56 protein-coding genes (1 of these 56 cut by a window edge) are annotated in these 54,883 nt (G+C 65.8%); 24 read left to right on the top strand and 32 right to left on the bottom strand.

Annotated features, from left to right (window positions below; genetic code table 11):
* The 7 genes from AC1RQC_RS29765 to AC1RQC_RS29795 form a co-directional block, all read right to left on the bottom strand.
* The coding region (locus tag AC1RQC_RS29765; RefSeq protein ID WP_492376717.1) for an ATP-binding cassette domain-containing protein at positions 1-147 on the bottom strand (147 nt) is incomplete at its 3' end.
* 76 nt (positions 148-223) lie between these two features.
* Entirely contained in the window at positions 224-907 is a 684-nt protein-coding gene (locus tag AC1RQC_RS29770) for a DUF2848 domain-containing protein (RefSeq protein ID WP_416048341.1), read from the bottom strand.
* Between the two features lie 26 nt (positions 908-933).
* Positions 934-2,118: an ABC transporter substrate-binding protein gene (locus AC1RQC_RS29775; protein ID WP_492376716.1), complete on the bottom strand. Its 1,185-nt coding sequence runs from the start codon at positions 2,116-2,118 to the stop codon at positions 934-936.
* 129 nt (positions 2,119-2,247) lie between these two features.
* Entirely contained in the window at positions 2,248-3,594 is a 1,347-nt protein-coding gene (locus AC1RQC_RS29780) for an amidase (protein WP_492885490.1), read from the bottom strand.
* A gap of 2 nt (positions 3,595-3,596) precedes the next feature.
* Positions 3,597-3,977 (bottom strand): cupin domain-containing protein, encoded by a 381-nt coding sequence (locus AC1RQC_RS29785; RefSeq protein ID WP_416048339.1) that lies wholly within the window; start codon positions 3,975-3,977, stop codon positions 3,597-3,599.
* Between the two features lie 46 nt (positions 3,978-4,023).
* Positions 4,024-5,505, bottom strand: a complete 1,482-nt coding sequence (locus tag AC1RQC_RS29790; protein ID WP_492376714.1) for a 4-hydroxyphenylacetate 3-hydroxylase family protein — start codon at positions 5,503-5,505, stop codon at positions 4,024-4,026.
* Positions 5,506-5,538: 33 nt separating this feature from the next.
* Positions 5,539-6,084: a flavin reductase family protein gene (locus AC1RQC_RS29795; protein ID WP_492376713.1), complete on the bottom strand. Its 546-nt coding sequence runs from the start codon at positions 6,082-6,084 to the stop codon at positions 5,539-5,541.
* 354 nt (positions 6,085-6,438) lie between these two features.
* Here AC1RQC_RS29795 and AC1RQC_RS29800 point away from each other — a divergent pair, with 354 nt between their 5' ends.
* A complete protein-coding gene (locus tag AC1RQC_RS29800; RefSeq protein ID WP_492814951.1) occupies positions 6,439-7,662 on the top strand; it encodes an IscS subfamily cysteine desulfurase in 1,224 nt (407 codons plus the stop codon).
* Between the two features lie 34 nt (positions 7,663-7,696).
* Here the strand turns inward: AC1RQC_RS29800 and AC1RQC_RS29805 are convergent, their stop codons facing one another.
* Together AC1RQC_RS29805 and AC1RQC_RS29810 are read right to left on the bottom strand one after the other, a co-directional pair.
* The gene (locus tag AC1RQC_RS29805; RefSeq protein ID WP_174428383.1) at positions 7,697-8,239 is read right to left on the bottom strand and encodes a MarR family winged helix-turn-helix transcriptional regulator; all 543 of its coding nucleotides are present in this window, start codon (positions 8,237-8,239) and stop codon (positions 7,697-7,699) included.
* 181 nt (positions 8,240-8,420) lie between these two features.
* Positions 8,421-9,317: a LysR family transcriptional regulator gene (locus AC1RQC_RS29810; RefSeq protein ID WP_458763698.1), complete on the bottom strand. Its 897-nt coding sequence runs from the start codon at positions 9,315-9,317 to the stop codon at positions 8,421-8,423.
* A 153-nt stretch (positions 9,318-9,470) separates the two neighbouring features.
* Between AC1RQC_RS29810 and AC1RQC_RS29815 the strand changes: the two genes are divergently transcribed.
* The 6 genes from AC1RQC_RS29815 to AC1RQC_RS29840 all read left to right on the top strand — a co-directional run bounded on the left by AC1RQC_RS29815 (position 9,471) and on the right by AC1RQC_RS29840 (position 14,047).
* A complete protein-coding gene (locus AC1RQC_RS29815) occupies positions 9,471-10,301 on the top strand; it encodes a dioxygenase family protein (RefSeq protein ID WP_492814955.1) in 831 nt (276 codons plus the stop codon).
* Between the two features lie 152 nt (positions 10,302-10,453).
* A complete protein-coding gene (locus AC1RQC_RS29820; RefSeq protein WP_492885493.1) occupies positions 10,454-11,158 on the top strand; it encodes an alpha/beta hydrolase in 705 nt (234 codons plus the stop codon).
* 42 nt (positions 11,159-11,200) lie between these two features.
* Positions 11,201-11,626, top strand: a complete 426-nt coding sequence (locus AC1RQC_RS29825; RefSeq protein ID WP_492370604.1) for a rubredoxin — start codon at positions 11,201-11,203, stop codon at positions 11,624-11,626.
* An 81-nt stretch (positions 11,627-11,707) separates the two neighbouring features.
* The gene (locus AC1RQC_RS29830; RefSeq protein WP_492814959.1) at positions 11,708-13,366 is read left to right on the top strand and encodes an FAD-dependent monooxygenase; all 1,659 of its coding nucleotides are present in this window, start codon (positions 11,708-11,710) and stop codon (positions 13,364-13,366) included.
* Between the two features lie 13 nt (positions 13,367-13,379).
* Positions 13,380-13,604, top strand: a complete 225-nt coding sequence (locus tag AC1RQC_RS29835) for a hypothetical protein (protein ID WP_492814961.1) — start codon at positions 13,380-13,382, stop codon at positions 13,602-13,604.
* The gene (locus tag AC1RQC_RS29840; protein ID WP_492370607.1) at positions 13,601-14,047 is read left to right on the top strand and encodes a MarR family winged helix-turn-helix transcriptional regulator; all 447 of its coding nucleotides are present in this window, start codon (positions 13,601-13,603) and stop codon (positions 14,045-14,047) included. Before AC1RQC_RS29835 ends, AC1RQC_RS29840 begins: the two co-directional genes overlap by 4 nt.
* Before the next feature lie 44 nt (positions 14,048-14,091).
* On the opposite strand, the gene AC1RQC_RS29845 is transcribed toward AC1RQC_RS29840, so the two are convergent.
* The 9 genes from AC1RQC_RS29845 to AC1RQC_RS29885 form a co-directional block, all read right to left on the bottom strand.
* A complete protein-coding gene (locus tag AC1RQC_RS29845) occupies positions 14,092-14,919 on the bottom strand; it encodes a TetR/AcrR family transcriptional regulator (RefSeq protein WP_492885495.1) in 828 nt (275 codons plus the stop codon).
* A gap of 95 nt (positions 14,920-15,014) precedes the next feature.
* Positions 15,015-16,277 (bottom strand): MFS transporter, encoded by a 1,263-nt coding sequence (locus tag AC1RQC_RS29850; RefSeq protein WP_492885548.1) that lies wholly within the window; start codon positions 16,275-16,277, stop codon positions 15,015-15,017.
* Between the two features lie 29 nt (positions 16,278-16,306).
* On the bottom strand, positions 16,307-17,062 hold the full coding sequence (locus AC1RQC_RS29855) for a maleate cis-trans isomerase family protein (protein WP_492814965.1): 756 nt from the start codon (positions 17,060-17,062) through the stop codon (positions 16,307-16,309).
* Between the two features lie 28 nt (positions 17,063-17,090).
* Positions 17,091-17,555 (bottom strand): acyl-CoA thioesterase, encoded by a 465-nt coding sequence (locus AC1RQC_RS29860; protein WP_492370610.1) that lies wholly within the window; start codon positions 17,553-17,555, stop codon positions 17,091-17,093.
* On the bottom strand, positions 17,552-18,709 hold the full coding sequence (locus AC1RQC_RS29865; protein WP_492885550.1) for an FAD-dependent monooxygenase: 1,158 nt from the start codon (positions 18,707-18,709) through the stop codon (positions 17,552-17,554). The genes AC1RQC_RS29860 and AC1RQC_RS29865 overlap by 4 nt, the downstream gene beginning before the upstream one ends.
* A gap of 8 nt (positions 18,710-18,717) precedes the next feature.
* On the bottom strand, positions 18,718-19,590 hold the full coding sequence (locus AC1RQC_RS29870; protein WP_492370612.1) for a VOC family protein: 873 nt from the start codon (positions 19,588-19,590) through the stop codon (positions 18,718-18,720).
* Position 19,591: 1 nt separating this feature from the next.
* A complete protein-coding gene (locus AC1RQC_RS29875) occupies positions 19,592-21,292 on the bottom strand; it encodes an AMP-binding protein (RefSeq protein WP_492885497.1) in 1,701 nt (566 codons plus the stop codon).
* Between the two features lie 86 nt (positions 21,293-21,378).
* Positions 21,379-22,566, bottom strand: coding sequence for an alpha/beta fold hydrolase (locus AC1RQC_RS29880; protein ID WP_492828627.1), 1,188 nt, complete (start codon positions 22,564-22,566; stop codon positions 21,379-21,381).
* Positions 22,567-22,854: 288 nt separating this feature from the next.
* Positions 22,855-23,922 carry a porin gene (locus AC1RQC_RS29885; protein WP_492885499.1) on the bottom strand — a complete coding sequence of 356 codons (1,068 nt, stop codon included), beginning with the start codon at positions 23,920-23,922 and terminating at the stop codon, positions 22,855-22,857.
* 359 nt (positions 23,923-24,281) lie between these two features.
* On the opposite strand from AC1RQC_RS29885, the gene AC1RQC_RS29890 reads away from it, so the two are divergent.
* On the top strand, positions 24,282-24,746 hold the full coding sequence (locus AC1RQC_RS29890; RefSeq protein WP_492370615.1) for a DUF4126 domain-containing protein: 465 nt from the start codon (positions 24,282-24,284) through the stop codon (positions 24,744-24,746).
* 135 nt (positions 24,747-24,881) lie between these two features.
* Here AC1RQC_RS29890 and AC1RQC_RS29895 read toward each other — a convergent pair whose 3' ends face one another.
* Positions 24,882-25,145, bottom strand: coding sequence for a hypothetical protein (locus tag AC1RQC_RS29895; protein WP_492370616.1), 264 nt, complete (start codon positions 25,143-25,145; stop codon positions 24,882-24,884).
* Positions 25,146-25,752: 607 nt separating this feature from the next.
* On the opposite strand from AC1RQC_RS29895, the gene fliD reads away from it, so the two are divergent.
* Both fliD and AC1RQC_RS29905 read left to right on the top strand, forming a co-directional pair.
* Positions 25,753-27,189, top strand: a complete 1,437-nt coding sequence (fliD, locus tag AC1RQC_RS29900; RefSeq protein WP_492885501.1) for a flagellar filament capping protein FliD — start codon at positions 25,753-25,755, stop codon at positions 27,187-27,189.
* A 141-nt stretch (positions 27,190-27,330) separates the two neighbouring features.
* Complete coding sequence (locus AC1RQC_RS29905) at positions 27,331-29,037, top strand: MBL fold metallo-hydrolase (protein ID WP_492370618.1); 1,707 nt, start codon at positions 27,331-27,333, stop codon at positions 29,035-29,037.
* 118 nt (positions 29,038-29,155) lie between these two features.
* Here AC1RQC_RS29905 and AC1RQC_RS29910 read toward each other — a convergent pair whose 3' ends face one another.
* Positions 29,156-29,722 carry a TetR/AcrR family transcriptional regulator gene (locus AC1RQC_RS29910; protein ID WP_492370619.1) on the bottom strand — a complete coding sequence of 189 codons (567 nt, stop codon included), beginning with the start codon at positions 29,720-29,722 and terminating at the stop codon, positions 29,156-29,158.
* Positions 29,723-30,032: 310 nt separating this feature from the next.
* The gene (locus tag AC1RQC_RS29915; RefSeq protein WP_492885503.1) at positions 30,033-30,545 is read right to left on the bottom strand and encodes a copper resistance protein CopQ; all 513 of its coding nucleotides are present in this window, start codon (positions 30,543-30,545) and stop codon (positions 30,033-30,035) included.
* A gap of 670 nt (positions 30,546-31,215) precedes the next feature.
* Between AC1RQC_RS29915 and AC1RQC_RS29920 the strand changes: the two genes are divergently transcribed.
* Positions 31,216-31,539 carry a hypothetical protein gene (locus tag AC1RQC_RS29920; RefSeq protein WP_150985789.1) on the top strand — a complete coding sequence of 108 codons (324 nt, stop codon included), beginning with the start codon at positions 31,216-31,218 and terminating at the stop codon, positions 31,537-31,539.
* A 182-nt stretch (positions 31,540-31,721) separates the two neighbouring features.
* On the opposite strand, the gene AC1RQC_RS29925 is transcribed toward AC1RQC_RS29920, so the two are convergent.
* Positions 31,722-32,951, bottom strand: a complete 1,230-nt coding sequence (locus AC1RQC_RS29925) for an FAD-dependent oxidoreductase (RefSeq protein ID WP_492885552.1) — start codon at positions 32,949-32,951, stop codon at positions 31,722-31,724.
* 49 nt (positions 32,952-33,000) lie between these two features.
* Positions 33,001-33,486 (bottom strand): hypothetical protein, encoded by a 486-nt coding sequence (locus AC1RQC_RS29930; protein WP_492885505.1) that lies wholly within the window; start codon positions 33,484-33,486, stop codon positions 33,001-33,003.
* Between the two features lie 114 nt (positions 33,487-33,600).
* On the opposite strand from AC1RQC_RS29930, the gene AC1RQC_RS29935 reads away from it, so the two are divergent.
* The 5 genes from AC1RQC_RS29935 to AC1RQC_RS29955 all read left to right on the top strand — a co-directional run bounded on the left by AC1RQC_RS29935 (position 33,601) and on the right by AC1RQC_RS29955 (position 39,632).
* Entirely contained in the window at positions 33,601-34,467 is an 867-nt protein-coding gene (locus AC1RQC_RS29935; RefSeq protein ID WP_492370622.1) for an AraC family transcriptional regulator, read from the top strand.
* A 139-nt stretch (positions 34,468-34,606) separates the two neighbouring features.
* Complete coding sequence (locus AC1RQC_RS29940) at positions 34,607-35,044, top strand: MarR family winged helix-turn-helix transcriptional regulator (RefSeq protein WP_492370623.1); 438 nt, start codon at positions 34,607-34,609, stop codon at positions 35,042-35,044.
* Between the two features lie 39 nt (positions 35,045-35,083).
* Complete coding sequence (locus tag AC1RQC_RS29945; protein WP_492828591.1) at positions 35,084-36,610, top strand: efflux transporter outer membrane subunit; 1,527 nt, start codon at positions 35,084-35,086, stop codon at positions 36,608-36,610.
* A 74-nt stretch (positions 36,611-36,684) separates the two neighbouring features.
* Positions 36,685-37,956 carry an HlyD family secretion protein gene (locus tag AC1RQC_RS29950; RefSeq protein ID WP_492885507.1) on the top strand — a complete coding sequence of 424 codons (1,272 nt, stop codon included), beginning with the start codon at positions 36,685-36,687 and terminating at the stop codon, positions 37,954-37,956.
* A 110-nt stretch (positions 37,957-38,066) separates the two neighbouring features.
* The gene (locus AC1RQC_RS29955; protein WP_492370626.1) at positions 38,067-39,632 is read left to right on the top strand and encodes a DHA2 family efflux MFS transporter permease subunit; all 1,566 of its coding nucleotides are present in this window, start codon (positions 38,067-38,069) and stop codon (positions 39,630-39,632) included.
* A 47-nt stretch (positions 39,633-39,679) separates the two neighbouring features.
* Here the strand turns inward: AC1RQC_RS29955 and AC1RQC_RS29960 are convergent, their stop codons facing one another.
* Genes AC1RQC_RS29960 through AC1RQC_RS29980 form a run of 5 tightly spaced genes read right to left on the bottom strand, consistent with a single transcriptional unit; the run spans position 39,680 to position 43,787 of the window.
* On the bottom strand, positions 39,680-40,318 hold the full coding sequence (locus AC1RQC_RS29960; protein ID WP_492885509.1) for a hypothetical protein: 639 nt from the start codon (positions 40,316-40,318) through the stop codon (positions 39,680-39,682).
* Positions 40,315-40,953 (bottom strand): SCO family protein, encoded by a 639-nt coding sequence (locus AC1RQC_RS29965; protein WP_492885511.1) that lies wholly within the window; start codon positions 40,951-40,953, stop codon positions 40,315-40,317. Before AC1RQC_RS29965 ends, AC1RQC_RS29960 begins: the two co-directional genes overlap by 4 nt.
* 1 nt (position 40,954) lies before the next feature.
* A complete protein-coding gene (locus tag AC1RQC_RS29970) occupies positions 40,955-41,563 on the bottom strand; it encodes a c-type cytochrome (RefSeq protein ID WP_492885513.1) in 609 nt (202 codons plus the stop codon).
* Between the two features lie 16 nt (positions 41,564-41,579).
* Positions 41,580-42,182 (bottom strand): cbb3-type cytochrome c oxidase subunit II, encoded by a 603-nt coding sequence (locus AC1RQC_RS29975; RefSeq protein ID WP_492370630.1) that lies wholly within the window; start codon positions 42,180-42,182, stop codon positions 41,580-41,582.
* Between the two features lie 3 nt (positions 42,183-42,185).
* A complete protein-coding gene (locus AC1RQC_RS29980) occupies positions 42,186-43,787 on the bottom strand; it encodes a cbb3-type cytochrome c oxidase subunit I (RefSeq protein ID WP_492370804.1) in 1,602 nt (533 codons plus the stop codon).
* A 608-nt stretch (positions 43,788-44,395) separates the two neighbouring features.
* On the opposite strand from AC1RQC_RS29980, the gene AC1RQC_RS29985 reads away from it, so the two are divergent.
* The 3 genes from AC1RQC_RS29985 to AC1RQC_RS29995 all read left to right on the top strand — a co-directional run bounded on the left by AC1RQC_RS29985 (position 44,396) and on the right by AC1RQC_RS29995 (position 47,720).
* Positions 44,396-45,622 (top strand): NnrS family protein, encoded by a 1,227-nt coding sequence (locus AC1RQC_RS29985; protein ID WP_492885515.1) that lies wholly within the window; start codon positions 44,396-44,398, stop codon positions 45,620-45,622.
* A gap of 112 nt (positions 45,623-45,734) precedes the next feature.
* On the top strand, positions 45,735-47,186 hold the full coding sequence (gene pdxR / locus AC1RQC_RS29990; protein ID WP_492885517.1) for a MocR-like pyridoxine biosynthesis transcription factor PdxR: 1,452 nt from the start codon (positions 45,735-45,737) through the stop codon (positions 47,184-47,186).
* Positions 47,187-47,282: 96 nt separating this feature from the next.
* Complete coding sequence (locus tag AC1RQC_RS29995; RefSeq protein ID WP_492370633.1) at positions 47,283-47,720, top strand: carboxymuconolactone decarboxylase family protein; 438 nt, start codon at positions 47,283-47,285, stop codon at positions 47,718-47,720.
* Between the two features lie 61 nt (positions 47,721-47,781).
* On the opposite strand, the gene AC1RQC_RS30000 is transcribed toward AC1RQC_RS29995, so the two are convergent.
* Entirely contained in the window at positions 47,782-48,306 is a 525-nt protein-coding gene (locus AC1RQC_RS30000; protein WP_492828583.1) for an RrF2 family transcriptional regulator, read from the bottom strand.
* A 302-nt stretch (positions 48,307-48,608) separates the two neighbouring features.
* Here AC1RQC_RS30000 and AC1RQC_RS30005 point away from each other — a divergent pair, with 302 nt between their 5' ends.
* Positions 48,609-49,820: a globin domain-containing protein gene (locus AC1RQC_RS30005; RefSeq protein WP_492828581.1), complete on the top strand. Its 1,212-nt coding sequence runs from the start codon at positions 48,609-48,611 to the stop codon at positions 49,818-49,820.
* 87 nt (positions 49,821-49,907) lie between these two features.
* On the opposite strand, the gene AC1RQC_RS30010 is transcribed toward AC1RQC_RS30005, so the two are convergent.
* Positions 49,908-51,332, bottom strand: coding sequence for a heavy metal sensor histidine kinase (locus AC1RQC_RS30010; protein WP_477133685.1), 1,425 nt, complete (start codon positions 51,330-51,332; stop codon positions 49,908-49,910).
* Positions 51,329-52,000, bottom strand: a complete 672-nt coding sequence (locus AC1RQC_RS30015) for a heavy metal response regulator transcription factor (protein WP_150985778.1) — start codon at positions 51,998-52,000, stop codon at positions 51,329-51,331. The genes AC1RQC_RS30010 and AC1RQC_RS30015 overlap by 4 nt, the downstream gene beginning before the upstream one ends.
* 147 nt (positions 52,001-52,147) lie before the next feature.
* On the opposite strand from AC1RQC_RS30015, the gene AC1RQC_RS30020 reads away from it, so the two are divergent.
* The 4 genes from AC1RQC_RS30020 (at position 52,148) to AC1RQC_RS30035 (ending at position 54,826) form a co-directional block, all read left to right on the top strand.
* Positions 52,148-52,789 (top strand): hypothetical protein, encoded by a 642-nt coding sequence (locus AC1RQC_RS30020; protein ID WP_492370636.1) that lies wholly within the window; start codon positions 52,148-52,150, stop codon positions 52,787-52,789.
* A 61-nt stretch (positions 52,790-52,850) separates the two neighbouring features.
* Positions 52,851-53,498: a cytochrome b/b6 domain-containing protein gene (locus tag AC1RQC_RS30025; protein WP_492885519.1), complete on the top strand. Its 648-nt coding sequence runs from the start codon at positions 52,851-52,853 to the stop codon at positions 53,496-53,498.
* Between the two features lie 29 nt (positions 53,499-53,527).
* A complete protein-coding gene (locus tag AC1RQC_RS30030) occupies positions 53,528-54,280 on the top strand; it encodes a molybdopterin-dependent oxidoreductase (protein WP_492807851.1) in 753 nt (250 codons plus the stop codon).
* 243 nt (positions 54,281-54,523) lie between these two features.
* Positions 54,524-54,826, top strand: coding sequence for a hypothetical protein (locus AC1RQC_RS30035; RefSeq protein ID WP_492807519.1), 303 nt, complete (start codon positions 54,524-54,526; stop codon positions 54,824-54,826).
* Positions 54,827-54,837: 11 nt separating this feature from the next.
* Here AC1RQC_RS30035 and AC1RQC_RS30040 read toward each other — a convergent pair whose 3' ends face one another.
* Positions 54,838-54,883, bottom strand: the 3' portion of a protein-coding gene (locus AC1RQC_RS30040) for a type II toxin-antitoxin system RelE/ParE family toxin (protein ID WP_492828575.1). It continues 218 nt past the right edge of the window; 46 of the gene's 264 nt are visible here — the last part of the coding sequence; its start codon lies beyond the right edge, outside the window — the gene reads right to left on this strand; its stop codon occupies positions 54,838-54,840.

Below are 54,883 nucleotides of genomic sequence, written 5' to 3' on the forward strand. Positions count from 1 at the left end.
GCAGGTGGTCTTGCCGGCGCCGTTGGGGCCGATCAAGGCATGGATGGAGCCGCGCCGCACCTTGAGGTTGACGTCGCACACGGCGGTGAAGCCGCGGAACGACTTGGTCAGGCTGTGCGTTTCTAGTATGGAATCTTCGTGGTGCATCGCTTTGTCGCTTTTGGCATGCATCGGGAATACGGGTCTGGCAGGCGGATCCGGCCAGCGGATCCGGCCAGCAGCCCTAGCCGTGGACGGGCAACGTTTCGACCGCGTACGCGTGGTGCAGCGAGCGGGCGAGAACCGGATCCTCCAGTTCGATCTCGAAGCGATCCGCCATCCGGATGCCGCCAATGGCCGCCAGCGTGCCGCACAGCATGGCGGTACCGTCGTCAAAACTGCCGCCGTGCTCCGCAAACCTGTCGAGCAGGTCCTGGGGCGAACGCATTGCCGTCACCGGCCCCTGCTGATACAGCACGCGCTCGCCGTCGATGGTCGCGTAGGCGCGCAGGATAAGCTGGTCCCAGTGCTTGACGATGTCGGCCAGGCGCCATAGCACTTGCGCGCAGGGCTTGTCGCACATCTGCTTGGACACCGTGATGCCATAGGTCTCCACCTCCCGGTCGGTGTGGTCCGAGGCAATGCCAACATAGATCTCGCCCTGGTCCTTGAGCAGCAGGAACTCCACTTCGCCGCTGCTGGCATTTCCGCTGACCTGGATCGCTGGCTGCGATTGCAGCCGCTGCGCCGCAACCCGGTAGAAGACCGGGGTCGCCGCTGGCCGCTTGACGCCCAGTGCTTCGAGCTCGCGGATGTGTTTTTCCATTGCGTCGGCATCCCTACCCGTCCAGCCCGCGATGACGAGCTGCTTGACGGTCACAACGCGCTGCCACCTGCCGGTGCGTGTCTCGATATCGAATGTCAGCATGATGATGTCTCCGTGGTTGCGAATCGTTATTTCTTGAGCAAGGCGCACTTGCTGGCAGCGATGGGCCGGAACGCCTCGCTGGCTGGAATGACCTGCTTGATCTTGTAGTAGTCCCAAGGTTTCCGGGATTCCTGCGGGCTCTTGACCTCGACGAGGTACATGTCATGCACCATCAATCCGTCGGCACGGATCTTTCCATTGGTCGCAAAGAAATCGTTGATGGGACTGGCCTTCATCTTCGCCACCACCGCATCGGTCTCGTCTGTCCCCGCGGCCTGGACCGCCTTCAGGTAGTGCATCGTTGACGAGTACACGCCGGCTTGCACGAGCGTGGGCATCTTCCGGGTCTTCTCGAAGAAGCGCTGCGACCACGCGCGGGCCGCGTCATCGCGGTCCCAATAGAACGAGGTGGTGAGCATCATCCCTTGCGCCGCTTGCAGGCCGAGGCTATGGATGTCGCTGATGAACATGTGCAGGCCCGCCAGCTTCTGCTTTCCTGCGCCGCCAATGCCGAAGTCCCGGGCGGTTTTCAGCGCGTTGACGGTATCGCTGCCGGCATTGGCCAGGCCGATCACCTTGGCGCCCGACGCCTGGGCTTGCAGCAGGTAGGACGACAGGTCGGGGGAATTGATGGGATGCTTCGCCTTGCCGACGATCTTCCCGCCTACCGAGGCCAGGGCGTCCGTCGCGTCTTTCTCCAGGGATGCGCCCAGCGCGTAGTCGACCGTCAGGAAGTACCAGCTGTTGTCGCCCCCTTTTGCCAGCGCCTTTACCGTATTGGCCGCAAAGGCATAGGTGTCGTAGGAATACTGGATGGTGTAAGGCGAGCAATCCTCGTTGGTCAGCCTTGTCGTGCCGGCGCCGCTGGCAATCACCAGCTTGTGCTTGTCCCTGCCCAGGTTGGACACCGCGAGCGCTACCGAGGACGGCAAGACGTCCTGGATGACGTCGACCTTCTGGTTGTCGAACCAGTCGCGCGCGATGGTGCCGGCCACGTCGGTCTTGTTCTGGTGGTCGGTGCTAACCACCTTGATATCGGATCCCAGCACCTTCCCGCCGAAATCGTCCACCGCCATCTGCGCCGCCACCAGCGACCCTTTCCCGCCGATATCGGAAAAAATCGACGACATATCCGTCAGGACGCCGATCTTCACCACGCCGTCGCTGATCTTGCCCGGCTGTGCCGCGGCAATCGCCGAAAACCCCAACATCGTGCCAGCCAGGAACACTGGCTTGAATCGAAAGCGAAACATGTTCTCTCCTCTCCATTGCTGGACTGCTAGAAGCCGCGACAAGGTTTTGTCGGCGGATAATGCGGCTACAAGGCGGCCATAGAGCGCCTACATCTCGTGGCTGCGCAGGATTTCCTCGATGCCCATGCCGATGCCGAGCAGTTGCCGGTCCGCCATGGGCGGCCCGAACAGCATCAACCCGACCGGCGCATCGCCCGCCTCATGGCACGGCATGCTCACGGCGCACAGGTCGAGCACATTGGCGATGGCGGGGTTGCGCAGCAACAGCCGGTTGACACTGAAGAACGCAGCGTCATCGGCCAGATCGGCAATGCGTGGCGCCACGATTGGCACGGTCGGCAGCACCACGGCGTCGAACCCCTGCATTTCGCCTTGCGCCTCCCGGCACAACGCCAGCCGCCGGGCGCGCGTGCGCAGGTAGTCCGCGGCGCTCTGCTGCTCGCCCATGCGGATACGCGACAGCACACGCGGGTCATAGCGATCGCCCAGCGCGGCAACCCGTTCGGCATGCCACGCGCTTGCCTCCGCCGCCACCAGGCCACCGTTGATGCTCAGTTCCGGCAACGGGTCCCAGCTATGGAAGGCCACGTCGCGCAGCACGGCGCCCGCTGCGGCCAGCCGCCCGAGCGCACGCTCATAGGCGCTGGCCACCTCGGCGCAAAGCCCGTCGAGCACTACGTTCCTTGCCACGGCCAGCCGAAGGCCACGCACCGGACGCGCTGCCACCGGCTCATCTGGCTCGCCCGCCATGACCCGGTCGAGCGCGGCGCAGCAGGCAACCGTGCGCGCCAGGCCGCCGATCGAGTCATAGCTGGGCGACAGCGGTACCGTTCCCTGCAGCGGCACCCGGCGCGCCGTGGGCTTGAACCCCGCAATGCCGCAAAGCGCTGCGGGAATCCGGCACGAGCCGCCCGTATCCGAGCCGATCGCGGCCACGGCCATGCCGTCCGTCACTGACACCGCGGCCCCGGACGAGGAACCACCGGGAATGCGGCCAACCCCACGCTCGAACGGATTGCGAGGCGTGCCGTAGTGCGGATTGATGCCAACCCCGGAATACGCGAACTCCGTCATGTTGGTGCGCCCGACAAAGACCGCGCCAGCCGCGCGCAACCGTGCAATGGCGAGCGCATCCGCCGTGGCAACCTGTTCAGGCAACACGCACGCACCGGCCCGCGTGACGTCGCCCTGCACGTCGAACAGGTCCTTGACCGAGATCGGCAAGCCCGACAGCGGCCCGGCCACGCCCTGCCCGCGCAACATGTCGCTTGCCCTGGCCTGCTTCGACGCGGCCATGCTCACGCCGTGCGGGAAGACGCGCTCGCCCTCCCCGCCGGGATTGCAGGCGCGCTCGACACAGCCCGCCAGCAAGGACGCCGCGTCGGCGGTGCCCGCAGAGAGCTGGCGCATCACGGAATCCACGGTCGCCAGCATGATCAGGCCGGGTCGAAGTAGTGGATTTCCAGCAACATGCAACCCGCGTTCGACTTGAAGGGCCCGTGGAAGGCGCCCGGCGGACGGCATGCATAAGTGTGCGGATCGAACGCCTGCCCGCCCTCGCCCTGTTCGTCGTTGCCGACGGTCAGGTCGCCGCTGAGCAGATACACCTCCTCCCAGTAGCGATGCACGAACGGCGCGGTAGTGAATACACCGGGCTGGAAGCGCAGCAGGCGGGTGCGGCTGCCGCGGCCGCCGCTTTCATCGAGCGAGCCGGACAGGATCTTTTGCTGGATGCCCGCGGGATAGCCCGCAGGCACCTCCCAGCCGCTCGCCAGGTCGATGGTGTGGAACTCATCGTGAAGCTTGTTGATCGCCATGGTTATCTCCGTGTGTGGCAATGAATGTCAGAGCACCGCTACCCGCTCAGGCGGCGCGTGCCAACTGGCCCAGCTCCGCGCTGAGCGAATAGCTGTCCAGGATGTTGTCGACCAGGCCGGTGGCCTTCTTCCAGTCGTAGGTCCGATAGGTGTGGCCCTTGGTCACGAAGCCCGCGCCCGCATAGAACATCTCGTATTGGTTGTGGCGCGATGCAAACTCGGACCCCACTGCATCCCATGCCAGCTTGAAGAACTTGACGCGCTCCTCCGGACTGCAGGCCGAAGATTTCTGCGTCTTCTCGATGATCCTGGCCAGTTCCGGGTTCTCGAAATCGCGAAGGCTCGACGGCAGCATGATCATCCCGCCGCCCGCCAGCTCGCGCAGGGTATTGAGCACCTTGGCGTAGAGCTGCTGGGTGATCACCTGCGAGCCGTACAGGAGGTTGCGGTCCGGCATGAAGTAGCCCCGCTCCATGCGCCCCTTGGATTCCATGCCATAGACGAAGGCCTCCACCATCCCCGCCTCGGCGGCGAGCTGGCCCAGCATCTCCCTCACCTGCGGGAAGCCGTTGGTGCCGTTGATCTCGGTGATCTTCTGCGCGATGCCTACCAGGAAGCGCAGCTTCACCATCAGCCTTACCTGGCACTGGTAGTTCTGGTAGCTATGGGCCGGCGTGGCATGAAACTGCTTGGCGCACATGCCGACATCGCCCGCGATGAAGACGCGCTCCCATGGCACCTTGACGTCGTCGAAGTAGAGCACCGCATCGTTCTCGTCGTAGCGGCTCGACAGCGGGTTGTCGAACACCGAAGTCGCGTTGGCTTCGTACGACTTGCGCGACATGACTTTCAGGCCCTTGATGTTCATGGGCACCGCGAACGACAGCGCGTACATCTCGTCGCCCTCGCGCAAGGGCTGGATGCAGCTGCAGAACACCTCGTTGGCCATGATGCCGCTGGTGGCCAGCATCTTTGCGCCGCGCACCGTGATGCCTTCGGCATCCTGGTCGACGATGCCTACGGCCAGGTATTTGTCCTCCTGCTCGTGCGCCGCCTTCGACTGGTTGGCTTGCGGGTTGACGATGACGTACGTCAGGAAGAGATCGTTGTCCCGGGCGTACTTGTAGTACTCGCGCAGGGCGCCGGCCCGCGCCCGGTCATGCTGCTCGAAGACGTCGATCCCCATATACATGCCGGAGATGCAGGACGCCACGTGATCCGGCGAGCGGCCCATGAAGCCATAGTGCAGTTCGGTCCAGGCCTCAAGCGCCATCCGGCGCTGGACCAGGTCGTCATAGCTCTGCGGCAGTTGCCAGATCCGGCTCACGCGGTCGCCGGTGTCCGGCGACTCGAATGTCATCTTCTCGATGTTCTCCGGGCGTGCCTGAAAGTCGTAGAGGTTTGCGTAACTCCGGATCGAGTTCCGGAAGGCGGCGTGCGTGGTGACATCCGTCACGCGCTTGCCGTCGAGGTAGACCTCTCTGCCGTCACGCAGCATCTCGATATGCTGGCTACCAGTCTTGACCATGTCTTCTCTCCTAAATACGTAGCGGTTGTTGATTCACACGGGGGCTGCAGGCGACTTTTCGAGCGCGCGATACCTGCCTCCGAAAAAGACCAGTGGCCTGCCGTCGGGCCGGGCCTGATGGCGAATGACGCGTCCGATGAAGATGACGTGGTCGCCACCGTCATGTTGCGCATATGGCTCACACTCGAACGTGGCGAGCGCATCCGGCAGTAGCACCGGGGCTTCGCCACCCTGCGCCGCCAAGCCGATGCCATCCCATTTGCCAGAGTTCGCCTTGGCAAAACGGTTGGAAATGTCTTGCTGGCCTTCCTCGAGCACGTTGACGGCGTACCGGGAGGTGGAACAAAGATCCTCCAGGCTCAGGCAACGCCGATCCACCGAGAACAAGATCAGGGGCGGATCGAGCGAGACCGAGTTGAACGACGCCACCGTGATGCCAACCGGTACCCCTTCTTTCCGGGGCGCGGTGATCACGGCCACTCCGGTGGCGAACATGGCGAGCGTGCTTCTGAAGCGGCGCTGCTCATCGGCACCAGCCTCGGAATCCACTTCGCGCTTTGCATAGGTTTCGGCCATCATCCCTCCTGTACAGAATCCGAGCCGCGGATCATTCCAACACGACCCATCGCTCACTTGTCTTTGTTTTTTACCTTTGTAACTTAGGTAGTATTGAATGCTATTGGAGTTTGCAATTCAAGCTGGTGAAAACCCTTGGATGGTGCCTGCGGTGTTGGCGCTCTCAGTGCGCCGAAGCCTGGATGCCCTGCCGTGCCCGCACGCGGGCGCAAGCGCGCTCAACATCCATTTATCTTTGTAACTTACGTATTAATAAATGCTACTATTGAACGGTATTTGAACCAACACAAACCCTGTGACGGACCCTGCTCCCCGCAGGGAAACAGGTGCATCGACACGATTCAGGAGAACAAAGCAATGCAAGGCGAACCCACTGCGGCCCCCATCTACATGGACTACAGCGCCACCACGCCTGTCGACCCTCGCGTTGTCGACAAGATGGTGCCGTTCCTGTACCAGCACTTTGGCAATCCCGCTTCACGCAGCCATCGCTACGGATGGCATGCCGAACAGGCCGTGGAGACGGCGCGCGAGCAGGTTGCGGCACTGCTGAATGCGGATCCCCGCGAGATCGTCTGGACGTCAGGCGCGACGGAAGGGAACAACCTGGCGCTCAAGGGCGCGGCCCATTTCTACAGCGGCAAGGGGAAACACATCGTTACGGTCAAGACCGAGCACAAGGCGGTGCTCGACACTTGCCGTGAGCTGGAGCGCCAGGGCTTTGAGGTCACGTACCTCGACGTCGGGGAGGATGGCTTGCTAGGCCTTGACGCCCTGCGCGCGGCGCTGCGTCCCGACACCATCCTGGTATCCGTGATGATGGTCAACAACGAGATTGGCGTCATCCAGCCGGTTGCCGAGATTGGCGAGCTATGCCGGGCCAAGGGCATCCTCTTTCATTGCGACGCCGTGCAGGCCGCCGGCAAGATCCCCATCGATCTCGAGGCGCTCAAGATCGACCTGCTGACCGTGACCGCGCATAAGGTGTACGGGCCCAAGGGCATCGGCGCGCTCTACGTCCGGCGTAAGCCGCGCGTGCGCATCGAGGCGCAGATGCACGGCGGCGGGCATGAACGGGGCATGCGATCCGGTACGCTGGCAACGCACCAGATTGTCGGCATGGGTGAGGCTTTCCGCATCGCCAGGCTGGAACTAGCCGAGGAATCGCGCCGGGTTGCAGGCCTGCGGGACAGGCTGCTGGCCGGGCTCAGGCAACTCGACGAGGTCTATGTCAACGGCAGCATGGCCAGTCGCATTCCCCATAACCTCAATGTCAGCTTTAACTTCGTTGAGGGGGAGTCCCTGATCATGGGCATCAAGGGCGTGGCTGTTTCCTCCGGCTCGGCCTGTACATCCGCGTCGCTTGAGCCGTCTTTCGTGCTCCGCGCACTAGGGCGCAGCGACGAGCTGGCGCACAGCTCGATTCGCTTTACGCTCGGGCGGTACACGACCCTGGCGGAAGTGGAGCAAGTGATTCAGATGTTGCTGGCCACCGTCACAAAGCTGCGCCACCTCAGCCCGCTGTGGGACATGCATCGCGAAGGCATCGACATCGGCGCTATCAAGTGGGCGGCCCACTGACCAAGCTAGCCGCGGCGCGCCTTGGGGTGAACGGTCACGCTTTTTGCTGCCGCGCCAGAAGATGCGCCAGATCGAGCGCGGCGCGATCCCCGTTGACAACAAGGCGATCCACTACCGAGCACAGCACCTTGAACTCCGTGCGGGTGACGCCCTCGAAGAGGACGTCGTTGATGCGCTGCTGCACGGGAGTCAGCTCATTCAGGAGCCGGGAGCCAGCCACAGCTACCGTGAGCAGCATCTTGCGCTTGTCTTCGGGGTGGGCTTTCTTGTCGATCAGCCCGAGCTTCTTGAGCTTGCCGGTTTCGACGGTAACGAATGGCCCGCTCAAATGAAGATGCTCCGCCAATTGGTTCACCGTCACTTCGCCCTGTTGCGAGAGATGTGCAATGGACCGTATCAAGGAGTACTGGACGCCCGTCAGGCCGATCAGGCTGCCGAACCCGTCGCGCACGGAAAGCAGGCGGGCGGCAAACGGCAGCAGGCCGCTTACCAGGTGCCGGAACTCACTATCCGAGCCGTCGACCAGGCAAGCCGGATTGGTGATCGTCAGCGCCTTGCCCTTCGTGTTAGTTGCCATGCCTTATAGACTCCCTTATCCCGTTGCTCTGTCAGTTGCTCTGTCAGTTTCTTTGCTAGTTGCTCTGCTAGCCAAGGTATTAGCTAGCTAATTTAGCTTTTTGCAAAATACTACACACACATGGCATTGCGCTAGCTTTCGCGCAGCTCCCGCCTCATCCGCCCCCCCTACCCCCTACGCCCTAACCCCAAGACACATCCCGAAACGCCTCCACCAGGAAATCCACCAGCCGGCGCACCTTGAGCGGCAACTGCTTGCGCGTCGGATACACGGCGTAGACGCCGATCTCGATCGCGCGGAACTCGGGCATCAGTTCCACCAGGTCACCGCGCCGCAAGTCGTCCTGGAGCATGAAGCTCGGCTGCAGCATGATGCCGCCATGCGCCAGCGCAATCGCGCGGCACGTGTCGCCATTGTTGGAGTACACCCGGGCGCGGGTGCTCACGCTGACCTTGCCGTGCGGGCCATCGAACTGCCATTCGTCGCGCCCGGACCAGTTGGTGTAGGCCAGCACGCGGTGCTCGGCCAGTTCATGCGGATGGGTTGGCGCGCCGTGCTGCGCGAGATAGCCAGGCGACGCGCATAGCACCATGCGGGTTGCGACCAGTTTGCGGCTGATTAGTGCGGAGCTTGGCATGTCGCCAATGCGCACGGCAAGGTCGTAGCCTTCGTCGACCAGGTCCACCACGCGGTCATTGAGCGTGATATCGAGATCAACCTGCGGATACGCTGCCATGAAAGCGCTCCAGAGCGGCGCGAGGTGCAAGATGCCAAACGTGAGCGGCACGTTGATACGGATCAGCCCGCTGGGCTCCTGCGTGCGGGACGTGATCTCGGACTCGGCATCGTCCAGCGCCGCCAGCACTTCGCGTGCGCGCTGGTAGAAAATGCGCCCCTCCTCGGTCAGCGACAGCCGGCGCGTGGTGCGCTGCAGCAGACGCACGCCCAGGCGCTGTTCCAGTGCATCCACATGGCGCGAGACCGCGGCCTTGGACATGCGCAGGCCCTCGACCGCGCCGACAAAGCTGCCGGCGTCGACCACGGCGGTGAATACGGTCATTTCCAGGGCACGGTCCACGGGGTTGCCTCGGCTCCGGCTTATTGTCTCGATAATCGGGACTATATATCACACTTAAGGCAGTTTATCGCCACCACATGAATCAATAGACTAGCAAGGTTCCCTATGTCGTTGCACGCCGCGGGTTTTCCCGTGGCGACCGGAGATTCCGAGATGTCTACCGCACTTCCCGTTCTGTTTGTCTCCCATGGCGCGCCCACCTTCGCCATCGAGCCGGGCCTGGCCGGCCCGCAGCTCACCGCGCTGGGCCGCGCGCTGCCGGTGCCCAAGGCGGTGCTGGTGGTCTCGCCCCACTGGGAAACGCGCGGCGGCGTGCGCGTGACGGCAAGCGCGCAGCCCGAGACCATCCACGATTTCGGCGGCTTCCCGCGTGCCTTGTACGAGATCCGCTACCCGGCGGCCGGGCATCCGGCATTGGCCGAGCGCGCGGTGGCGCTGCTGGCGCAGGCCGGGTTCAACGCCGGGCTGGATCCGCAGCGCGGCCTGGATCACGGCGCCTGGGTGCCGATCCGCCACCTGTATCCCGATGCGCAGGTGCCGGTGTTCCAGGTGTCGCTGCCACAGCCGCTGGACCCGGCCGGCGCGCTGGCGCTGGGCCGTGCGCTGGCGCCGCTGCGCGAGCAGGGCGTGCTGATCGTCGCCTCCGGCAGCATGACGCACAACCTCCATGAATTCCGCGGCCATGGCGGCGGTGATGCCCCGTACGTGGCAGCATTCACGCAGTGGGTGCGCGAGGCGGTGCGCAGCGCCATGCGCACCGGCGACTCGCAGCCGCTGATCGATTACCGCCGGCTGGCCCCGCACGCACAGCGCGCGCACCCGACCGACGAGCACTTCCTGCCGCTGCTGGTGGCCATCGGCGCGGCCGAAGCGGGCGAGCCGCTGGCGGTGATCGACGGCGGCATCACCTACGGGATCTTGTCGATGGAATCGTATGTGCTTGGCCAGTTCCGGCCGCTAGCCGCGCAGCCCATTGCGGCCTGATCCCCTGATCCCCTGATCCCCTGATCCCTTGATCCCTTGATCCCTTGATCCCTTGATCCCTTGATCCCTTGATCCCTTGATCCCTTGATCCCTTGATCCCCTGATCCCCTGATCCCTTGTCTGATCCCTTGCTCACAGCCACGCGAGACGATATGAACACCACCCGCAATGAAATCGGCCCGTTGGCCGAAGATCCCGCGACCGGCCTGCGTTATCGCTTGCGAAGGGCGCAAGCGGATACGGCCGCAGCCCCTGCCGCGCGGCTCCTGCTGCTGCACGGCGTAGGCAGCAACGAGGCCAGCCTCGCGCCAGTGGCCACCCGTATCGACCCGCGCGTGGAAGTGGTGCTGGTGCAAGGCCCGCTCACCTTCGGGCCCGGCCAGCATGGCTTTTTCGAGGTCAGCTTCGCCGGTGGCGCGCCCGCCATCAACGCAGCCCAGGCGGAGCGCAGCCGCCAGCAGCTGATTGCCTTCGTCCGCGCCCTCCATGCGCAGGATGGCGCCCTGCCCGCGCGCACGGTGATCGCCGGCTTCAGCCAGGGCGGCATCCTCAGCGCCAGCGTTGGCCTGAGCGCGCCGGCTGACGTGGCCGGCTTTGCGGTGCTGAGCGGGCGCATCCTGCCGGAGATCGAGCCGCACCTCGCCCCGCGCGAGGCCCTTGCCGGGCTATCGGCCTTTATCGCGCATGGCGAACTCGACAACAAGCTGCCCGTCGCGTGGGCCGAGCGCGCGGACCAGTGGCTGGACGCGCTGGGCGTGCCGCATCGGTCGCGGCGCTACCCCATTGGCCATGAGCTGACCGCCGACGTGGTAGCCGATTTCCAGCAATGGCTCGCCAGCGTGCTTTTTCCTGTCTAATCCTTACCTGCACAAAAACCAAAGACCCCGCCCCCTGATCGCATGTACAAGAAAGGCACCGCAGTAGAGATCCAGTTTTCCCCGAAGCGCCTGAACGACGGCGCAGGCGATCCGTACTGGATCGACCTGACCACGGAAGAGGCGCAGGCGCTGCTTGCCCTGTTGCAGGCGCGCCTGGCGCCCAGCGGCGAAGCCACGGCGGCGCCGCTTGTCTTCAGCCTGGACGAGCCAGAACAAGAGAAGCCCGCCGCGCAGCCGGAAGCCCCCGTCGCGGCAAAGGCCGCATCCGCTGCCACCGACGCGTTCAAGCAATGGGTGTGCATCATCTGCGGCTGGGTCTATGACGAAGCCGCGGGCCTTCCAGAAGACGGCATCGCACCCGGCACCCGCTGGGAAGACATCCCCGACGACTGGCGCTGCCCGCTGTGCGACGTGGGCAAGGAAGACTTTGCGATGGTGGAATTCTGATCGGGCCCAGGTAATTTGGTTGCGTACGCAACCAAATTGGACTATCTTGAACTGGTTGCGCACACAACCAGGAGACAAGACATGTACCAGCGCGAAGCGCACGCCGCATCCCTGCCGGTGCTGCACCCCGGCGGCACGGATTCTCCGCGCCAGGTCGTCATCGCCGGCGGCGGGCCGGTCGGGCTGGCGGTGGCGCTGGCCCTGGCCCGCCACGGCATCCCCAGCGTGGTGCTGGAGGCGGACGACGGCACCTGTGAAGGCAGCCGGGCCATCTGCATCTCCCGGCGCTCGCTGGAAATCCTCGATGCGCTCGGGGTGGCCGCCCCGGTCCTGGACAAAGGCCTCGCCTGGGCGGGCGGCCGCAGCTACTACCGCAACGAGCAGGTGCTGCACTTCACCATGCCGCACGAGCCCGGGCAGGTCTTTCCGCCCATGGTCAATATCCAGCAGTACTACATCGAGCAATACCTGCTCGACGCCATCGCCCGCTACCCGGACCTGATCGAAATCCGCTGGCAGAACCGCGTTACCGCCGTCACGCAAGACAGCAAGGGCGTGACGCTGGCAGTAGCCGCGGGCGACCATGCCTACACCGTGCGCGCGGACTGGCTGGTGGCAGCCGACGGCGGCCGCAGCGCCGTGCGCGATGCGCTAGGCTTGTCGTTGCGCGGCATGCAGTACGAGGGCCGCTACGTCATCGTGGATATCGCCATCGACGCCCCGCGCGAGGTCGAGCGGCTGGCGTGGTTCGATCCGCCGTCCAACCCCGGCTCCACCATCTTGCTGCACCAGCAGCCGGACCAGGTGTGGCGCATCGACTACCAGGTCGGCGAGCACGAGGATGCGGAGCAGGCCGTCAAGCCGGAGAATGTGCTGCCGCGCGTGGCGAGCCACCTCAAGATGATGGGCGTGACCGCGCCTTGGGCGCCGCTGTGGATCTCGATCTACAACGCGAAGTGCCTCACGCTGGATAGCTACGTGCACGGCCGCGCGCTCTTTGCCGGCGACGCCGCGCACCTGGTGCCCATCTTTGGCGTGCGCGGCCTGAACAGCGGCTTCGACGATGCCTTCAACCTCGCCTGGAAGCTTGCCCTTGCCGTGCGCGGCAAGGCCTCCCCCGGCTTGCTGCCCTCCTACTCCACGGAGCGTGTGGCGGCGGCGCGCGAGAACATGCGCTTCGGCGCGAAGAGCACGGAGTTCATGGCCCCGCCCTCGCCTGCCTTTGCCTTGATGCGTGAAGCCGTGCTGGGGCTATCGGCGGCGCACGCGGAACTGCGCTCGCTGATCAACCCGCGCCAGACCAGTCCGGCGGTCTTTGCCGACTCGCCCATTGCCGCGACGGACGACCCTGCCTTCAAGGCCGGTCCGGCGCCGGGCGCCACGCTGCCTGACATGCCGCTGGTCGGCCCGCACGGCACGCCGACTTCGCTGGTCCGCTGCATCGGCAAAGGCTTCACCGCGTTTTGCTTCGCCGGCGCCGGCCAGGATCTGGACGACGCCGTGCCCGGGCTGCGCCAGCTTTGCGACAGCGGCGTCGAACTGGATTGCCACCTGATTGCGGGCACGGCGCCCGCGGCGGGACGGCTGGCCGACCCACAGGATGCCGTGCGGCGCGCACTGGACGGCGTCGACGGTACGCTCTACCTGGTCCGCCCGGATGGCTACGTCAGCGGCCGCTGGCGACAAGCCCGCGCCGGCGATGTGCGAAACGCCATCGCCCTTGCCATGCAGATTGACTAAGCCGGAGAACCCTATGCAAACGACCATGAGCCCGACCGAACTCGATGAAATCTACACGGCGATGTGCTACCGCATGACCGCGCTCGGCGAGCAAAACACGCCGCTCTACCTGGCCCGCGTGGCGCTGCTGGCGCTCAGCCGCCATGCCGGCTTTGCCGATGCGACGCGATTGCTCGATGAGGTCTCGCACAGCTTCGAAGCCACGGAGGCGGACAACACGCCGGGCCGCGCATCATGACGAGCCCCAAGCTGTCCCTCTCCGACTTCGCCACGTACCGCCTGCACCGCATCGTCAAGCAGTTCGACCGCGGCATCGCGCAGGCCTATTCGGAAGCGCTAGGCCTGTCGCTTAGCGAAGCCAGGACGCTCGCCGCCATCGGCGAGTTCGGCCCCTTCCTGGTCATCGACCTTGCGCGCTTCGCCAACCTGGACAAAAGCCAGGCCAGCCGCGCGGCCGATCACCTCATCAAGCAAGGCCTGGTCAGGCGCGAGCCATCCCCCACCGACGGCCGCGCGGTGCTCATTTCGCTGTCCGCCGAGGGCAAGCCGCTGTTTGAGAAGATCATGCGGATCGCCTCCAGCCGGCACGAGACGCTGATGTCCGCGCTTTCCCCCCAGGAGCGCGCGGTGATGGAGCTCGCGCTGGGCAAGCTGCTGGCGCAGGCGGAGGCGATGCTGTAGGGCTGCCTGCGTTGCGCGCCGGGGGCTTGTGCAGGCGCCCCTCGTCAGGCCTTCTTGACGCGGGGCTTGCGCGGCGTGGCGGCACCGCTGGCCACTGGAATGGCGGCAAGGCCTGCACCCAGTTTCCATCCCTCGATGCCGTCCAGCGTAATGCGCAGCCCTTCCTCGAACGCTATCTCCGAGCTCAGCCGAGAGAACGATTTGCTGACAAAGCGGGCGCCGGGATATTGCAGCGGCGACACGGACTCCAGCTTGTTCTCGATGAAGGCCTGGTGGTAGGCCGGCAACTGGCGGGAAGCCTCCGCCATGCTGGCAGACACAAGGTATTGCGCCAGCAGGTGATAGCCAAGCGCGACTTCGTCCGCGTTGAATCCACCTTGCATGATGGCCGACGTCATGCGGTTGAAAAACTCCATCCCGTAGTCGGTCTCCCCCGGCTGCACATCCTGGAACAGCCGGAAGCGGTTGTGCGAGGCCACATAGATGCTCACACCGGGGTTTTCGATCGCCACCTGGAAACTCAGCCGCGCGAAAGACTCCACGTCGCGGCGCCAGTCCCCGGTGAGCGACGAGAGCCGGCCCAACCGCTGCCGGTAGTAGTCATTCAGCACGCCTGAGACCAGTTGATCCCGCCCGCCCAGGTAATAGTGGATGAGCCCGGGCGCCACGCCAAAATCCTTGGCCAGCTGGACCATGGAGATCTGGTCCAGCGGCATGGTCTTCGTGAGTTCAATGGCGCGCTGCAGGATGGCGACCCGGCTCAGCGTCGCCTCCGCGCCGATCGGCGAGTCCGTCTTGGGCGGACGGCCCCGGCGGCGCGGCATGGCGGGAGGGGGTTCGGCTACGGTGGCGGTTTTCTTGGCGGCTGGCATAGGTCAGTGGCGGATCGGCACAGGTGGCGCGGCTTGATAATTGCGCCCGTGCTAATTCTACCTGTCAACGGGCCGGGTCCGGTCCTGACACGTGCTCAAGAGCCGGCGGCCGCCGGCGTCGCGGCCGGCAGTTCGCCCGCCCGGAGGTACCGGCCAAGGGAAAGCGTCAGCGCAGCGGCCAGCAACAGCATGCACGACAGTGCCAGCAGCGGCGCATCGTAGCTGCCATAGCGGTCGAACCAGGCGCCGAGCCCGATCGGCCCGAGCACCGCGCCAAAGCCATAGCCGGAAAACGCAATGCCGAACAAGGCACCAAAAGAGCGCAAGCCGAAGTACGAACGCACCAGGTACGAGATCAGGTCGCCTTCCGCACCGATGGTGAGGCCAATCAGCGTGGTGGCGAGCAGCAGCGCCTGGTAGTCATGCGCCGAGCGCAGCAGGAAGATGCCCAGCGCGCCACCGCCGAAGAACACGCAGGCGACGAATGGTGCGTGGATCCGGTCGATCAGCACGCCGGTCAGGATGCGCCCGATCAGCAGGCCGATGCCCACCATCGAGGCGCTGCGCGCTGCCTGCGCCGGGCTGAAGCCCCGGTCGGCAAACATCGCCGGCAGATGCGGCCCGAGCGACAGCGTGGCGGAGGACCCCAGCACGAACACCGCCCAGATGGCCCACAGGCGATAGCTGCGCAGCGCCTCGGCGAACGGCATGCCGTCAACCACCTGGCCGCGCGCGGCGCCCTGCGCCCTTCCCGCCGCCTTGCGTTCCCGCAACAGCGAGCACGCCAGCAAGGACAATACGATCGACCCGGCGCCCAGCACCACATAAGCAGTGCGCCAGCCATAGCCGGTCACCAGATACTGCGCGGTGGCGGGCATCAACACGGTGCCGGCCCCCAGCCCGCACATGGCAACGCCAAGCGCCAAGCCGAGACGGCGGTCGAACCACTGCGGCAGCACGGCGAGATAGCCGAGCACCGACGTGGCCGCGCCGAACACACCTACCACCACGGACAGGCTGACCCACATGGCCTTGCTGCCGTCCTGCAGTGCCATGCACGCCGTGGCGATGCCGAAGACCACCGCGGACACCGAGATCACGCGCCGGATGCCGTAGCGGTCCATCATGGTCCCGACCAGCGGGCTAACCACCGCCAGCCCGAACATCGAGGCCGCGTAGGACAGCGACGCCTCCGAGCGGCCCCAGCCAAACTCGGCGGCCAGCGGGCGCACGAACACGCCGGCGGTGGCATTGAACAGCGGCGCATAGCCGGCCAGCATGCCAAACGCCGCACCCAGCACTACCGCGATATAAGGCCAACGTCCAATCCGGGACGCCGTTCCATGGGTTTCTTGCATCATGTCGTCTCCTCGCGCACTAACGGCCCTTACACCAGCCCGGTCTTGCTGCCGAGATATGCGCCGGCATCCGGCGCCACCGCTTCGAGGCCCAGGCGCCGCATCATCTGCCGCGCCGTGCAGACGGCCGTGGAGGTGACGGGCACGCCCAGCGCCAGCTGCGCGCGCTCAATCGCCGCGAACGACGGCATCTGCACGCAGGCGGACAGCACCACCGTGTCCACGCCGGCGGTGTCCAGGCGCTTCACGTCCTCCAGCAACTGCAGCGGATCGCGCTCGCCGACCTCCAGGTTGTCGAGGATCGAGAAGTTGATCGCGTCCTTGACCTCGATGCCTTCGCTTTCGATGTACTCGACCACAGTGCGCGTCAGCGCATCGCTGTAGGGCGCCATCAGCGCGATGCGCCTGGCGCCAAAGTCCTTCAGCTCCTCGACCAGCGCGCCGGCCGAGGTCATGATCGCGGGCTGGTAAGGTGCATCGGCGATGGCCGCGCCAAGGTCTTCAATCACTTGCCGGTGGTAGCCCTTGCCCATGCACATCGTGGCCACCAGGCAGGCCGTGCTCATCACATCCACGCGCGCATCGGCAAGCTCCAGCGCGCAGCGGCCCATGTCGCGGTTCATGCGCTCCAGCTCATGCGCCACCACGCGGTGCATGCGCACGCGGCTGGAGTGAAAGGAGAAACGCTGTGGCAGTTGCTGCATGCGCCCGGCAAAGATGGCGGGCACTTCGCGCTCCATCGTGATGTTGGAGCTGGGAACGATCTGGCCAATTCGGTAATTCATCTTGGGTTCGCTTGTTCGCTTGTTCTCGTTAAGTCTGGGGCTCTGCGGCCGGCTTGCGCAGGAACGTGCTTAGCGCGGCGCGCAGGGAATCCGGGATCGGCGTACCCACGCGCTCGTCCAGCCGCACGCAGATCGGGGAAAACACGGCATCGAACACCGGCGCGCCGCCGGGGCGCCTGGCGATGCAGCGGATGTCATAGGAGCGCGTACGGATGGCTTCGACAAAGCACTCGATGTCGATCACGTCGTCCGGCCACAACGTGCCGATGAACTCGAAGCGCATCGCCTTGCACGGCGTGCCCACGCCATGCGCGTCGCCAAGCCGCCCCGCTCCGCCGGCCATGTGGTCGGCAAACAGGCCAACCGCGCCCAGCAGGTAGTCGGTGAAGCGGCCCGTGTACACCACGCCAGCGGGATCGCAATCGCCCCAGCGCACGGTACGGCGCACCACGAACGGCCGCTCGCTCAGCACGTATTCGGTGGCACGCATCATGGCTGCGGCACGGTGAGATCGGTGACGCCCGCGGCGGCCAGCTCGGCGATCAGGGTCGGATACTGTTCACGCAGCCGGTTCACATCCACGCGGCCGGTGCGGGTCATGAAGCGGTAGACGAACTCATGCGGCGTTGCCACGTTCATCCATTCGCGGATACGCTCGTACCAGTTGTACGAAGCCTCCGAGGCGCGGATGAGCTTGGCCTTTTGCGGTCGGCGCACCTCGTCGTAGCACTGCAGCGCCGCCGGCACGTCGCCGGGGAAGGCGACGATAGCCTCGGCCAGCGCGATCGCGTCTTCCATGGCGATCCGGGTACCCGAGCCGATCGAGAAGTGGGCGCTGGTCAGCGCATCCCCGATCAGCACCTGGTTGCCGACGTGCCAGGTCTGGTTGATCACGACCGGGAACTGGCGCCAGTTCGAGTTGTTGGAGACCAGCTTGTAGCCACCCAGCTCCGCGCCGAACACCGTCTCGAACAGGGCCTGGCGCGCCTCGTTGGACATGGCGTCCATACCGAAATCCTGCCAGGTCCGGTGGTCGCACTCAGCCACGAACGTGCTCATGGAGTCCGAATACGGGTAGTAGTGCGCGACAAAATAGCCGCCCTCGTACTGCCGGAACACCAGGGACGGATTGGGGAACGCCTTCTCCACGCCGTACCAGGCAAAGTGGTTGGTCAGGTTGTGGCGCGTGGTGCCGAAGCCCTCCTCGTTGGACGCCCGCAGCAGCGAGTTGACGCCATCGGCGCCCACGACCAGGTCGGCTTCGATGGCCGAAAAGTCGCTGATGCGCTTGTTGTACGTCACGCGCACGCCGAGTTCGCGGGCACGCGCCTGCAGCACCGACAGCAGCTGGATGCGAGGAATCGCGCCGCCGCCCGCGCCGGGGCGCTTCATGGTGATCGGTGCCTCGTGGCTCACGATGGTGTGCCGATCGCTGAAACGCATCGCCTTGGCGAGTTCGTCGACCACCGCTGGGGATGCGGCGCGCAGGTTGGACAGCCCGGTGTCGGCGAGCACCACACCGAAGCCGAAGGTGGCGTCCTCCGGGTTTTGCTCGTAGATGTCGATCTCCACCGATGCCAGCCGCTCCTTGAGCAGGATGGAGAGGAAGAGCCCGGCGGGGCCGCCCCCGATGATGGCGACGTTCATTGCGGCTTTCATTGCGCCTCCTCCGGGGAAATCACCAGCGCGTCCATATCGAACTGGACGATGCGCCCGACCAGGCCGCCGGTCAGCGCGCCGTACCAGACTGCCGGCTTGAAGCCTAGCGCCTTGCGCCGGAAGCGGATCTGCGGATTGCCGTCGATGCGCACATAGCCGTTTTTCAGCGAGGTGGTGGCATAGCCTTCGGTAGTACGCGCCACGCCGATCAGCGCGGCAAACTCCGGCACGTCCAGCACATAGACCGATGCCTTGCCAGCCTGCTCCGGTGCCGTGCCGATCTGCGCGGCCTTGCGTTGCCAGACCGGCTCGATGGACGTGAAAGCCGTGGCGGCGTCCGCTGCCTGCTCCAGCTGCATGGCTGCCTCGATGGTCAACGCCGCGTCAAGCGCATCGGCCTCGCTGAACGGGCGCAGTTGCCAGGTGATCTCGATCGGATAGCCGTTGGGATCGTTGAAGTAGATCGACTCGATGACCTCGTGCCGGATCTGGTAGCGCACCGGAATGCCGACCGCTTCCACGCGCTGCCGCCATTCCAGCAGCTCTGCTTCGTCGCGCACGCGCCAGGCGGTGTGCGTGGCGCGATCCTGGTAGTGCTCGCGCACCGCCAGCCAGTCCGGCCGCTCGGTGCCGATGTAGTAGAAGAAGGCAATGGTGCTGCTGTTGCCGCTATCGAAGAAGAAGTGCAGGAAATCCGCATGGTTGTCCGGGCCCCAGCCCTTGGCCGAGATGGCGTGGACCAGCGGCAGGCCAAGCAGGTCGCGGTAAAAATGCACGGTCTGGGCCAGCTTCCAGGTGGGGCGCGCCGTGTGATGCACGCCATGCAACTGCACGGACGGCACGCCGACAAGGTGTTTCGCTTCGGTCATTTCACTTCCCTTCGGTTACGGTGTTGCCGGCCGTCTCGGCCTCGAGCAACTGGATGATCTGCTGGCGCAACAGCACCTTGCTGAGCTTGCCGGATGCGGTCAGCGGGAACTCTCGGACGACCTCCAGCCGCTCTGGCCACTTGAACTTGGCCAGGCCGGCTTCCTGCAGGTATTGGGTCAGTTGCGCCAGCGTGAGGTCGCTTGCGGGCGGCTTGGGTATGACGAAGGCGCACACGCGCTCCCCATAGACGCGGTCGGGCATGCCCACCACAGCGCAGGCCAACACGCCCGGGTGCAGGTTGACGACGTTCTCCAGCTCCTCGGCATTGATCTTCTCGCCGCCGCGATCCACCACATCCTTGATGCGCCCGAAAAAGAAGTAATAGCGTTTGCCGTCCACCACGCGCGACGTCATCAGGTCGCCGGAGCGGTAGAAGCCGTCCGCGGTGAAGCGCGTCTGGTCCTCCTTCTCGGATTTGTAGTAACCGCGGATGGTGTAAGGCCCGCGGAACAGGGCCTCGCCGGGTTCGCCGTCGGCCACGGGATCCTCCGTGCCCGGTGACACGAGCTTGACCTCGTCATGCGCCGACACCGGGCTGCCGACGGAGGTGTCGCGGATCTCCTGCGGGTCATCCTTGCGGGCGAACATGATCACGCCTTCGGTCATGCCGAAGATATGGTGCGTGGGCGAGCCCGTCAGGCGGGTCAGGCCCGCGGCGTTCTTCGGCGCGATGAAATTCCTGCGCGCCCGCGCGCCGGCATCCGACTGCGCCAGTTCCGGCGCAATGCGCGTGAGGATCGGCCCGGCCACGCTGAACCAGGTAGGCTGGTAATCGCGCACCAGGCCGCGCAGGTTTTCCTCGCTAAGATCCGGCGTGACCGTCAATGTGGCGCCGGTCAGCAGGAACGGGCCGAAGAAGCAGCCCATGTTGAGGTTGTGCATGTACGGCGTGGGGAAGAACAGCACGTCGTCCTTCGTGTAGCCATTGCACGCAGCCACCGCGCGCATGTTGTAGAGGTACTCGCTCTGGAAGCGCGGGATGATTTTAGGCACGCCCGTGGTGCCGCCGGAGAGCTGGAATACGGCGGCCTGGAAGGGATCTAGCTTCACGCCCGCCAGGATCTCGCGCGCGTGAGCCAGCGGCATCTCTTCGATCAGGTCGGCTAGCAACACCGCGCTGCCACGACGCTCGCCACGTGCTTGCAGGATGATGGAGAAACTCGGCACTTCGGCCTGCATTTCCTGCGCGAAAGCCACGTCGTCGAACTTGGCGTCATCGCCCTGCACGACATGCAGGCGGGCTTCGCAGAGATTGCCGAGGTAGCCGATTTCCAGCTTGCGGAACGCCTGGAGGGAGCAAAGCGGAATGATGCCCGCCTTCAGGCAGCCCAGGAACGCCAGCAGCAGCTCATTGCTGTTGCCGCACTGGAACACCGCGCGATCCAGAGGCCGCAGGCCCAGCGCCAGCAGCGCAGCGCCAAGGCGCTCGGTCTTCTCGTCCAGGTCGCGGTAGGTCAGCCGGCCTTCCGGGCCGACCAGCGCGAGCCGGTCCGCATGGGTTTTAAACGACGCGCGAAAGGCCCCGGTCAGCGTTTCTTGCGTCAGCACGCCGTCGGCAACATAGCGCCGTAGCCGGTCCTCGTCGGGATACCTGACCCCCGCCAGCAATTCCGGGGGCCGTACCGATTGGGATTGCATCATGTCTCTCTACCCTTGCTTGTCTGTTTTCTGTTGTCTGTTTTCTGTCAGCGCGCCGCGTTGGCCTGCGGCGCACGGGATGACTTTACTTACACCATCAGCTCGCGCAGCCACTCGACGATGTGCGCCCCGGCGATACGCTGGCCCGGCTCCTCGTCGCGGCTCAGTGCCATGCCATGGTGATTGCCCCGCACGCGGATATGGCGCTTTTCCGTGCTGCCGATCTGCGCGTAGATGGACTCGATATCGGCCGGGAACGTGCACTGGTCGCCGGTGTATTCCAGCAGCAGCGTGGGCTGGTGCACCGCGCCGATGGTCTTGTCCAGCGATGCGTTGGAAGTCAGGCCCGACCAGGTCGACAGCCAGGACTGCGGCGTCACCACCCGTGCGAAGCCAACGCTGCCCCAGTTGGAAACAAAGGGGTCCTTGCCCCACAGCGTGCCCGTTTGGCGGTCCGACGGGTCCAGGGTGATGTCCCAGGACCGCAGGTCAGCGTCCGTGCGCCAGACGTGGAAGATGGGCGCATGCGCGGCCACACGCCGGTCCAGCTCGCTGCCGGCGCCTGCCTTGATGCGCTGGCGGGCGGCCTGCTTGCGGCGCAGCAGTTGCCTCGCGTGCTCGTCGATCCGCTTCACCCGCTCTTCCTGCGCGGCGCTGTAGCGCGCGACAAAGTCCGGCGCATAGCTGCCGCGTCCACTCGCGGCGTCGAAGCCGTTCGCCGCGGAGAACGGATCGAGCGACGCATCGGTTTGCATCGGGTCGTTCTCGTCGACCACGGAGGGATCGAGCCCGGTCATCAAAAGCTTGCCCTGCCCGGGATGCGGAGAGATCAGGATCATGCCGTCAACCGTGGGCATCTGCAGCTCGGCCAGGTTGGTCGGACGGCCACCCGGGGTCCGCGCGATGCGCTGCGCAGCCGGCGCGAGCGCCTGCTGGTTGTAGAAGGTGTACAGCGAAGCGCCGCCGGAATTGCCCAGCAGCACGATGCGCGCAAAACCCAGCTCGCGCAGGTGCGTCATGCCTGCCGCCACGTCGAACAACGCGATCTCATGCTCCAGCCGCAGGTCGTTGCCGATCGACCGGGGGCCCTGCACCCAGCAGGCGCAGCCGGCGTCGAGAATGAACGGCACGAGATAGTGCGTGATCGCCATCTCGCGGGGGTGCATGATGGAAACGACGGTCTTTTCCTTGCCGGTCGCCGTGAAGAGAAAGCCGAGCGTGCGCTGGCCGTCCGCGGTACCCAGCGCATAGGGGACCATCTGGTAAGGACGCGTCATCAGTCGTGCATCCCACGACGCGCCACGCATGCCCGCTGTTACCTGTGCCTTGTTCTGCTCCGTCACGGCGCCTCCTTTGATTAAATGCTACCGTCTCAATAATTTAGACATTATTTGAGTGCATGTCAATTAATGGTAAACCTTGCCCCACCGCTACGCAGCCGGCGCCCGGCCATGAACAAAAAAGCGGCTGCATCGTCATATCGACGGGCAGCCGCGAAGAGCCAGCGTTAGCCGCACGGGAAAGTGCCAGATGTGCCCGGCGACAAGCGCGCTAGACGCCGCCACTCAAAAGCTGTGCCGCAGGCCCACCACCGTGCCAAGCTGATTGGCGCCAGGGACGATCGAGCCGTCGTAACCGTTGGCGCTAAGCGCGGAGCCGCCGCTGTTCTTTGTGTAGGAGGCCGTTAGGTAGGCATCGGTACGCTTGGAGAACCGGTAGTCGACCGACAGCACAAAGGAGATCGGGTCCTTGGCCGAGGTGCGGTCATTGGTCTTGTACACGGCGCCGGTCAGCGCAACGGCCGGCGCCAGGTTCCAGTTCACGCCGGTCCACATCAGGTCCGTGCGCGACATCGACGCCAGCAACTGGCTCGCCAGCCTGCGGTAGCCCAGATAGATGCTGACCGCCTCCAGATCCACCGCGGCCGTCCCGACATAGCGACGCTCGGTCTTGCCGGCCGTCGCGGCGCTGTTGCCATTGAGCTGGTCATACACGCCGCCCACGCGAAAACGGCCGGCCTGGTAGGTAAGGCCCGCGCTCATGTCGCGCCCCACGCGGCTGTTGCCCGGCACCTCCGAACCGTTGGCCACCGTGGAGTCCACCCCGAAGCTATACAGCGCCGCTACGGTCAGCCCGCCAAACTTGCCGGTGTACTTGGCCGCGTTGTCCACGCGACCCGCCAGCCAGCTGTCGTGGCTGAACGACGAGTACTTCGGCGCGAAGAACATCGGGTCGAACGAGATGACCAGGTCGAACATCAGGTTGTGATGCCGGCCCAGCGTGAACTGGCCATACGTGCTGCTGTCGAAGCCGACATAGGCCTTGCGTCCAAAGATCCGGCCGCCCTGCGAGGACACTCCGGTATCGAGCATCATGCCGCCTTCCAGCACAAAGACACCCTTCAGGCCGCCACCGAGATCCTCCACCCCACGCATGCCCCAGCGGCTGCCAGCAATGTTGCCGGAAGTCATGCGGAACAGGCCGTCCCCCTGCTTTGCCGCGTTCGGCACGCGGTTCAGGTATTCGACGCCCGCGTCCACCACGCCATACATCGTGACGGACGACTGGGCGTGCGCCCGCCCGTGGGTCAGTGCCGCCAGCGTGGCCGCGGCCATGGCCAGTGCTTTCTTCATTGCTCCTCCTTGATCGGGTCTGGTCCGCGAGCTGCGATCGGCCCGCGGGCTATCGTGCCGTTGCCCGACAGGCGGCCTCGGCAACGGATGCCTTCCCGTTAAATTGATATAGACTCAATAAATGTTATTGTTTTTTGATTCCATATCAAATAATGGTTTTCCCGATGCCGAGGCACCTAGGGAAGATGCAACTCAAGTCCCCGGCGAGCCCGCGTCTTCTTGCTCGGGCGCTTGCTTCGCCATGCGCCGCTGGCATACTCGCCATGTGGGTTAGCGCACGTGCCCACGCACGGCCCGGCCTTAAGCTCACCGCGTCACAGCCATGCCACCGTTGTCAGCCTTGATTGAGGACAGACGCCATGACCCTGTACGTGCTCTCGCTTTTTATCGGCATCGTGGCTGGCCTGCGCGCCATGACGGCGCCTGCCGCCGTCAGCTGGGCGGTCCACGCGGGCTTGCTGGATCTGTCGGGCAGCTGGCTTGCCTTCATGGGCTATCGGTTCACGCCATGGGTCTTCAGCGTGCTGGCCGCAGTGGAGCTCATCACCGACAAGCTGCCCGGCACGCCGAGCCGCAAGGTGCCGCCGCAGTTCGGCGCGCGCATTCTCTCGGGGGCGCTGTGCGGGGCCACGATCGGCGCGGGTGGCGGCATGCTGGTGGGAGGCGGCGTTCTTGGCGCCGTGGGCGCGGTGATCGGCACGCTCGGCGGCGCGGCTATGCGCGCGCGCCTTGCGGCGATATTCGGCAGGGACCTGCCGGCGGCGGTCATTGAGGACCTGGTTGCCGTCATTGGCGCGGCGGTCATCGTCCTGTCGCTGGCTTAGAGGCCATTTCAAAACGATGCTGGCGTCGTCGCGCGGCCTTGGCCGATCCGCTTGTACTGTCTGCGGCCGCGCGCCTGGCCAGAACCGCTTCGCTTCATCTTGAAACGGCCTCTTAGGCACCGCCGCCAGCTGGTCCTACAACGGATCGACCAGGCTGCGCACGACCTCCGCCAGGCGGGCCGCGCGTGCGCGCCCCTTCGCGTCCAGGCCAAGCGCGCCACCCGCGGCCAGCGCCTGCAGGCCAAAGGCGGCGTCGGTCATGTCGCGCCATGAGGGGTGGTCGGCGTGCATGGCCTCCAGCGCCTGCGCGCCAGCCGCCAGGCGCGCCGGGTCAGGCTGCTGGCCGGCCGCCAGGTCTTCCAGTACCGCCGCTGCGTCGAGCAAACCCTTGCGGTCCATATCGGCATCTCCCTCTCAAACTTAATGGCAAATTGACGGTCCCGCAGTGCATTTTTTTGCAGGCCCGGCGATGGGTTTCGCTGCGGTTGGCGACACGCCGTGGGCGGCGCCGACCCAAACGATATGCGCGGACTTTCACCCCTTATTCACTCAATTGGCCCCAGGCCCACGCCGCTACGATCTTGAGCGTGAAGAGTGAAGCACACGATCGGGATTACCCCCTGGTTTTCGGTCGATGCGCACATCTTCAGCGCGAAACGAGGACAAGATCGGCGCCCACAGCCGACAGATCAGCGAGCCGGGGTGAAATCAGCAGCATCTTAATGGCCAGTGGCGTCCCACGGCTGTCCCGGCGTATCCGTATCTACCCTCGTGTCGACAACATCAAGGGCGACGCGACAGCCAGGCCACTGGCACCGGATTTCCTGCCAGGAACCAGCGGCTTGTCGCAATACAGCGCACGCTTATGGCGACGCCATCGATCAGTACCTCGCCCGAGGAAGCCCTGCGTGCCGGCCGTATCATCCGCGCGCAACTGGCTCTCCTGACCAGCCGGGCCGCTTCGGCGGGCCGGCCTCCTCCAACATGCAATTAAGGGATTGCAACCATGGCTATTTCCTCGATAGGAGTCGGGTCCCAGCTGGACCTGAGCACCTTGCTGGACAATCTGCAAAAGGCGGAAGAGACCAAGCTCACTGCCCTGACCAAGAAGGCCACCGTCCACACCACCAAGCTCTCCGCTTATGGTCTGCTGCAAGGCGCGCTGGCTTCGTTCCAGAATGCCGCCAGCGCGCTCGGCTCGGCGAGCCTGTACAACAGCAGCACCACCACCTCCAGCAATACCGGCGTGCTGGGCGTCGTGGCCGACAAGTCCGCCTTGGCGGGCAGCTATGCCGTCAAGGTGTCGCAGCTGGCGCAGTCGCAAACGCTGGTGTCCAATGGCATCACCGACAGCACGGGCCAGTTGCTGGGCAGCGCCAAGATCACGATCGAATTCGGCACCACCGAGGGCGCCGTCTTCACGCCCGGCACCGCCAAGCCTGCCTCGATCAACATCAACGGCACCAACAATACGCTGGCCGGCATCCGCGATGCGATCAATGCATCCAACTCGGGCGTAACCGCCAGCATCGTCAACGATGGCGGCAGCACGCCGTACCGCATGGTACTGACGTCCAACACCACGGGCGCCAAGTCCAGCATGCGCATCTCCGTGGACAGCAACGGCGCCGGCGACCCCAGCACCATTGCCGGCTTGCTGGCGTATGACCCGGCCGGCACCAAGGCGATGAAGCAGAACATCGAGGCCCTCGATGCCAAGCTGAACATCAACGGCATCGACGTGAGCAGCCCGACCAACTCGGTGCAAGGCGCCGCGCCGGGCCTGACGCTGAACCTGCTGAGCAAGGGCGATAGCACGGTGACCGCCGTCACCGACACCGGGACGATGGCTGCCGCCGTACAGAGCTTTGTCACGGCCTACAACACGCTGCAAAGCACCGCCGCGAAGCTGTCCGCCTTCGACAAGAGCAACAAGGGCACGCAGTCGCCGCTGCTGGGCGATGCTACGCTGCGCACGATCCAGAACCAGTTGCGCTCCGTGTTCAACGCGCCGCAGACCGCCACCAGCGACTCCAGCCTGGTCAACCTGACCCAGATCGGGATCTCGTTCAAGGCCGACGGCTCCATGGGGCTCGACACCGCCAAGCTGAACAAGGCGCTCGCCACCAACCGGACCGGCGTGGCGCAGCTGTTCAGCGGTGCCGACGGCAAGTCCGGCTATGGCAATCAACTGACGGAAATGGTGAAATCGTTCAGTGCCACAAAGGGCGCGCTGACGACGGCCACCGAAGGCCTCAACACCAACCTGAAGGACCTCGACAGCGCCTACACCCGCACCTCCGCGGGGATCGACGCCACGATGGCACGCTATCGCGCGCAGTTCCAGCAGCTTGACCTGATGATGACCCGGATGAACTCCACCAAAACCTACCTCACGCAGCAATTCGCAGCGATGAACAAAACAACGTCCAACCAGCAGTAATCAGCACCGCAGCCGTCCTGCCCGCAAGTGCGGGACGGCCCCGCTAACGGCTTACCGTCCTCGCTTTCCCTTGGTGGCATAACCGTGCGATGCCGCTACACTGTCGCCTGATCCTAGCCAGTCCATCAGGAACCGCCCCATATGCGCGAACAAGAACAGAGCGGAAACACCCCTCCTTTACGATCCCCCTCGCTGCGTCAAGCCGCAAGCATCCTGGTAGTGCGCGATGGCGCGGCCGGCATGGAAGTGCTGCTGGTGCGTCGCCCCGAGCGCGACGACGACCGCAGCAGCGGCGCCTTCGTCTTTCCCGGCGGCACGCTCGACCCCCAAGACAAGACCCTGCACGACGCCAGCGCCGGCCTGGACGATGCCGCGGCCAGCACCCGTCTCAAGCTGCCTGACGGCGGCCTGGATTTCTACCTGGCAGCCGTGCGCGAGTGTTTCGAGGAAGCCGGCCTGCTGTTCGCGAGCGATGCCAGCGGCAAGCTGATCGCGCTGGACACGCTGGATGCCACGCAGCAGGCATGGCTGCGGCAATCCGCGCGCAGCGGTGGGCCGGGCATGGCGCAGCTCTGCGAGCGCCTTGGCGTGCGCCTGGCTGTGGACCGCCTGGCGTATCACAGCCACTGGCTGACGCCACCCGGCTTGCCCAAGCGCTTCGACACGCGTTTTTTCGTGGCCGTGGCGCCCGCCGGCCAGTCCGCCACGCACGATGGCGACGAGGCCGTGGAGCATCTCTGGATACGCCCGAGCGATGCCATCGATCCGGCGCGCGGCCTGAAGCTGGTGGCCGTCACGCGGCGCACGCTAGCGTCGATTGCCCGCTTCGACACTGCTCAGGCCTGCTTTGACCATGCGGCGCAGCTGCGCGACATTGCGCGCATCATGCCGCGCCTGGCCCAAGGCGGCGGTGGCCTGCGGCCCGTGCTGCCCAGCGAGCCCGCCTATGCCGAGATCGAGCGCATCGACCCGCAAGGCCAGGGCCATGCGCGCTATGAGCTGGCGACCGGCGCCGCGGTACGCCTGTCCGAGCGCATCTGGCGCGTCACCGCCGGCAATGGCAGCGTGATGACCGGGCCCGGCACCAATACGTATTTCGTGGGCGATCCGGCGCGCAACGAATGGGCCGTGATCGATCCGGGCCCCGACGACGAAGCCCATGTGGCCGCCGTGCTGGCGGCCGCGCCAGGCCCGATCCGCTGGATCCTGGCCACCCACACCCACATCGACCACTCGCCGGCGGCATCCAGGCTCAAGGCCGCCACCGGCGCGCCGGTGCTGGGCCGCCCCGCGCCGCAGACGCCACGCCAGGACCAGACCTTCCAGCCCGAGCGCATCCTGGCGCACGGCGAGCGCCTGGCGCTGGGCGAAGGCTGCACGCTGCGTGTCGTCCACACGCCGGGCCATGCATCCAATCATCTTTGCTTCCTGCTCGAGGAAGAAAAGACCCTGTTCACCGGCGACCACGTGATGCAGGGATCCACCGTCGTCATCAATCCGCCCGACGGTGACATGCGCGCGTACCTGGCCTCGCTGGCCGCGTTGCAGGACGAAGACCTGGAATGGCTCGCGCCCGGCCACGGCTTCCTGATGCCCCGGCCCGTGGATGCCATCCGCACCTTGATCCGCCATCGCATGCAGCGTGAGGCAAAGGTGCTCAACGGGCTACGGGAGCTTGGCGAGACCGGCATCGACGCCCTGCTCCTGCGCGTCTACGACGACGTGCCGGAGCGCATGCTCCCGGTGGCAAAGCGCTCGCTGCTGGCGCACCTGCTCAAGCTGGTGGAGGACGGCCGCGTGCAGGAGTCCGACGAGACGTGGCAGGTGCCCAAGCACGCAGCAGGTTGAAACGCGGCGCTCAGATGCAAACAAAAAGCCGACCTCGACAGGTCGGCTTTTTCATGTGCCAGCAGCGGGCTGCCATCTCGTCCGATACTTCCTGGATATTTGAAACGTCTTGTCCGTCTTACTCGGATACCGAAGCCATCAGCAGGTCCGCGGCGGACTCCAGCCGCTCAGGCGCCCCAAACAGCCGCGCAACGATCAGGCCGTTCTGCAGCGCGCCGTAGATCACCTGCGCCAGCGCGCGAGCCGTCACCGGGTAGACCTTGCCGTATTCCTTCTGCGCGCGCTCGATCAGCCCCATCAGCCAGTTCTCGTTCATGCGGTAGAACGCCTTGAGCTCGGCGTGAACCGACTCCGGCAGGCACAGCGTCTCGGTGGACAACATGCCCGCGAGGCAGATCTGGTCGCCGCATGCCGCGGTACGCAGGAAGTTTAGGTAGCCCTCGGCTTGCGCGGCAGGGGGAAGCGAAGCATCCACGCTACGCAGCCGCTCGGAGATGCGGGCGCTGTATTCCTTCACCGCCTCCAGCACCAGGTCGTCCTTGGCGGGGAAGTAATAATGGATGCTCGACGTCTTCACGCCGACCAGCTCGGCCAGGTCGCGATAGCTGAAACCATTGAAACCGCGCCGGCGGATAAGCACCAACGTGTGTTCGAGCAGTTGTTCGCGTACGGATTGCGTTTTCATAGCGTGATCTTATCTATCTATCGGTAGATCCTCAAGCCAATTTCGTGTGCAGTCGCAACAAGCCGGCTTAGTTGGCCTAAGTTACGCCTCAATTGCGCTTATCACCGCCCTATGTCGGCTCACGCCGGGAGCACTTGCGCCACCACGGTGATTGCAGAGCCACTGGCGACACAGAGAACCACCCAGCCGGCCAGGATAAGGAAGCTGTCCCGTAAGTTCATGATGCACCCCTACTCTATTTCACGCTCACTCTGTTTCCCAACCGCTATCGGGCATCCGTGCGGCGATCGCCGGGATGCCCATGCCGCGCTCAGGCATTGGCGCCTTCGCTGAACACGTCGAACTTGCCGCCACGCGCGCCATCGGTGTAAGCGTCAACGCTGCGGGCCGGGCTGGCGGAGACGCCGCTGCGATCCAGGCCGGCTACCACGCGGGCACCATCCGTGTACGGGTCAGCCTTGCCAACGCGTGCGCCTTCGGTGAACGGGTCGAACTTGCCGCTGCGCGCGCCGTCGGTATAAGCGTCAACGCTGCGGGCCGGGCTAGCCGACACACCCGTGCGGTCCAGGCCGGCCACGATGCGGGCGCCGTCCGAGTACGGGTCAGCCTTGCCAACGCGTGCGCCTTCGGTGAACGGGTCGAACTTGCCGCTGCGCGCGCCGTCGGTGAAGGCGTCGGGCGTGGTGGTGCGGAACACGTAGCCGTACTTGTCACCCGAGAACGTGCTGTCCTTCGGGCCCGAAGCCTGGGCAGTGCCGGCAACGAAAGCAGCAGCAAGGGCGGCGGCGGTGATCAGGGTCTTGGCGAAGAGGCTCGAGGTCATGATGTTCTCCATTTGCATTTGAGGACCCGCGCTTGGGCGGAATCGAATCGGTACGCTTTGGAACCCTTCGCTTCCTTCGCCTGTTATCTACTAGTAGATAGATGAGCTGGCCAAAAAAAAACGGGAATTCCCCGGGTGATGCGCTGGATCCTCTTTCCTGCTGCAGCTTTTCTTGCTGGGGCGGAGCAGCGGCTTCCATGTGTTGAATATTATCTACTGGTAGATAGATAGTCAAGGGGTTTTTTAGATCGGAGACCAGAAGTCCAGGATACAGCGCAAAGCGCACATGGACCGTGGCGATACGCTCGAAGAAAGGCTGGGAAAGCCGGGAAAGCCAGAAAAATCGGGGAAGGCACCGGCCGCTGCACACGTTTCGCACTCCGGGAAAGGGCGCGGCCGAAAGGAAAAAGCGCAACAAGGATTTACAACGTTTTACTACGGCCTCTCTGGATTCACTCCTAGGATGAACTGTGCGGGACGCGGCATAGGCAGGCGGGGACGAGTTCTCATGCGCCCTGGCCTGCCTTCACTAGCGTGCCCCGCTGGCCCATCGAGGTTACCGCCCCAGCTTGCCTGGCGTGGCGCAGATGCCAGCTATTCCGGCCGGCCTGTGACCGGGCGCACCCTCGCTGAACCACAGGCGACCACCTCCTTACCACCGGAGCAAGAGATGCGCAGAGTACTCACGTTGACGTTACTTGTCGCCGCCGCAACGGCTTCAGGCTTGAGCTATGGCCAGCAGAAGAAGTTCGACCCGTACACCGACGGGGCCAAGGCCGGCAAGGCCGATCCCTATACAGATGGGGCGAAAACCGGCAAGTTCGATCCGTACACGGATGGTGCGAAGCAATCCACGCAAATGGACCTGAATGCCACGCAAGGCAAGCCCGATCCCTATACGGACGGAGCCAAGGCCGGCAAGGCTGATCCCTATACGGATGGCGCCAAGGCCGGCAAGGCCGACCCATACACGGACGGCGCGAAATCGAAGTAGCGAGCAGCTGAAAGGCGCGGCCACCCACGTGCCGCGCCGCCGCGTGGCAATGCTCGCTCCCGGGCAATAGCGCCCCGGGTTCGGATCTTTGCGGCGGCAACCGCGCGCGGCCCCTTCGCTTGGCCGCGCTGGGTGCGCTTGTGTGCGCCAGGTCGCGTCACCGCCTTCCCAGATCACCACGCCTAGCCGGCCAGGACCCGCTCCGCTTGCCGGCCGCTGGCGCCCAGCAACACCTCTGTCCCGCGCTGCGACGCCAGGATGGCGCGCGCGCTGTATTCCCGCATCACGGTTTCGTAGCCGCCAATGGCCGCCCGCAGCGAGCGGCGGCCGGCGGCGGCCTCGCCCAGCTGCCGCGATAGCAGGAGCGCATCGTGCAGCGCCGTGTTTGCCCCCAGGCCGCCGGCCGGGCTCATGGCATGGATGGCGTCTCCCAACACCGTGACAGCACTGCTTGGCCAGGCAGCGGGCACATCTGCCGCCCTGACGGGCACCATGGCCAGCGAGGCTCGATCGCTCAGCTGGAACAGCGGGCGCAGCCCGGCATGCCACCCAGCCGAGATGCGTTCGAGGCGCGCGGCAAGCGCGTCCTGTTGCAACGCGTCTCCGGCTTCCCAGCCGATGCCAAGGGTTTCGCGCGCGCCGACGATGGCCCAGTAGAGGTAGTCGCCAGGCATGCTCAGGCGGTACCCCGCGGGCGGCGGGCGGAACCGCATCGGATCGATGATGACGGCCAGGCCATCGCCAAAGACGATCGACGTCCTGGCCGGCAGCAAGCCGGATAGCCGCACCAGCGTGGCAGGCGTGGGATAGGTCTTGCCATAGAGGCAGGCAAACCCGGTATCGGCCGGTGCCGCGCCCGGCAGGCGCCGCCGGCGCACCCTTGAATTAACGCCATCCGCCGCGACGAGCAGGTCCGATACAGTGGATGAACCATCGGAGAAGCCCGTTTGCACGCGAGCGTCTCCGTCCTCGCGGTAACGCACAAATACCTTGCCGAAATGCACCCGGTCCTCGATGCCATGCATCAGGACTTCGCGCAGCGTCTGGCGGTTCACGCTCAGGTCTTCCGCTTCCGCTTCCACTTCCGCTGCGGCGGACGCATCGCCCCGGCCACGCCGCCACGCCTCCACCCACCTGCCGCTGACAGCCTCGAGCCCGGTGTCGACTATGTTGACGCCAGCGTTGGGGATGGCGCTGGTCGACTGGAACACGCTGAACAAAGCCGCCGGCAGGCAACCTTTCAAGGCCTCTTGGCCAGCGTGGTCGATCCGGATGCGGTAGCCCTGCGTACGGCTGGCCAGTGCGGTGTCGCGCTCATAGACATCGAAGGCAATGCCGCGCTGCTTGAGCCCTTGCGCCAGGCATAAGCCTCCCAGGCCGGCGCCGACGATGGTGATGTGCAGTGGTTTCATAGGCACGGAGAATGTCGCGGTTTGGGCCATGACGGTGGTTGTACAGCGCTCAACGCGCGGCTGCCCGGGGTGCCTGCGCATCCGCGGACGCATCCGGCGTGGTCTCGTTCAGCGCCCGCGCGGCCAGCGAAAGCGCGTCGGCCATGGTGGCGCAAATCGCCATGGGAATGCCGAAGGCCTTGACGGCAAGCAACGCCTGGGCCCTGAGCGCGGCCCGCTTGACCGGGTCGGGCTCGATGTGGACCAGCGCCTTGCATACCGCGCCGAGCGGCGCCTTGTACTGTTTCAGCCACAAGGCGCGCTGCTTGCGGTCCTCATGCGTTTCCTCCGCTGGCCGCTGGTCATGGATCAGGACGAAGGGCCGGCCCTGCTCGACCAGCGCGGTCATCTCCTCGCGCCACTGGATTGCATAGCCCGGCTGCATGGCCGGCGTGCGGCCGATCACGATGGGAAAGCGGCTGGCGTCGTAAATCTGGAAGCTGGGTGTTGCGGATATGGCCGGGATTGCCGGTACGGCGGGGATTGCGGTCTGCATATGGATCTCCTGCGGCGCGGGGAAGTGTGGATGGCAGCGCCTTGGGAGCAAGTATCCGGCGGATTCGGGTAGACTCGATATCGTTATCCTGCCTAAAAATAATGAGTTTCAGCCATGTCGTCGCATCCATCCCATCCTGCGTCCTCAGCCCGCGTGACGGCGGAAACGGAAAGCCTGCTGGCCGCCTTTGCCGACACCAGCGAACAGCCGGACGGCCCTGCCCTGATTGCCATGCGCGGCGCCGACAAGGCGGACAACGAGTTCCGGCTCGGTACGCGTGAGCTGGGCTGGCACAGCCACGTGCGCGGCCAGCTGTTCTGCATCGACAACGGCCTGGTACATGTCCGCACGCGGCGCGGCTCCTGGCTGCTGCCCGCTCAGCGGGCTGGCTGGATGCCGCCGGGAGAAATGCATCGGGTCACGATCAGCGGCGTGCTGAGCGGCTGGAATGTGTGGATCGCGCCCGCCGCGGCACAAGACCTGCCCGGCATGCCCTGCGTGGTAGGGACCAGCGATGTCATGCGCGCGCTGATCAGCCGCGCTGCGTCGTGGCCTTCGCCGTTCACGCTGGACGCCGCACAGGAGCGGATCATCGCCGTGCTGCTCGATGAGATCCGGCAGGCGCCACAACAACCCCTGCACCTGCCGCTGCCCAGCGACCGGCGTGCCTGCCGCATCAGCGACGCCATCCTGGCGCAGCCAGACGATCACCGCAGCCTGGTGGAATGGGCGGCCTGGGCCGGCTTGTCCGCGCGCACGCTTTCCCGCCTGTTCCTGGGCGAGACCGGCCTGAGCTTTGCCAACTGGCGGCAGCAGGCCCGGCTCACGCTGGCGCTGGAGCGGCTCGCGCGCGGCGAGGCCGTGGGCGAGGTTGCGCAGGCGCTGGGCTACGCCACGCCAAGCAACTTCATCGCCATGTTCCGCCGTGCGTTTGGCGATTCTCCGGCCCGGTATTTCGCCAGCCGCGAGGTGCATGCGTAGCCATCCGTGCCGGGAAGCGGCGCATTGGTAACCTGCGGGCCGCCTTCTCCGCACGCGCTAAACAATGTAGATTCTGACCTTGAATTTATCTGACTCATCAAATATTATCCAGCCAGCAGACGGAAGACGGGAGGCAGCCATGAAGCACTACACGAAAGGGACTTTCAACCTGACGGATAGCGTCGGTTTTTATCTCAACAAGGCCCGCAATCTTGTGCTGATGGAGATGGACGCGGCCCTGAAGGAGCTGGATATCACCGCCCAGCAGATGGGCATCCTGCTGTCGCTGTCGCGCGGCACGGCCACCACCCCGTTCGAGCTGAGCAAGCTGCTGGTGATCGACACAGGCCTGATGACCCGCATCCTCGACAAGCTGGAGCACAAGGGCCTCTTGACCCGCTCGCGCAGCGTGGATGACCGCCGCGTGGTGAACCTGGAGCTCACCGCCAAGGGCCACAGCGTTGCCGACCAGATCCCGGAGATCGCCCCCGAGGTGCTCAATGCGCGCCTCAAGGATTTCAGCAAGAGCGAGTTCAACGAATTGTTGCGCCTGCTCGACAAATTCTCGGCCGCCTGAGCGCGTCTTTTTTTAACCATTTATCTGACAAATCAGAAAATGAAAACGCAGACTTCTCGAACGACTGGCCGCGCCCTGCGCTCCGCCAAGGTCCTGCCCCTGCTGCTCAGCGCCTGGCTGGCCGGCTGCGCCAGCTACGCGGGCATCTCCAGCGACAAGCACGTCGCCGAGCCCACCGCGCTGGAAACCACCGCCAGCCTGCCCCCCGAGCAAGGCCACTGGCCTGCGGCCGACTGGGCCGCCCAGTTCGGCGACGCGCAGCTGCGCGCGCTGATTGCCGAGGCGCTCGAAGGCAGCCCGTCGATCGACATGGCCAAGGCTCGCCTGGCCGCCGCCGCTGCCTACAGCGAAGGCGCCAATGCCAACACCTTGCCGCGCGTGGATGCCGGTTACGCCTTGACCCGCCAGCAGTACTCGGCCACGGCCATGGTGCCGCCGCCAGTCGCGGGTTCCTGGCAGACCGAAAACCGTGGCGTGATCAGCGCCGCCTATGAACTCGACCTGTGGGGCAAGAACCGCGAAGCGCTGGCCTCGTCGGTCTCCGCCCGCCGCGCCGCCGAGGCGGAATCGGAACAGGTCCGCCTGTCCGTCAGCTCGGCCGTGGCCCGCGCCTATAACGAACTGGCCCGCCTGTACGCCCTGCTCGACATCGCCCAGGACGAAGTCAGCCAGCGCAGCGCGCTGGCCCGCATTACCCGCGCCCGCGCCGCCTCCGGCCTGGACACCGAAGTGGAACAACGCACCGCCGACGCCAACCTCGACGCCAGCAACGCGGTGGTCACGGCACTCAATGGCGCCATCCTCAATGCCCGCTACCAGCTGGGCGCCTTGCTTGGCCGCGGCCCGGACCGCGGGCTGGCCCTCGCGCGGCCCACGCTGAGCCCCGGCGATGCCGTGCGCCTGCCGGACAACCTCCCGGCCGACCTGGTCTCGCGCCGCCCCGACATCGTTGCCGCACGGTGGCGCGTGGATGCCAGCACCCACGACATCAAGGTGGCCAAGGCCAGCTTCTACCCCGACATCAACCTGAGCGCCGCGATTGGCCTGGATGCCTTTGGCTTTGGCCGCTTTCTCACCGCCGCCAGCCGCACCGCCAGCGCCGGCCCGGCCATTCACCTGCCGATCTTCGATGCCGGCGCGCTGCGCGCGCAGTTGAAGGGCCGCTACGCGGAATTCGACCTGGCGGTGGCGAACTACAACCAGACGCTGATCGGCGCCCTGACCGACGTGGCGACGCAACTGGCCCAGATCCGCACGATCGATGCGCAACTGGTTGATGCACTGCGCGCCGAGCAGAACAGCCGCCGTGCGCGCGACCTGGCCCTTGCGCAATATCGCCAGGGCCTGACGACCCAGCTCACCGTGCTGAACGCGGAAACCAGCGCGCTGGCCCGCACCCAGGCGGTGGCCCAGCTGCGCATGACGCGCCGCGACCGCCAGATCGCGCTGGCGGCGTCTCTTGGCGGCGGCTACACGGATACGCCCGGCGTGGCGCCCACCGCGGCGGGCGCCACGCCGCCAGTCCTTCGCGCCGCCGCGCCGGGCGCTCCCGAACAGCCGCAATAGCCATAACAACCGCAATAACCGCAATAACGCTCAACGCCGATAACGCCACCGATACAGCGACCGAGGTGATCAAAATGACCGAAGCTACCCAGACCGAAACCACCGCCGGCAACAACAACAGCAGCAGCACCGCCCCCGCCAGCAAGATGGCCACCCGCAAGCGCCTGCTCGCCGCGCTGGGCCTGGTCTCCCTGATTGCTGCCGGCGGCTACGCTGGCTACTACTTCACCTACGCCGTGCATCACGAAGACACCGACGACGCCTACGTCAACGGCAACCTCGTGCAGCTCACGCCGCAGGTCAGCGGCACCGTGATCAGCGTCAACGCCGACGACACGCAGATCGTCCAGGCCGGCGAAGCCGTGGTCAACCTCGACCCGGCCGATGCGCAGGTCGCGCTGGGCAATGCCCAGGCTCAGCTCGCGCAAACGGTGCGCCAGGTCAGCGCCCTCTACGTCAACAACAACGTCTATCAAGCCGCGATCCAGCAGCGCCAGGCCGACCTGGCCAAGGCCCGCGACGACTTCCAGCGCCGCAGCCAGGTGACGGAAACCGGGGCCGTGTCCGCGGAAGACGTGGCCCACGCCCGCGACGCGGTCAAGACCGCCGAGGCCACGCTCGAAGCCGCCCGCCAGCAACTTGCCTCCAACCGCACCATGACCGACCAGACCACGGTCGCCGAGCACCCTGCCGTACAGGCCGCCGCCGCCAAGCTGCGCGACGCGCATCTCGCCCTGGCGCGCAACACGCTGCCGGCGCCGGTCACGGGCTATGTGGCGCGCCGCTCGGTGCAGGTCGGCCAGCGCGTAGCCCCGGGCGCGCCGATGATGGCCATCGTCCCGCTGGATGGCGTGTGGGTGGATGCCAACTTCAAGGAAGTACAGCTCCAGCACATGCGAATCGGCCAGCCGGTTGTGCTGCGCGCGGACGTGTACGGCAGCAGCGTGCGCTATCACGGCCGCGTGGTGGGCTTCTCCGCCGGCACCGGCAGCGCGTTCTCGGCGTTGCCGGCACAAAACGCCACCGGCAACTGGATCAAGGTCGTGCAACGCCTGCCCGCCCGCATCGAGCTCGACCCAGCGGAGCTGCGTGCGCACCCGCTGCAGATCGGCTTGTCGATGCAGGTCGACGTGGACACCAGGGACCGCAGCGGTGCGCAACTCGGCGCGGTCAAGAAAACCACCTACAGCACCAATGTCTACCGTGGCTATGGGGAGCAAGCCGATGCTGAAATCGCTCGCATCATCGCGCTGAACAGCACCTCGGGCGCATCCAGCCAGGGCGCACAGGCCACTGCGGTTGCCGCGAAGACGGCTGAAAAACCGGCCAAAGGTGCTGTCCTGTAATGCCTTGCCAGGATTTTTCTTCGTTATTTATCTGATAACTCAGATTTTTAAATAGCAATCAAATCCGGCAAGAGCCTGCCGACACCAGCCAGAGACACGTCGAGTTCAACATGGAAAACGCCAACACAGCCGAACCGCTCCAGCCCCCGCCGCTTACCGGCGGCAAGCTGGTGCTCGCCACCTTCGCGGTAGCGCTCGCCACCTTCATGAACGTGCTCGACTCGTCGATCGCCAACGTGGCCATTCCCACCATCTCCGGCAACCTCGGTGTGTCGGTGGACGAAGGCACGTGGGTCATCACGCTGTTCGCCGCCGCCAACGCGGTATCGATCCCGCTTACAGGCTGGTTGACCCAGCGCATCGGGCAAATCCGCCTGTTCGTGGGCGCCATCCTGCTGTTCGTGCTGTCATCCTGGCTGTGCGGCATTGCGCCCAACCTGCCGATCCTGCTGGCCGCGCGCGTGCTGCAAGGCGCCGTGGCCGGCCCGCTGATTCCGCTCTCGCAGGCCATCCTGCTTGGCTCGTATCCCAAGCGACGCAGTTCCACAGCGCTGGCGCTGTGGGCCATGACGGCCACCGTGGGCCCGATTGCCGGCCCGGCGCTGGGCGGCTGGATGACCGACCGCTACTCCTGGTCGTGGATCTTCTACATCAACATTCCCGTCGGCCTGTTCGCCGCCGCCGTCACCTGGATCATCTACCGCTCGCGTGAAACACCGAAGCGCGCGCTGCCGATCGACAAGGTTGGCCTGGCTTCGCTCATCACCTGGGTGGCAGCGCTGCAGATCATGCTCGACAAGGGCAAGGATCTCGACTGGTTCCATTCGTCGCTGATCGTGGGCCTGGGCGTCGTTGCGTTGATCAGCTTCATCTTCTTCGTGATCTGGGAGCTGACCGAGGAACATCCGATCGTCGATCTCAAGCTGTTTGCCGGGCGCAACTTCCTGGGCGGCACCGTGGCGATCTCGGTAGCCTACGGCGTGTTCTTCGCCAACCTGGTCCTGCTGCCGCAATGGATGCAGCAGTACCTTGGCTACCCGGCCGTGAATGCCGGCCTGGTGACCGCACCGCTGGGCATCTTCGCCGTGATACTGGCGCCGGCGCTGGGCAAGATCATGCCGCGCTCCGATGCGCGGGTGCTGGCGACCATGGCCTTTGCCGGCTTCGCCGCAGTGTTCTTCATGCGCTCGGGCTACACCACCACCGTGGACACCTGGACGCTGGTGCTGCCCACATTGTTGCAAGGCATCCCCACCGCGCTGTTCTTCGTGCCGCTGACCGCGATCATCCTGTCGGGGCTGTCACCGGACAAGATTCCGGCCGCCGCGGGCCTGTCGAACTTTGCTCGCGTGTTCACCGGCGCGGTAGGGACGTCGCTGGCCAGCACGGCCTGGAACGACCGCAATGTCCTGCACCACTCGCAACTCGCGGAGCAGGCCAGCCAGCACAACCCGGCCTTTGTGCACGCGCTGGAAGCCTTGCAGGCGACGGCCGGCTTCAGCCATGACCAGGCGATGGCGTTCTTCGAACGCAGCCTCACCACGCAAGCCGCCATGCTTGGATTGAACGATATCTTCTGGATCTCGGGCGTGATCTTCATCGCGATCATTCCGCTGATCTGGTTCACCAAGCCGGCCAAGGGCGGCAATGCTGCCGCTGGTGCGGCAGCGCATTAAAGGCGCGCGGAAGCTTGCAGGAACGGGCGGCAAACCAACCTACTTGCCTACTTGCCGCCTTGCCCCGCCGTCCCGTGGGGCTGCTCTGCCCTCCTGGCGGCCCATAGCAGCAACCACATGCCCAGCAGGCCCGAATAGATCACCAGGCCCACGCCCGCGATGCGCTGGTCGGCCAGCAGGTAGCTGGCGCAAAGGCGCGTCTCGCTATCGATGAACAGCATCCCGACGGTCAGGCCCATCCATACGTAGTTGCCGCCGATGAACAGCACCGGCGGCCACGCGCTCGCCTTGAAACCGAAATGCGCGGCGACGCCCGCTGCCACCACCAGCGCGTACTTGGCCACCAGGGTCGGAAATTCCAGCCGGCTGAGGTCCAGCGCGACGGGAAGCATCCATGCGCCGTAGGCCAGCAGGGCAAACGCCAGCAGGCTCAGCGCGTAGGGCCGCAACGCCGCCGTGATCCGCTCGCGCCGCGCGTCCGAGATCAGCCAGGGCAGCGCACAGCCCGCGCAGAACAGGCCCGGCAGCAGCACCAGCATCTGCAGCGTCATCGAGCCCTCCAGCAAGGTATGCGCACGCGGCACGCACAGCGCCACGGCTAGCGCCGCCAGCCCGCCGGCAAGACCGGCCCGGCGCGCCCGCCAATGGCGGAGCCACGGCTGCTGCACGGTGGCTTGCGGGCTCATGGCAGATGCCTGCGCGCGAAATCGTAGGCCTGCTGGTAATCGGCCAGCGTGTAGACGGCCAGCACCCGGCCATGGGCGTCAGTCACGTGCACGCCGCCGTTGTGCTCGAAGCCGCCGAGGCCGTCCGGGATAGCGATAACATCCGCGTCGCGCAGCAGCGCCTGCATGGCGGGCGCGGCGACGGGCGCGGCCACCTGCCAGCCAGGCAGTTGCGCATGGTGCTCCCTGGCATAAGCGGCAAGGCTGGCGGTGTCGTCGCCGGCGGGATCGAAAGACAGGGAAACCAGGCCAATGCGGCCGTCCATGCCATCGGCACGGATGCGGCCCTGCAATTGCTCGAACTCTGAGCCGAGCGCGCGGCACACGCTCAGGCAGCGCGTGTAGATGAAATCCACCAGGAAGAGCCGCGCGCCCTGGTCCCGCCCGGCGCCGAACAGCCGCGCGGGCTCGCCCGCTTGATTGCGCGTCTCGATGACCGGCAGCACCAGCGCGCCTTGCGCAATGCGCGTCTCGCGCCGGTCGTCCAGCGTCCAGGCGGTAAAGCCCAAGGTGAGATAGCGCAAACCCGCGACGGCCAGCACCAGCACCAGCAACAAGGCCAATGCCGGCCACGCCGGGCGAGTGCGTGACAGCATGCTAGCCACCCGGCGCGCCAAGCGCGGCATCGCCGTCGAACGGTGCGGTCATGGCCGCAGTCTGCGCGCGCGCCGCCTTGACGATATCTTCCGTCATCGCCGGCGAGGTGTTGCCCCACTGGCTGCGCGCATGCGTGAGCACCGCCGCGATCTCGGCATCGCTCAACTGATCCGCGAATGCCGGCATGGCGCCGTTGTAAGTGGTGCCCTTGACCGTCAGCTTGCCGGTGATGCCGCGCAGCACGATGGAGGCAACCTTGGCGTCCTTGCCGTTGACCCATTCCGAGCCGGCCAGCGGCGGGAACACCCCCGGCAAGCCCTGCCCCGTGGCCTGGTGGCAAGCCACGCAGCGCGCCTGGAACACGGCGGCGCCATCCACGGCACCGCCAGCGGCCTTGCCGCCGCCCTGGAGATCGGCCAAGGTACGGCGGTCGCCCAGTTCCGCCGGCGCGTTGATGGGCGCGGTGGCGATATACCAGCAGCCCCAGGCTACCAGGGCCACCACCAGCACCAGCACCACCTTGGGCATGGGTGCGCGGTTTTCATGCGGGTCCGCATTCTCGCGGGATCGGGCCGCGGCGGCACGGCGCTTTTCCGATGGGCTGTCCATCTGTGTCTCCGGGGGGCTACGGCGCGGCCTTGGCCGCGGGCGGCGCGGGCAGGACGGCGCCAGTGCGGTTCAACGATTGCAGGTACGAAACCAGGTCGAGCGCGGTTGCCGTGGCCACCACGATCTTGCCCGGCGGATTGAAGGCCTCCGGCAGGTTGACCACCTTGTCGCCGGGGTCCGCCTTGTCCTTCACGTCGAACAGGAACGGATAGCTCGGCATGATGCTGCCGGGCACGTAGGCGCGCGGCTGGAACAGGTGGCCGAGGTGCCAGTCGGCACTCGGCTGGCGCACGCCGATGTTCATCAGGTCAGGCCCGGTGCGCATGGTGCCAAGCAAGTGCGGGTGGTCGTAGTAGTAATCGCCGGCCACCGACACCCGGCCCCAGCCACGCTTGGCGTCCGGCGCGAACGAGGCGTCGCGCGGCTGCTGCGAATGGCAATAGACGCAGCCGTTGGCGATATAGACCTCGCGCCCGCGCAGTTGCGCGGCGGAATACGGCTTGACGCCTTCGGTGGGCTTGACGTCCCGGAGTTGCAGATAGGGGATCACGACCAGCGCGCTCGTTGCCAGCGCGAGCATGGTCATGCCGCCGGCCAGCAGGGCTTTTTCATTGTTCACGATTCAGGCTCCCAGTGCCCGCTTGCGGCCTTGGTGGAACAAGGCGGGCCGGTCCCGGTTAGGTCCCAGGCCAAGGATGGCGCAGACAAAATTGGCGACGAAGAAGAGATGGCCAAGGAGCATCATGCCGCCACCGACCGAGCGCGCTTTCAGGTAAGGGATGGTGACGGCCACGGAGTCCATGAAGGGCTTGCTGGCATCGAGCATGGCATAGCCTTGCAGCGTGCCGCCGATGGACAGCCCGATGAAGTACACGCCGATGCCGGCCACCGCGAGCCAGAAGTGCGCGTAGATCAGCCAGCGGTACGGCCACTCGCGGCCGGTCACGCGCGGCACCATGAAGTAGATGGCGCCAAAGAACGCAAAGCTGACAAAGCCGTACAGTCCCAGATGCGCGTGCGCCACCGTGTAGTGCGTGAAATGGGTCACGCGGTTGACGGCCCGCAGCGCCTCGAACGAGCCTTGTGCCGAGCTCAGCGTATACATCATGCCGCCGAAGGTGACGAAGCGCAGCGTGGGCGAATCGATCAGCCGGTGGAAATGGCCGCGCATGGTCTGGTGCTGGTTGATCGAGAACGCGATCACGGGCACCAGCATCATCATGCTCTGCACGATGGACAAGGTAATCAGCCAGCCCGGCACCGGCCCGCCGATCAGGTGATGGCCGCCGACCTGGCCATAGAAGAACGCCAGCGCCCAGAAGCCCAGCAAGGACAAGCCGTAGGAACGCACGGGCTGGCCGATGATCTTGGGCAGGAAGTAATAGATGGAAGCCAGCGCCAGCGGCGTGTAGAACAAGCCAAGCACGTTATGGCCGAACCACCAGTTCATGGTGGCCTGCTCCACGCCGAAATGCAGCCCGGGGATGTTCGCCACCAGGAACAGCACGGGGAACCAGAACAGCGCGCAGCCCATGTACCAGACCGAGACGTAGAGGTGATCCACTTTGCGGTTCACCAGCGTGAGCACCAGCGGCATGCCCACCAGCGCGCCGCCGGCCACGAGCAGGATGTCGACCTGCCACGGGATCTCCAGCCACTCCAGGCCGTCCGAGATCCCGGCCGCGATGCTCCCCAGCCCGGCAATGAGCCCGGCGTTCCACAAGGCCGCGCCGAGTACGGCGTACTTCGCGCCGGCCAGGCGCGTCTTGAGCAGGCGAGGCAGCAGGAACAGCGCGATGGACAAGCCGGCCATCGGTGCCCAGCCATAGGCCACGGCGTTCAGGTGGATGGTGCGGATGCGGCCGAACGACAGCCACGGCACCGTGGCCAGCAAGTCGGGCTCGTGCAACTTGACCGAGGCCGTCAGCCCCGCCAGCGACGCCACCACCAGCCACACCATGGCGCAGCAGATGAACAGGAAGACCACGGGCGCCGAGGATTCGTCCGCGATATCGCGCGAGGTGTCGTACGCGGCGTCGCCTGCGGCCCCGTGCGGCTTGTCCGCGGCAGGGTCTTCCGGCCGCCCCGCCTCCCCGCGGTCGAAGATCACGTTGGCCGCGGCTGGCGAGGTATCGAAGAAGCCCTTCTGCATGCTCCAGATAAAGGCCGCGAGCGCGACCACCGAGAGCAGGAAGGCGGATAGCAGGATGGCGATGGTGCTCATGGGACGTTTCGGTTGCTGCCGCATCAGGTGCGTGGCGACGATTGCCGGGCGCCGAGCCACCAGCTTGGCAAAGCGCTCGACCCTGTGGGTGGTTTTGTTGCGGATGTGCCGGCGGCGGCCGGCGGCCAAGGCCTCCCCCCCCCGGGGCCTTCTTCAAGATGCTCATCAAAACTTAGCTCTTTTTTTTGGAGGGCGGCGCCGCCTGGGCAAAAAACGGCCTTGCCCGGGTACGTCACAGGCCCCGTCCCGTGCAGAGTAGGTAGTGAATGGCTAAGCCGCCATAGCCACTTTCCAGATTTTTCTGGTGACCACTAGCGGGCGGGCAGGCGCGGCACCGACCCCGCCTTTGTGCAGCCAGGGCCGCGGGCGGCTTAGCGGCAAATTGTCGCGTCGCCGCGCCGTGTATCACCCCGCTGACACACCCGTATTTTATGTTGCATTTGAAATGCTTGTTTTATAGAATCGTTCACAGGTTGCTGCGCCGCACGATATGCGAGTTCTGTTGGCAAGCGCACAGACAAAGACCTGGAAGCACCTGCAAACACCGACAAACACCGACAAACACCAACGGCAATCCGCGTTTCATCCAACCCTTTGCGAGAGGCGTCATGCTGCCCCTGCCACAGACCCGGCCATCTGCCCGGCCACCTACGCGGCCACCAGCCGGCGCCGGATACCACGGCCACCCCGCGCTTGCGCTCGCGTTCCGGCCCTTCTATCTGCTGGCGGCGGGCTTCGCCGTGGTGGCCATCGGCGTGTGGGCAGCCATCTACCTGGGCTGGTGGCCGTGGTCTGGCGCACAGCCGGCCATCGGCGGCATGCTGTGGCATGCGCACGAGATGGTGTTTGGCTTTGCCGCCGCGGTTGTGGCCGGCTTCTTGTTTACCGCCGGCAAGAACTGGACGGGACAGCAGACGCCGCAGGGCTGGCTGCTGGGTAGTCTCGCCGCTGTGTGGGTCGCGGCGCGCGTGGCGATGTGGACCGGGCCCGCTCCTGTCGCGGCCGTGCTGGACCTCGCCTTCCTGCTGCTGTGCGCCGCCGCCTTCCTGCGCGTGCTGGTGCGCGCCGGCAGCGCGCGCAACTACGGCCTTGCCGCCGCCCTGTTCCTGTTGTGGTCGCTGAACGTGGTGTTCCACCTGGCGATGGCGAGAGGCGCCGTGCACGTCGCGCTGCAAAGTGCCGATGCCGGCATCGGCCTGGTCGTCATCTTCATTACCGTAATCGGCGGGCGGGTGATCCCGATGTTCACCGCCAATACCGTGCCCGGCGTACGCATCCGGCGCTCGATGCCGGTGGAGCGCAGCGTGGTGGCGCTGACGCTGGCCGCGATGATCGCCTGCACGCTGGCGCCGCGCGGCATGGCAACCGCAGCCATCGCGCTGCTAGCTGCGCTGGCGCAAGCGCTGCGGCTTGGCGGCTGGCGCTCGTGGCACACGGTGCGCAAGCCGCTGATCGCCATCCTTCACCTGGCGTATGCCTGCCTGCCGCTGGGCCTGGTGCTCCTGGCGGCATCCGCCCAGGGCTGGGCCGACCGCTCGACGGCGCTGCACGCCCTCACCGTGGGCGCGATCGGCTGCGCCATCCTGGGGATGATCACGCGCACCGCGCTGGGCCACACCGGCCGCAAACTGGAAGCGGGTGCGATGGAGAACGCCGCCTACGCGTGCATCGGCCTGGCTGCTGTCGTCCGCGTGATCGGGCTGCTGCTGTTGCCGCAATACAAACCGTTCTGGATCGCCAGCGCGGCGGCGCTCTGGATGGCGACCTTCGCGCTGTACCTGCTGAAATACGTGCCCTACCTGACCCGGCCCCGGGCCGACGGGCGGGAAGGTTAAGGCTTCCCGCGATGCTCGCCGAACAAGACCACGCTCCCCGCTCTTCCCACCTGCCCGCCTCAGCCTTTGGCGTTGTGCCGGGCCCGGGTAACCACCAACAAAAGATCAAGAGATGGATGTCCATTTGAGCATTCACGGCCGGCGGGGCCTTGCCGGCCAACTCTATCGACAGTTGCGGGCGGGCATCGTCGACGGCCGCCTGGCGCCGGGCGAAAGGCTGCCGTCGACCCGCGACCTTGCCACGCAGCTTGGGGTATCGCGCAAGACCACGCTCGACGTGTTCGAGCGGTTGATTGCCGAGGGCTACCTGCGCTCCCGCGCCGGCGACGGCACCTTCGTCGCGCATGAGATGACGGGCCTGGCACCATCGCCATCATCGCTGTCCCCCAGCGCGGGCTCCGGCTCGATCTGGGAGGCGCTGCCCGACACCCTTCCCCATACGCCACCCGGCGCCGCGCCAGCGTTCGACTTCGTGGGCGGCGTCACCGACAAGGGCATGTTTCCCTTCGATAAGTGGCGCAGCTGCGTCAGCCACGCGCTACGCGTGCAGGCCCGCGGGCGCGGCAGCTACCGGGATCCCGCCGGCGAGCAGGAATTGCGGCTTGCGGTGTCGCGCTACCTGGCGTTCAGCCGCGCGGTGGTGAGCAACTGGCAGGACGTCATCGTCACGCAGGGTGCGCAGCAGGCGATCGACCTGATGGCGCGGGTGGTCATCCGCCCCGGCGACGTGGTGGCGGTGGAGGATCCCGGCTATCCGCCCGCGCGCATTGCGTTTTCCGCGCTGGGCGCGCAGGTGGCTTATGTCCCCGTGGATGCGCAGGGGCTGGTAGTGGACGCCCTGCCGGACAACGCGCGCATTGTCTACGTCACGCCGTCCCACCAGTTTCCGCTGGGCATGGCGATGAGCCTGGAGCGGCGCGTGGCGCTGCTCGAGTGGGCGCAACGCCGTGGCGCGCTGGTGCTGGAGGACGACTACGACGGCGAGTACCGCTTCATGGGCCACCCGGTGGAGTCGCTCAAGAGCCTGGACAAGACAGGGGTGGTGGCGTACGTCGGCACCTTCTCCAAGACGATCTTCCCCGAGCTGCGCATCGGCTACGTGATCCCCCCGGCGCCGCTGGGCACAGCCGTGCGCAGGGCCAAGCAGGTCAGTGACTGGCACAGCTGCACCATGACGCAGACGGCGCTGGCCAGGTTCATGCTCGACGGCCACTTCGCCAAGCACCTGCGGCGCATGCGCAAGGAGTACGCCGCACGGCGCGCCGCGTTGCTTGCGCACCTGCAGGGCCCGTTGAGCCCGTGGTTCATGCCCCACGCGCCGGCCGCGGGCATCCATATGGTGGCCCACCTGAAGATGCCGCAAGATGAAACCGCGCTGATCGCGCGCGCCGCCGCCGCATCGGTCGGCCTGTATGGCATTGCAGGCATGTACGGCGGGCAGGCGCCGGTGCCTGGCATCCTGTTGGGCTACGGTGGCATCAGCGTGGCGGACATCCACGCCGGCATGGAGAAGCTGGCCGGGGCGCTAGCGGCGGACGGCCCGCCACTGGTTACCTCAAATTAGAGAAAACTGGCTATTTTGCATAGCCAGTCGCCGTCCTATTCTTGTTCCTGTCGCGCCTCCACACCGATGGCGCAAAACGCAAAGCAGGAGCAAACCATGGAACAACGTCTCGACTTCTACAAAGCCAGCCCCGCCGCCATCAAGGCCGTGCTCGGCCTGGAAGAACGCGTCGGCAAGAGCGGCCTGGAAAAACCGCTGGTAGAACTGGTGCGCCTGCGTGCCTCGCAGATCAATGGCTGCGCCTATTGCATCGACCTGCACACCACCGATGCGCGCAAGGGCGGCGAGAATGACCGCCGCCTGGCCACCCTGTCGGTCTGGCGTGAAACGCCCTTCTTCACCGACCGCGAGCGCGCCGCCCTGGCCTGGACGGAAGCCGTCACGCTGGTCGCCCAGGATCATGTGCCCGACGCTGCATGGGAAGCGGTTCGCCCCCACTTCGGCGACGCCGAGCTGGTCGACCTGACCCTGCTGATTGCCACGATCAACAGCTGGAACCGCTTCGCCATCTCGTTTCGCAAGACGCCGGCCTGAACCCGGGCCGACCTCGCCCCGGCGCCGCTCCCGCCAGCCGGGAGACCGGCGCAACGCGGGCTTACTGCTCGCCAGCGTCCTCGGCTGCCGCCTGGGAGGCCTTGGCCTTGCGCGTCACGCTCTTGATCGGGATGCCGGTCAGGGTGGCGGCGCCACCGTCGCCAAACGCCCGCGTGAGCGCCGCAGGCTTCTCCACCAGATCCTGCAGGCTATACGCGTCCAGCACCTCGAAATAAGCCCGCAACGCCGCGGACAGCACGCCGCGCAAGCCGCATACGCGGGTGATGATGCAGTGGTTGTCATCGCCCTGGAAGCACTCCACCAGGTTGAAATCCGACTCCATGGTCCGGATCACTTCGCCCACATTGATCTGCGCAGCCGGCCGGCCCAGCGCGATGCCACCTGCGCGCCCGCGCACCGTATGCAGGAAGCCGGCCTGGCCGAGCTTTTGCACGATCTTGATCAGGTGGTTCTTGGGAATGCCGAACGCATCCGCGATGTGCTGGATGGTGACCAGTTCGCCCGGATGGACCGCCACATAGATCAGGGTCCGCAGACTGTAGTCGGTGTAGTCGGTCAGTCTCATGGAAAAATCCGGTTTGCGGCGATGATGTATGGGGTAGCCAGGATGGGGCCCCGGCAGGCATTTCAGCCTCAGTGTGACGGCTGCCGCAGTCTAACATGGACCAAAGATGCATCTTTGCGCGCTGCCGCAAATTTTATGTTGCATTGCAAATGCATGTTTAATAAAATCGGTTTCAAGGCGTCGCCACCTGGCCGCGTCCAGGCTGAACCGGGACTGCACCTAGACCGTACGCCGCCACCGCACCACGTTGCGGAGTCTTTTTTCTTTTTTGTTGCATTTTCTGCACATCTTTGGAGGTTGCCGTGCTGTCCGAACAATCGAGACCCCTGATCGACGCGAGCGTGCCCGTGCTGCGCGAACATGGCCTGGCCATTACCCAGACGTTCTATCGCAACATGTTTGCCGATCGGCCCGAGCTGACCAACCTGTTCAACATGGGCAACCAGGCCAACGGTTCGCAGCAGCAGTCGCTGGCCTCCGCCGTGTTTGCCTACGCCGCCAACTATGGCGACAACAGCGCCCTGGCACCGGTGGTCAGCCGCATCGTCCACAAGCACGCCTCGGTCGGCATCAAGCCCAGCCACTACGCCATCGTCGCGCGCCACCTGCTCGGCGCCATCGGCGAAGTGCTCGGCGATGCCGCCACCCCGGCGCTGGTCGCCGCCTGGGACGAAGCCTACTGGCTGCTCGCCGCAGAACTGATCGCCGCGGAAACCCGCCTCTACGAGCGCGCGCAAACCGGCCCCGATCACCGCCAGCCCGTGCGCATCGTCGCACGCGAAGCACAAAGCGCCGACATCACCGCCTTCACGCTCGAAGCCGTGGGCGGCACCACGCTGGCCGACTTCCTGCCCGGCCAGTACATCTCCGTGGTGGTGGAACTCACCCCCGGCGCCTTCCAGCAGCGCCAGTACAGTTTGTCCGACGCGCCCAACGGCAAGACCTGGCGCATCTCGGTCAAGCGCGACCGCGGCAATGGCGAGGACCTGCCCGCCGGCGCGGTCTCGAACTGGCTGCACGAAAACGCCCGCGAAGGCGACGTGCTGCTGGTCAGCCAGCCCTTCGGCGACTTCGCCCCGCGCATCGAGCCCAGCACCCCCATCGTGCTGCTTTCGGCCGGCGTCGGTGTCACGCCCATGATCAGCGCGCTGAACACCGTCGCGCAGCGCAATCCTTCACGCAAGGTCGTATTCGGCCACGCCGCGCGCATGGCCTCGCACGTGGCGCACCTGAAGGACGTCAAGCATGCCGCCCGCAAGCTGCCCAAGCTGCGCACGCACTTTTTCCTGGAATCCGAGGAGCCGGCGGAATTTCTGGCGCAACCCGCCCTGCCTGGCCGCATGGATATCGATGTGATTCTGGCCGACGAAGATCTTGCGGATGCGGACTTCTACCTGTGCGGGCCGCTGCCGTTCATGCAGGCACAGCGCGCGGCGCTGCAGGCGCGTGGCGTGAGGGCGGAACGGGTGCACCGGGAGGTGTTTGGGCCGGATCTGCTGGATACGCTGCTGTAACGCTGCTGTCACGCTAGAAACGAGACGGCAATGAAGCGCGCGGGGATCCCGCGTGCACGGCTTGCAGGCGCCGGCCGCCACAAGCTCTCAGGAAGCCAACCCTTGCTGCCGCGGGAACCGCAGCGCAAACCGCACCAGCCCCGGCGCGGGGCAACTGGCCATCACGCCGCCGCCGTGCAGCACCATGATGGCCTTCACGATGGCCAGGCCGAGGCCGTTGGACTCGGTGACCCGGCTGCGCGCCGCATCGCCGCGATAGAAGCGGTCGAACAGGCGGTCGAGCTGGCCTTGCGGGATGGCCTCGCCCTGGTTTTCCACCGCAACGACGATGCCGTCAGGCTCTTCGGTACTGCTCAGCCGCACCACGCTGCCCGGCGCGCCGTAGCGCACGGCATTGACCACCAGGTTGTTGATGGCGCGGCGGCACAGCAGCGGATTGGCCCAGACCGTGCCGAGTGCCTCCACTTCGAATGTCATCGCCTTCTCGTCCGCCGGCCCTTCGAAATACTCGGCGATCTTGTTGAGCTCGTCAGGCAGCGACACCGGGGCGCGCTCGATAACCAGCCCGGCATGGTCGGCCTGCGCCAGGAACAGGATGTTCTCGGCGATATGGCCGAGCCGGTTCAGCTCCTCCAGGTTGGACTCGAGGACGTCCTGGTACTCCTCCGGCCGACGCGACTGGCTCAGCGTGACCTGGGTCTGGCCGATCAGCGCGCCCACGGGCGTGCGGATCTCGTGGGCCAGGTCGGCGGAAAACTGGGACAGCCGCTCGTAGCCGTCGGCCAGCCGGTCCAGCATGGCGTTGAACGCGCCGACGAGGCCGCGCAGCTCGGCGGGAGCATCCCGCTCATCCAGGCGCACGGCGAGGCTGGCGGGGCTGATCTCGGCGGCCCGCGCGGCGATGCTGCCTACCGGCTTGAGCCCGCGCCGGATGGCGAAGAAGGCGAGCGCGGTCGCCGCCAGCATGCCGACCAGCGCGGCCAGCACCACGCGGTCGCGGTAGGCGGCGAGCATCCGCACTTCGTTGCTCATCGGATGCGCGGCGATCACCTCGACCACGCCGCCATCCTCGCTGGAGCGCGCCATCGCGGCCGCCCAGTGCACCGGCACGCCGTTGTCCAGCCGGGTGCGCAGGATGCTGGCCGCGCTCAGGCCGGCGCCGTCGCCCGGCGGGGATGCCTCAAGCTTTGCCGGCACCGGCAGGTTGTCCGGGTTGACGTGGATAAACGGCGGCTCGCCCGGCTTGCGGAAAATCAGCACGTCGCGCTCGGCGCCGAGCATGGATTCGAACAGCAAAGGCCGGTCCTTGAGCTCGCCGACGGTGTACACATCGCTGGCCAGCCGGCGGAAATGCGCCACGCGCCCGATCAGTTGCAGATCGGCGCGGGCCTCCATCGAGGTCTTGACGGACTGGTAGAAATACGCGCCCAGCGCGCCGATCACCACGCAGGCAATCGCGGCGAACGACAACGTCGTGCGCGCGGTCAGCGAGCGCGAGGACCAGGCTTTCACGCGCCCTCGCCGAAGGTATAGCCGATGCTGCGCACGGTATGGATAAGCTTCTTGTCGAAGGGCTGGTCGACCTTGGCGCGCAGCCGCTTGATGGCCACGTCAACGACGTTGGTGTCGCTGTCGAAGTTCATGTCCCACACCTCGGCGGCAATCAGCGTGCGCGACAGCGCCTCGCCCTGGCGCTTGACCAGCAGGTGCAGCAGCAGGAACTCCTTGTTGGTCAGCACGATCTCCACGCCCTGGCGCGTCACCTTGCGGCGCAGGACATCGAGCTTGAGGTCGGCGAATTCGAACAGCTCCGCCTCGCGCACCACGCCGCGGCGCAGCAGCGTGCGGATGCGCAGCACCAGCTCGATGAACGAAAACGGCTTGACGAGGTAATCGTCGGCGCCGAGCTCAAGCCCGTGGATGCGGTCGTTGACATGGTCGCGCGCAGTCAGAAAGATCACCGGCAGGTCGCGCCGCGCGCGCAGCGTGCGCATGATTTCCCAGCCGTCGATGCCCGGCAGCATCACGTCGAGCACGACGAGGTCGTAGGCGTGCTCCAGCGCCATGTGCAGACCGTCCGTACCGGTGCGCGCGAGATCCACGGCGTAGCCGCTTTCGCGCAAACCCTTCTTGAGGTAATCGCCGGTCTTGGGGTCGTCTTCGATGACGAGGATGCTCATGATGCGCAATGCCATTCAACGGTATGCCGCCATTCTAGCGGTGGCCGGAGCCCCGATTCATGACATTTTGGTCATCAAAAAGTCATCCGAGCGACCCGGCCATCACCCTAACCTACGTAGCACTTTCCACGCACCAGGAGTTCCAGGATGAAGATCGTTTCGCGTAATTTGACACGTACCTTGGTGGCCCCGGCGCTGCTCGCCGGCGCCATGTTTGCCGCAGCGCCCGCGGTGCTGGCGCAGCCCGCTCCCGCCGCCACGCCTACCGGCGTGCGCGGCACCGTGACCGCCTTCGCCGGCGACACGCTGAAGGTGCGCACGCGCTCGGGACAGGACCTGGAAGTGGGCCTGACCAAGGACACCGCGGTGCGCGCGGTGACGCTGGCCAAGGTCGATGAGATCAAGCCCGGCAGCTATATCGGCTCGGCCGCCGTGCCGCAGGCGGATGGCTCGCTCAAGGCGCTCGAGGTGCACGTGTTCCCGCCGAGCATGCGCGGCAGCGGCGAAGGCCATCGTGCGTGGGACCTCGGCAAGAACAGCAGCATGACCAACGGCACCGTGGGCAATGTGGTGGTCAGCAACGGCCGCACCATCACCGTGAAGTACCCCGACGGCGAAAAGCGCATCGTGATCCCCAACGACGTGCCCATCGTCAACCTGGAACCCGGCGACCGCTCCTTGCTGGTCCCCGGCGCGCATATCGTGCTGTTCGCCAGCAAAGGCGCCGACGGCGGGCTGACCGCGCGCTTTATCTCGGCCGGCAAGGAAGGCGTGGTGCCTCCGATGTAAGACCCGCCCGGGCCGGCGCCGTCCGGCCTGGAACCTTGCTGTCCCGCCAACGTTCCCCGTCATGCGCAAGCTCCCCTCCTCCGCACCCGCGCGGCGCGCCATCGTCCATCCGCTGGTCGTGCGCGCCACGCACTGGATCAACGCCTTCGCCATGGCCTGCATGGTGATGAGCGGCTGGGCGATCTACAACGCCTCGCCGCTGTTTCCCTTCAAATTTCCGGCCTGGGCGACGGTAGGCGGCTGGCTGGGCGGCGCGATCGCATGGCATTTCGCGGCCATGTGGCTGCTGGCCGCCAATGGCCTGGTCTACCTGGCTTATGGCCTCGCCACGCGGCATTTCCGGCGCCACTTCCTGCCGCTGAGCGCGCGCGGCGTCCTGCGTGACGCGTCGCTTGCCATCCGGCTGCGCCTGCCGCATCGGCCCGGCGCCTACAACGCGGTGCAGCGGCTGATGTATGTGGCGGTGCTGCTGCTGGGCGTGCTGGTGGTGGCGTCCGGGCTGGCCATCTGGAAGCCCGTGCAGCTGGACTGGCTGGCGACGCTGTTTGGCGGGTTCGACACGGCGCGCCATGTGCATTTCCTTGCCATGGCGGGGATCGTGGGTTTCGTCGTGATTCACCTGGCGCTGGTCATCCTGGTGCCGGCCACCTTGTTGCCAATGCTGACCGGACGCGCCGGGCGCGCTGGCCATGGAGATGTCGAAGCATGAGCGCCCCCAACGATGACAAGCGGATCGTCATGCCGGCCTCGGAGCCGGCAAGCGCGGCTGATTTCAAGCCCCAGCTCGTGCAACTCCAGCGGCGCCTGTTGCTGCGCTCCTCGCTGTCGCTGGGCGCCCTGTCCATGCTGGCGGGCTGCACCTTGCAGGATGGCGATGCCGTGGACAAGGTGCTGTGGTCAATGTCGCGCTGGAACGATCGCGTGCAAGCCTGGCTGTTCAACCGCAACCGGCTCGCCCCCACCTACGCGCGCAGCCAGATCACGCAGCCCTTCCCGTTCAACGCCTTCTATCCTGAGTACGACGTGCCGGAGGTCGACGGTGCCGGCTACCGCCTCGAAGTCTCCGGGCTGGTCGCCGACAAGCGCGCATGGAGCCTGGCGCAACTGCGCGCGCTGCCGCAGGCGGGGCAGATCACGCGGCATATCTGCATCGAAGGCTGGAGCGCGATCGGCGAATGGCGCGGCGTTGCGCTGCGCACCTTCCTGGAACGCATCGGCGCGGACACCACCGCCCGCTATATCGGCTTCAAATGCGCGGACCGCTATTACTCCAGCCTCGACATGGAAACCGCGCTGCACCCGCAGACCATGCTGGCGCTGGATTTCGGCAGCGAGCCGCTACCCGCCCGCTATGGCTACCCGCTCAAGCTACGGGTGCCGACCAAGCTCGGCTTCAAGAACCCCAAGCATATCGCCGCGCTCTTCGTGACCAACGAGAATCCGGGCGGGTACTGGGAAGACCAGGGGTATAACTGGTTTAGCGGGCTGTAGGACAAGAACGCACCGCTGCCTGCAAGTGACGACCCCTGGGTGATGCACGGTACGCCGGGCACCAAACACGTTGCCTGGTGTACGCATTGCCGCACCTGGCGAGCGCGCCAAGCATTCCCACCATCGCCGCACATGGGTAATATCAAGGTCATGCGTGCCGCCACCCTGGCCGTGGCGCAGTCTGATTAGCGCAAGCCCGCCTGATCTCCCGCCGCGGGCACCGGCATGCGAACGAGGGAGACCATGGCTTCAGTGGCTTCAGTGGCATCAGGCGGCAGCCCCTACCGGCAACTCTGGCACCTCACATCCGAAGGATGGGGCTACTGCGCGCTCGGCACCTTCAGCCACGATGGCCTGCCCCCGGAATGGCGCGCCGTGCTGCCCATGCTGCCGCTGCGCGACCGCTACTCCCCCGTGAAAGCCGCGCGCATGGTGCTGGTCACCATGCAGATCCGCGGCGCGGCGCCGGCATCGGCCAGGCAATCGGATCCGCAGCGGCCGTTGTATTACGTTTATCAGGCCTGGAGTACACGGCGGATGACTTGAGGCAAGTCGTCTTAGCGATCCTCTCGGGTATGCCACACCCGCAGCACGTAGATTGTC

Source organism: Cupriavidus sp. GW822-FHT03E04 (assembly GCF_058801495.1).

Excerpts from the sequence above, each read along its gene's own strand:
- AC1RQC_RS29770 (WP_416048341.1), bottom strand. The coding sequence starts at position 907 with ATGCTGACATTCGATATCGAGACACGCACCGGCAGGTGGCAGCGCGTT.
- AC1RQC_RS29775 (WP_492376716.1), bottom strand. The coding sequence starts at position 2,118 with ATGTTGGGGTTTTCGGCGATTGCCGCGGCACAGCCGGGCAAGATCAGC.
- AC1RQC_RS29780 (WP_492885490.1), bottom strand. The coding sequence starts at position 3,594 with ATGCTGGCGACCGTGGATTCCGTGATGCGCCAGCTCTCTGCGGGCACC.
- AC1RQC_RS29785 (WP_416048339.1), bottom strand. The coding sequence starts at position 3,977 with ATGGCGATCAACAAGCTTCACGATGAGTTCCACACCATCGACCTGGCG.
- AC1RQC_RS29790 (WP_492376714.1), bottom strand. The coding sequence starts at position 5,505 with ATGGTCAAGACTGGTAGCCAGCATATCGAGATGCTGCGTGACGGCAGA.
- AC1RQC_RS29795 (WP_492376713.1), bottom strand. The coding sequence starts at position 6,084 with ATGATGGCCGAAACCTATGCAAAGCGCGAAGTGGATTCCGAGGCTGGT.
- AC1RQC_RS29800 (WP_492814951.1), top strand. The coding sequence starts at position 6,439 with ATGCAAGGCGAACCCACTGCGGCCCCCATCTACATGGACTACAGCGCC.
- AC1RQC_RS29805 (WP_174428383.1), bottom strand. The coding sequence starts at position 8,239 with ATGGCAACTAACACGAAGGGCAAGGCGCTGACGATCACCAATCCGGCT.
- AC1RQC_RS29815 (WP_492814955.1), top strand. The coding sequence starts at position 9,471 with ATGTCTACCGCACTTCCCGTTCTGTTTGTCTCCCATGGCGCGCCCACC.
- AC1RQC_RS29820 (WP_492885493.1), top strand. The coding sequence starts at position 10,454 with ATGAACACCACCCGCAATGAAATCGGCCCGTTGGCCGAAGATCCCGCG.
- AC1RQC_RS29825 (WP_492370604.1), top strand. The coding sequence starts at position 11,201 with ATGTACAAGAAAGGCACCGCAGTAGAGATCCAGTTTTCCCCGAAGCGC.
- AC1RQC_RS29830 (WP_492814959.1), top strand. The coding sequence starts at position 11,708 with ATGTACCAGCGCGAAGCGCACGCCGCATCCCTGCCGGTGCTGCACCCC.
- AC1RQC_RS29835 (WP_492814961.1), top strand. The coding sequence starts at position 13,380 with ATGCAAACGACCATGAGCCCGACCGAACTCGATGAAATCTACACGGCG.
- AC1RQC_RS29840 (WP_492370607.1), top strand. The coding sequence starts at position 13,601 with ATGACGAGCCCCAAGCTGTCCCTCTCCGACTTCGCCACGTACCGCCTG.
- AC1RQC_RS29845 (WP_492885495.1), bottom strand. The coding sequence starts at position 14,919 with ATGCCAGCCGCCAAGAAAACCGCCACCGTAGCCGAACCCCCTCCCGCC.
- AC1RQC_RS29850 (WP_492885548.1), bottom strand. The coding sequence starts at position 16,277 with ATGCAAGAAACCCATGGAACGGCGTCCCGGATTGGACGTTGGCCTTAT.
- AC1RQC_RS29855 (WP_492814965.1), bottom strand. The coding sequence starts at position 17,062 with ATGAATTACCGAATTGGCCAGATCGTTCCCAGCTCCAACATCACGATG.
- AC1RQC_RS29860 (WP_492370610.1), bottom strand. The coding sequence starts at position 17,555 with ATGATGCGTGCCACCGAATACGTGCTGAGCGAGCGGCCGTTCGTGGTG.
- AC1RQC_RS29865 (WP_492885550.1), bottom strand. The coding sequence starts at position 18,709 with ATGAACGTCGCCATCATCGGGGGCGGCCCCGCCGGGCTCTTCCTCTCC.
- AC1RQC_RS29870 (WP_492370612.1), bottom strand. The coding sequence starts at position 19,590 with ATGACCGAAGCGAAACACCTTGTCGGCGTGCCGTCCGTGCAGTTGCAT.
- AC1RQC_RS29875 (WP_492885497.1), bottom strand. The coding sequence starts at position 21,292 with ATGATGCAATCCCAATCGGTACGGCCCCCGGAATTGCTGGCGGGGGTC.
- AC1RQC_RS29880 (WP_492828627.1), bottom strand. The coding sequence starts at position 22,566 with ATGACGCGTCCTTACCAGATGGTCCCCTATGCGCTGGGTACCGCGGAC.
- AC1RQC_RS29885 (WP_492885499.1), bottom strand. The coding sequence starts at position 23,922 with ATGAAGAAAGCACTGGCCATGGCCGCGGCCACGCTGGCGGCACTGACC.
- AC1RQC_RS29890 (WP_492370615.1), top strand. The coding sequence starts at position 24,282 with ATGACCCTGTACGTGCTCTCGCTTTTTATCGGCATCGTGGCTGGCCTG.
- AC1RQC_RS29895 (WP_492370616.1), bottom strand. The coding sequence starts at position 25,145 with ATGGACCGCAAGGGTTTGCTCGACGCAGCGGCGGTACTGGAAGACCTG.
- fliD (WP_492885501.1), top strand. The coding sequence starts at position 25,753 with ATGGCTATTTCCTCGATAGGAGTCGGGTCCCAGCTGGACCTGAGCACC.
- AC1RQC_RS29905 (WP_492370618.1), top strand. The coding sequence starts at position 27,331 with ATGCGCGAACAAGAACAGAGCGGAAACACCCCTCCTTTACGATCCCCC.
- AC1RQC_RS29910 (WP_492370619.1), bottom strand. The coding sequence starts at position 29,722 with ATGAAAACGCAATCCGTACGCGAACAACTGCTCGAACACACGTTGGTG.
- AC1RQC_RS29915 (WP_492885503.1), bottom strand. The coding sequence starts at position 30,545 with ATGACCTCGAGCCTCTTCGCCAAGACCCTGATCACCGCCGCCGCCCTT.
- AC1RQC_RS29920 (WP_150985789.1), top strand. The coding sequence starts at position 31,216 with ATGCGCAGAGTACTCACGTTGACGTTACTTGTCGCCGCCGCAACGGCT.
- AC1RQC_RS29925 (WP_492885552.1), bottom strand. The coding sequence starts at position 32,951 with ATGAAACCACTGCACATCACCATCGTCGGCGCCGGCCTGGGAGGCTTA.
- AC1RQC_RS29930 (WP_492885505.1), bottom strand. The coding sequence starts at position 33,486 with ATGCAGACCGCAATCCCCGCCGTACCGGCAATCCCGGCCATATCCGCA.
- AC1RQC_RS29935 (WP_492370622.1), top strand. The coding sequence starts at position 33,601 with ATGTCGTCGCATCCATCCCATCCTGCGTCCTCAGCCCGCGTGACGGCG.
- AC1RQC_RS29940 (WP_492370623.1), top strand. The coding sequence starts at position 34,607 with ATGAAGCACTACACGAAAGGGACTTTCAACCTGACGGATAGCGTCGGT.
- AC1RQC_RS29945 (WP_492828591.1), top strand. The coding sequence starts at position 35,084 with ATGAAAACGCAGACTTCTCGAACGACTGGCCGCGCCCTGCGCTCCGCC.
- AC1RQC_RS29950 (WP_492885507.1), top strand. The coding sequence starts at position 36,685 with ATGACCGAAGCTACCCAGACCGAAACCACCGCCGGCAACAACAACAGC.
- AC1RQC_RS29955 (WP_492370626.1), top strand. The coding sequence starts at position 38,067 with ATGGAAAACGCCAACACAGCCGAACCGCTCCAGCCCCCGCCGCTTACC.
- AC1RQC_RS29960 (WP_492885509.1), bottom strand. The coding sequence starts at position 40,318 with ATGAGCCCGCAAGCCACCGTGCAGCAGCCGTGGCTCCGCCATTGGCGG.
- AC1RQC_RS29965 (WP_492885511.1), bottom strand. The coding sequence starts at position 40,953 with ATGCTGTCACGCACTCGCCCGGCGTGGCCGGCATTGGCCTTGTTGCTG.
- AC1RQC_RS29970 (WP_492885513.1), bottom strand. The coding sequence starts at position 41,563 with ATGGACAGCCCATCGGAAAAGCGCCGTGCCGCCGCGGCCCGATCCCGC.
- AC1RQC_RS29980 (WP_492370804.1), bottom strand. The coding sequence starts at position 43,787 with ATGAGCACCATCGCCATCCTGCTATCCGCCTTCCTGCTCTCGGTGGTC.
- AC1RQC_RS29985 (WP_492885515.1), top strand. The coding sequence starts at position 44,396 with ATGCTGCCCCTGCCACAGACCCGGCCATCTGCCCGGCCACCTACGCGG.
- pdxR (WP_492885517.1), top strand. The coding sequence starts at position 45,735 with ATGGATGTCCATTTGAGCATTCACGGCCGGCGGGGCCTTGCCGGCCAA.
- AC1RQC_RS29995 (WP_492370633.1), top strand. The coding sequence starts at position 47,283 with ATGGAACAACGTCTCGACTTCTACAAAGCCAGCCCCGCCGCCATCAAG.
- AC1RQC_RS30000 (WP_492828583.1), bottom strand. The coding sequence starts at position 48,306 with ATGAGACTGACCGACTACACCGACTACAGTCTGCGGACCCTGATCTAT.
- AC1RQC_RS30015 (WP_150985778.1), bottom strand. The coding sequence starts at position 52,000 with ATGAGCATCCTCGTCATCGAAGACGACCCCAAGACCGGCGATTACCTC.
- AC1RQC_RS30020 (WP_492370636.1), top strand. The coding sequence starts at position 52,148 with ATGAAGATCGTTTCGCGTAATTTGACACGTACCTTGGTGGCCCCGGCG.
- AC1RQC_RS30025 (WP_492885519.1), top strand. The coding sequence starts at position 52,851 with ATGCGCAAGCTCCCCTCCTCCGCACCCGCGCGGCGCGCCATCGTCCAT.
- AC1RQC_RS30030 (WP_492807851.1), top strand. The coding sequence starts at position 53,528 with ATGCCGGCCTCGGAGCCGGCAAGCGCGGCTGATTTCAAGCCCCAGCTC.
- AC1RQC_RS30035 (WP_492807519.1), top strand. The coding sequence starts at position 54,524 with ATGGCTTCAGTGGCTTCAGTGGCATCAGGCGGCAGCCCCTACCGGCAA.